A 57,119-nucleotide genomic window follows, 5' to 3' on the forward strand; every position below is an offset into this window, starting at 1 on the left:
GCTCCGGCCCGCCCGCCGGCCCGTCAGACCGGCCGGGAGGCCAGCTCCCTGGCCGCGCGGGCGCAGGCCCGCGCGATCCGGTCCTCGTTGACGGTGGTCAGCTCGCCCTTCTCGACCACGGCGTTGCCGTTGACGAACAGCGTCGCCAGCGGCGGCAGCGCGCCGAAGGTCAGGGCGGCGACCGGGTCGGCGATCGACGAGTGCATGACCCCGTCGATCTTCCACAGCGCCAGGTCGGCCAGCTTGCCGGCCTCGATCGAGCCGATCTCGTTCTGCCGGCCGAGCACCCGGGCGCCGCCCATGGTGCCCAGCCGCAGCGCCTGGCGCCCGGTCAGCGCGGTCGGGGAGCCGTGCAGCCGGTTGATCAGCAGCGCGTTGCGCAGCTCGGTGCCCAGCTCGCCGGACTCGTTGGAGGCGGTGCCGTCCACCCCGAGCCCGACCGGGACGCCGGCCTTCAGCATGTCGGGCACCCGGGCGATCCCGGCGGCCAGCCGGGCGTTGGAGGACGGGCAGTGCGCGACACCGGTGCCGGTCTCCGCGAACTTGGCGATGTCGGAGTCGTTCATGTGGACGCAGTGCGCCATCCAGACGTCCTCGCCGAGCCAGCCGACCGACTCGAAGTAGTCGGTCGGCCCCATGCCGAACAGCTCCTTGCAGAACTGCTCCTCCTCGGCCGTCTCCGAGCCGTGGGTGTGCAGTCGGACGCCCTTGCGGCGGGCGAGTTCGGCGGACTGCCGGAGCAGGTCGGTGGAGACCGAGAACGGCGAACAGGGCGCCAGCGCGACGTGCAGCATCGAGCCGAACGAGGCGTCGTGGTAACGGTCCACGGCGGCCTCGGAGGCGGCCAGGATGTCGTCCAGTTCCTCGACGGCGTGGTCCGGCGGCAGGCCGCCGTCCTTCTTGCTGCGGTCCATCGAGCCGCGCAGCGCGGTGAAGCGCAGGCCGAGCTCCTGGACGGCCTCGATCGAGGCGCCGAGGACGTCCCCGCCGTCCTTGGGGAAGACGTAGTGGTGGTCGGAGGCGGTGGTGCAGCCGGACTTGAGCAGGGCGGCGGCCGAGCCCTGGCTGGCGGCGTGCACGAGCTTCTCGTCGATCCGGGCCCAGGTCGGGTAGAGGGCGACCAGCCAGTCGAAGAGGATGTCGTCCTGGGCGAGGCCGCGGGTGATCCACTGGTAGAAGTGGTGGTGGGTGTTGACCAGGCCCGGGGTGAGCAGGTGGCCCTCGCCGTTGATCCGGCGCACCACGTTGTCCAGCCACTGCGGGGCGGGGCCGTCGCCGACCGACTCGATCCGGTTCCCGAGGATGACCACGTGGCCGCGGGCGTACTCGGTGTCGGTGGCGTCGACGGTGGCGATCGAGACGTTCTCGATCACGATCCGCTGGTCGGCGGGCGGGGGCTGGACTGCCATGGTGTGACTCCTATGGGGGAGGGCCAGGAGGGGCGTGCACCGAGTGGTGCGCGCCCCCGCCCGGACCGGTCAGGACGGTGTCGTCAGGACGGCGTCGCCGTCGGTACCGTCGCGCCGGAGGCCTGCCCGGTTCTGGATCCGGACCCGGACCCGGACCCGGGCCCGGATTCGGCTTCGGGCCCGGCCCCGGAGGCGGCCCGACGGGCGGCTCCGACGTGGTGGAAGAGCAGGTTGAGCAGGACGGCCATCACGCAGCCGGCCGAGATCCCCGAGTGCATCAGGGTCCGGACCGCCTCCGGGAAGGCGTCGTAGAAGGTCGGCACGGCGATCGGCACGATGCCGACACCGAGCGAGACCGACACCAGGATGGTGTTGGCGCTGGACTCCATGCCGGCCTCCGCGAGGGTGCGGATGCCGCTCGCCGCGACGGTGCCGAAGAGCACGATCCCGGCGCCGCCGAGGACGGGCTGCGGCACCAGGGAGACGACCGACCCGAGCACGGGGAACAGCCCCAGCAGGATCAGGATGCCTCCGCCGGCCGCGACCACGAAGCGGCTGCGGATCTTCGTCAGCGCCACCAGCCCGATGTTCTGGGCGAAGGCGCTGGCCGCGAAGCCGTTGAAGACGGGGCTGAGCGCGGTGGCCAGTCCGTCGGCCCGCAGGCCGGCCGCGAGCGTGGGTTCGTCGGCCTCGCGCCCGACGATCTTCCCGAGGGCGAGCATGTCGGCGGTGGACTCGGTCATCGAGACCACCATGACGATGCACATCGAGACGATCGCGGCCGCGTCGAACATCGGCGCGCCGAAGTGGAACGGGGACGGGAGCGCGAAGACCTTCGCGTCCTGGACCGCGCCGAAGTCGGCCAGCCCCAGCGGGAAGGCGATCAGGGTGCCGAGCGCCAGGCCGATGAGCAGGGACAGCTGCTGCCAGAAACCGCGCAGCAGCCGGTTGCAGAGCACCACCGCGACGAGGGTGATCGCGGCGAGCCCGACGGCCCGCATGGAGCCGTATCCGGGGGCGCCCGGCGAACCGCCGCGCGCCCAGTTCACCGCCACCGGGAGCAGGGACACCCCGATGAGGGTGATCACGGTGCCCTGGACGACCGGGGGGAAGAACCGGATGAGTTTGCAGAAGTACGGTGCCGCGAGGAAGCACAGGAGCCCCGCGACGATCACCGCTCCGAAGATCACCGGGAGGGCGTCCTTCGGTCCGTGCTCCTTGGCTATGGCGATCATGGGCGCGACGCCCGCGAACGACACGCCGTTCACGAACGGCAGCCGCGCGCCGATCCGCCAGATGCCGAGGGTCTGGAGGAGGGTGGCCAGTCCGGCGGTGAACAGGCTGGCCGAGATGAGCAGGGCGAGGTCGGCGGCGGAGAGCCCGACGCCGGCGCCGACGATCAGCGGGGGTGCGACGACCCCCGCGTACATCGCGGCGACGTGTTGGAGCCCGGTGGAGAACAGCTTCACCGGGGGCAGCACCTCGTCCACGGGGTGGGGCCCGGACCCGGACGGCCCGCCGGCGAGGCGGGTTGAGGTGCCGTTCGGGTCTGGGGTTCTTGCCGGGGTGGAACCGCCGTCGTTACTGCTGGTGTTGCTGGGTGCCATGTCGAGCCCCTCTTGTGCCCGTGGCTCCCGGCGCGCCCGTGGCGCTGGAGACCCCCCGAGGGCGGGACGGCGGAGCAAGGATCCCTCGGGGCGCTTCTCCAGTGCCCCGGGCCGGCCGCCGCGAGGCAGACACGAACTCCGGTTGGTGGGGGTGGAGAAACAGGTGCAACGTGAACTGGTGCGGGTGGTGGGTGAGTTGCCGGTGGTGCCGATGGTGCGGTCCGCCCGCACCCGACCGGTCGGTACGGACCGGAGGATGCGGCGATTCCGGGCGGAGTGCAGGCGTCCGGTGTGGGGGGAGGTCAGGCGACCGGGATGACCGGGACGACGCCCTCGCGGTGCACGGTGCCCTCGATCAGGCCGTACATGCGGTCCGCCGCGTAGTAGACCTCGTTCTCGTTCTTGAGGCCGAAGGGCTCCAGGTCGACCAGGAAGTGGTGCTTGTTGGGCAGTTCGAGGCGGACCTCGTCCACCTCGGCGCGGTTGTTGAGGACCCGGGTGCCCATCGAGTGCAGGGTCTGCTGCAGCGAGTAGGAGTAGGTCTCGGCGAACGCCTCCAGCATGTGCCGCTTCACGTGGGTGTAGGAGCGGTTCCAGTTGGGCTGGGCCTCGCCGTCGCGACCGCTGTAGCCGTACTTCCAGCGGGCGGTGACCTGGGTGGCGAGGATGCGGTCGTACGCCTCCTGGAGGGTGGTGTACTTGTCCTTGATGTAGCCCCAGAACTCCGAGTTGGTGGAGTTCAGGACGACGAGGTCCTTCAGGCCGGAGATGACCTGCACGCTCTCGCCGTCGTAGACGACCTCGGTGGTGCGGGTCTCCTGGCCGTTGCGGACGAAGGAGTGGCCGACCTCCTCCGAGCCGATGAAGCGGGCCGAGCTGTCCGGCGTCCGGATCCGGTCCCAGGAGTACTCCTCGATCCGGATCCGGGCGCTGTGCACGACGCCGCGCTCGGTGTCGTCGACGAAGTGCCGGGCCAGCAGGATGCCGAAGGCCTCGGCCGAGTCGATCCCGTACTCCTTGGCGAAGGCGTAGACGGTGTTCTTGGTGGTGTCGGTGGGAAGGCAGTTGGCGTTGGACCCGGTGAGGTGGACGTCCTCGAACTCGCCCTGGAGGGAGACCGAGACGTTGAGGTCCTTGATCTCGTGCCGGGTGGAGTCGCGGTAGACCCGGACGATGCGGTTCTCCGCCTTGCCGTACTGGTTCTGACCGAGTACGTGGGCCATGACAGGCTCCTAAGCTTCCAGGTCGGTCTACTAGCTTCCGCGGTAGACCGAGTATCCGAACGGGTTCAGCAGCAGCGGCACGTGGTAGTGGTGCTGCTCGGGCGCGACCGTGAAGACGATCGAGACCTCGGGGAAGAACGGCGGCTCCGCGGACTTCGGCGCGTAGTACGCGGCGGTGTCGAAGAGCAGCCGGACGACCGAGCCCGCCTCCACGGCCGGCAGGTCCTTGACCCGGCCGTCGGAGTCCGTGGCGGAGGTGCCGAGCACCTTCCAGCCACCCTCGGTGTGCAGTGCGAGCTCGACCGGGACGCCCTCGGCCGGGCGGCCGAGGCTGGTGTCGAGCACGTGGGTGGAGATGCCAGTCATGGGTGAGGTGACCTTACTGATGGCAGAGGTGATGGTGCGTCAGGTCGCGGCGTCGACCGTTCCGGGCGGGTTGGCCCGTCCACGAAGTATTCCTGACGGTGCGTCAGGAGACGTCGAGGAGGCGGTTGAGCCGGATGTCGTTGATCTTGCGCAGCTCGCCCCGGACGATCTCCGCCTCGGTGGCGGGGTCGTTGGGGTGGCGCTCGCGCAGGGCCGCGAGCATGGTGGCCGCGGTGCGGCCGGTCGCGCAGATCAGGAAGACGTGGCCGAACTTGGCCTCGTAGGCCGCGTTGGCCGCGTGCAGTTCGTCGAGGACGGCCCGGTCCACGCCCTGGATGCCGGCCTGCTCCCGCTCGGAGGTGGCGTCGCCCGCTCTGGGCTGTCCGATCCGGGCGTGTCCGGCCATCGCGTCGCGCAGGTCCGCGTCGGTCAGTCCGGCCATCGCCGCCGCGTTGGCGGCGAGCAGGGCCTCGCGGTCGGACCAGGGGTTCGCCTCCGCGATCGCGGCGGCCCAACGGGGGCTGGAGCATATCTCCAGCAGGATCTCCGCCAGTTCCGCGGCATCGGTCGCGGCCAGGGCGTCAAGGGCGTGGGGGTGGTTGGTCACGGGTGGACCTCCTGAAGAGTGGTGCCACCCGGAAAAGCTAGATCGGCCCCACCCGGCCGTCAACAGTTTGTTGAACGGTTGGTGGTTACGTTTTGAACCGGGCCGCGCTGCGGGGCCCTTTCGTGTGCGATTCGCCAAGTGTGCCCCGCCGTGGGCCGATCCGGACAGGCCGGCGTCGACGGGGTCACTCCTCCGCCCGGGTGGTCCCGGGGTGATCGCGCTCCGTTCAGGAGGGCTTCGAGCCGTCCTGGCGGTTCAGGTAGTTGTACACGGTGAACCGGCTGACGCCCAGGGCGGAGGCGACCGTCTCCACCCCGTGCCGGACGGTGAAGGCGCCGCGCTCCTCCAGCAGCGCGACGACCCGCTGCTTCTCCCAGCGGTCCAGCTCGGCCAGCGGGCGGCCGTCGAACTGGCGGGCCATCTCGGTCAGCAGCCGGTCCAGCGCACTGCTCAGGTGCGGCAGCCGGACGGCCAGGGCCGGGGTGCCCTCCCACTCCAGGACGACGTCCTCGGCCTTGGCCTCGTCCAGGGGGACGGGCGTCGCGCCGACCGCGTCCAGCAGCGGCTTGACCGCCGCGGCGAGCGGGTGTTCCACGTGCTCGGTCACGGCGTACCGCCCTCCTCGCCCAGCAGGCTGATCTGGACGGAGATGCGGGTCGCCCCGGCGTCCAGGGTCTCCCGGAGCAGGCGGGTCACCGCGGCGAGAACCTGGTCGGCCTCGCCCTCGGCGCCGGTCCCGAAGGGGCCGACCGACACGTCCAGGCCGGCCTCGTCGACGACCTTGCGGGCCGCGGCGGCGTGCTCCGGGAACGTGTCCAGTTCGAACGGTTCTGTCGTGAACTCCACCATCAATCGCACGTGCTCACTGTATCGAGCGGGGCCGGGCGGATGCAGGGGCTGGGTGATCGAACAGGCGCGACCCCGGGGTGCGGGCGACCCGGGACCTCTTCAACAAAATGTTGCGGCAGCCTTGACACCCGCTCGGCGGGGCGGAGATGCTTCCACCACACAGAATCCCTCTTCCGGATCGTGGAAGTTGCGGATGAAGGAAGAGAGAGTGAGAGGTGATGGACGTGACGGCGGCTGCCAAGCACGGCTTCACGGTCAACCTGTCGATCCTGTTCGGCGAAGTCCCGCTGCTGGAGCGCCCCGCGGCCGCGGCCGCGGCCGGCTTCACGGCCGCCGAGCTCTGGTGGCCCTTCGGTGCCGAGCACGACCCGAGCCGGGCCGAACTGGACGCGCTGCGCAAGGCGTTCAGCGACGCGGGGGTCCGGCTCACCGGCCTCAACTTCCTGGACGACCTCAGCCTGGGCGCCCGGGGCACGGTCTCGGTCCCGGCCGAGCGGGAGCGCTTCCGCGCCAACGTCCCGGTCGCCGCGGAACTCGCCTCCTCGCTCGGTGCCACCGCGCTCAACGCGCTCTACGGCAACCGGATCGAGGGCGTCGAGCCGGCCGAGCAGGACGCGCTCGCCCTGGAGAACCTGGTGCTCGCGGCCCGCGCGGCGCACGGGATCGGCGCCGTCCTGCTGATCGAGGCCCTGAACCGGGCCGAGTCCCCGGACTACCCGCTGGTCTCCGCGGCCGCCGCGGTCGACGTGGTCGACCGGGTCAACGCCGCCACCGGCCTGGGGAACGCCAGGTTCCTCTGCGACCTCTACCACCTGGCCAAGAACGGCGAGGACCTGGCCGCGGTCATCGACACGTACGCCGACCGGATCGGCCACGTGCAGATCGCCGACAACCCGGGCCGCAACGAGCCCGGCACCGGCGAACTGGACTTCGAGGACCTGTTCGCCCGGCTCAGCGCCGCCGGCTACACCGGCTCCATCGGCCTGGAGTACCGGCCCTCCACCGGCGTCAGTGCCGACAGCTTCGACTGGCTGCCGCGCGAGCTGCGCGCGGCCCGGTAGCCGCCGTCGGGCGGCGTCCAGCGCCCCGCCGCCCGGTCGGCGAACCCGGTCGGCCGGCGCCCCGCGCCGAGCACCGCGCCGCCCGGCGGGCCCGCCCCGCCACCCCTCCCCACCCGCACACGTAAGGAACCGTCGCGATGAGCGCCTCCCGCAAGATTGCCTTCGTCGGTCTCGGCATCATGGGCAAGCCCATGGCCGTCAACCTGGTCAAGGCCGGCCACCACGTGACCGGCTTCGACCTCTCCCAGGCCTCGATCGACACCGTGGTCGCGGCCGGCGGCCACGGCGCCGCCGGCATCGCGGACGCGGTGAAGGACGCCGAGGTCGTCATCACCATGGTCCCGGCCGACCCGCACGTCGAGGCGGTCATCCTCGGTGAGGGCGGCGTCCTGGAGAACGTCAAGGCCGGCACCCTGGTGATCGACATGTCCTCGATCACCCCGCAGACCTCCATCAAGGTCGGCAAGGCCGCCCGGGAGAAGGGCGTGCGCACCCTGGACGCCCCGGTCTCCGGCGGCGAGGCCGGCGCGGTCGAGGCGGTGCTGTCGATCATGGTCGGCGGTGAGGCCGCGGACTTCGCCGAGGCCAAGCCGCTCTTCGACGCGCTGGGCACCACGGTCGTGCACGTCGGCCCCGACGGCGCCGGCCAGACCGTCAAGGCCGCCAACCAGCTGATCGTCGCGGTCAACATCCAGGTGCTCGCCGAGGCCGTGGTGTTCCTGGAGAACGCCGGGGTCGACCTCGCCGCCGCGCTGGACGTGCTCGGCGGCGGCCTGGCCGGATCCACCGTGCTGAACCGCAAGAAGGCCAACATGCTCGACCGCGAGTTCGCCCCCGGCTTCCGGATCGACCTGCACCACAAGGACATGGGCATCGTCACCGACGCCGCCCGCGCCGTGGGCGCCGCGCTGCCGGTCGGCGCCGTGGTGGCCCAACTGGTCGCCTCCGCCCGGGCCAACGGCGACGGCTCGCTCGACCACTCGGCGCTGCTGCGCGGCGTCGAGCGGCTCTCGGGCCGCGAGGTGGCGTAGCACCGGGCCGGTGCGGCGCCGGGGTGCGTGACGCCCCTGCGATGCCGCACCTCCCGCAAGCTCCTCCTGGTGGCGTGTACCTGAACCGGTCGTGCCCGCGCCACCAGGAGGCCAGACCCGACCGGCGGTCGGGCCGGGGCTCATCCGCCCGCCCGCCGGTCGATCCAAGCCGGTGACGCGCACACCCTCCCCCGGGGGCACTTCGGTCGTGCCTGTTGCGTGTCGCCTGGCCCCCTCCCCGCCGAGGGGAGCCCCTCGTACGTCGGAAGCGGGACGAGGGGAACGGCGGGGAGGGGGTCGCACCACCCCCTTCCGGTGCCCGGAGGGGGCGCACCACCTCCTTCCGGCCCGGACGGGGGCGCACCACCGCTCTCCGGTGCCCGGACCGGCACCACCGCTTTCCGGTGCCCGGACCGGCATCACCGCTCTCCGGCGCCCGGATCGGCACCGCCCGGCCGGGGGGCTCGCCTCCGGTCGGCCACCGGACCCATGCTTGTCGAACCACTGCCAGACCCCGTACGGAAGTGAGGACCACCGATGCCCCCCACCCCCCACCAGGGCCACGTGGTCGTAGCGCCGGACAAGTTCAAGGGCACCCTGGAGGGCGCCGAGGCCGCGGCCCGGATCGCCGCCGGCATCCGGCGCGCCGCGCCCGGCACCGAGGTGCGCGAACTGCCCGTCGCCGACGGCGGCGAGGGCACCCTGGCCGCGGCGCTCGCGGCCGGCTTCGCCCGCGTCCCGGCCAAGGTGGCCGGCCCGACCGGCCTGCCGGTGGACGCCGCGCTGGCCGTCCGCGGCGACACCGCCGTGGTCGAGCTGGCCCAGGCCTCCGGGCTGGCCCGGCTGCCCGGCGGCCGGACCGCCCCGCTGGCGGCCGGCTCCTACGGCGTCGGCCAGCTGATCGGCCGGGCGGTGTCGATGGGCGCCAAGCGGATCGTGCTGGGCCTCGGCGGCAGCGCCTGCACGGACGGCGGCGCCGGCATGGTGCAGGCGCTCGGAGTCCGGCTGCGGGACGCCGATGACGTCGAACTCCCGCCCGGAGGAGCCGCGTTGCGCCGGCTGGACCGGATCGACCTCGGCCCGCTGGCCGAGCTGCTGACCGGGGTGGAGGTCGTGGTCGCCTGCGACGTGGACAATCCGCTGCTCGGGCCGCGCGGCGCCACCGCCGTCTACGGCCCGCAGAAGGGCGCCGACGGGGACGACCTGGTGGTCCTGGAGCAGGGGCTGACCCGCTTCGCCGACCGGGTCGCCGCGGCGACCGGACGGGACGTCCGGGAGGCCCCCGGCGCCGGGGCCGCGGGCGGGGTGGGCTTCGCGGCCCTCGCCCTGCTCGGCGCCACCATGCGAGCCGGTATCGAGCTGCTGCTCGAACTGCTGGGTTTCGACGGGGCCGTGCGTGGGGCACGCCTCGTCGTCACCGGTGAGGGCTGCCTGGACGCACAGACGCTCCACGGCAAGGCCCCCGCCGGAGTCGCCGCGGCGGCTGCCCGGGCGGGGGTTCGGGTGGCCGCCGTGGCGGGGCGGCTGGAGCTGTCCGAGCCCGAGTGGCGGGCGGCCGGCTTCACCGCCGCGATCGCCCTCACCGACCTCGCCGAGCAGCCGGGGGACAGCCTGACCAGGGCCGGTGAGCTGGCCGAGACGGCGGGGGAGCGGCTGGCCGAAGCCCTGCTGTCGGGCTGATCCCTCGTACGTTCCTCCATTGACGTTTTGTTGAAGCCGGGCCTAGGCTCCCGGCAATCCTTCGGTTCCCACCCACTCCGACCACCGCGGGCGCCGCCCCGCGCCGCGTGGTCCGGTGTGCCGCCGCGTACCCCCATCGCCCCAGATCCAGGTCTTCGGAGGTCCCCATGCCGTTCCGCCAGCCAGCGGTGATCCGCTCCCGCCGGGCGGTGCTGCCCGACGGCGAGCGCCCCGCGGACGTGCTGATCCGCGACGGCCGGATCGAGCGGGTCGCGGCGTACGGCTCGCTCACGGCCGGCGCCGGCGACCTCGCCGGCCGCGGTGACGGTGACCTCGTCGACCTCGGTGACACCGCCCTGCTTCCCGGCCTGGTCGACACCCACGTGCACGTCAACGAGCCCGGCCGGACCGAGTGGGAGGGCTTCGCCACCGCCACCCGGGCGGCCGCGGCCGGCGGCGTCACCACGATCATCGACATGCCGCTCAACTCCGTCCCGCCCACCACCACGCCCGCCGGGCTGGAGGTCAAGCGGAAGACCGCCGAGGGCCAGGCCTGGGTCGACCTCGGCTTCTGGGGCGGGGCCGTCCCCGGCAACGTCCCCGACCTCGAACCCCTGCACCGGGCAGGCGTGTTCGGCTTCAAGAGCTTCCTCGCCCCGTCCGGCGTCGACGAGTTCCCGCACGTCGAGGCCGCCGACCTGGAGGCCGCCCTGGCCGAGCAGGCCCGGCTCGGGGCGCTGGCGATCATCCACGCCGAGGACCCGGCGGTGCTGGCCGCCGCCCCGCAGCAACCCGGCGTCCACTACCGGGACTTCCTCGCCTCCCGGCCGGCCGGCGCGGAGACCGCGGCGGTCGCCCGACTGCTCGACACCGCCCGGCGCACCGGCGCCCGGGTGCACATCCTGCACGTCTCCTCGGCCGCCGTGCTGCCGCTGCTGCGCCGGGCCCGCGCGGACGGCGTCCAGGTCACCGCCGAGACCTGCCCGCACTACCTGACCCTCGCCGCCGAGCAGGTGCCGGACGGCGACACCGCCTTCAAGTGCTGCCCGCCGATCCGCGACGAGGCCAACCGGGACGCGCTCTGGGAGGCCCTGGCGAACGGCGAGTTCAGCGCCGTGGTCTCCGACCACTCGCCGTCCACCCCCGACCTCAAACTGCTGCCCGAGTACGGCGGCAGCGGCGACTTCGCGGCGGCCTGGGGCGGCATCGCCTCGCTGCAACTGGGCCTGCCCGCGGTCTGGACCGAGGCCCGCCGGCGCGGCCACCGCCTCGCCGACGTGGTGCGCTGGATGTCCTCCGGGCCGGCCGCCCTGGTCGGCCTCACCGGCACCAAGGGCGCCATCGCGGCGGGCTGCGACGCCGACCTGGTCGCCTTCGACCCCGACGGCGAGTTCGCCGTCCACGCCGCCGAGTTGCACCACCGCAACCCGGTGACCCCGTACGCCGGAAGGACGTTGAGCGGCGCCGTCCGCACCACCTGGCTGCGCGGCCGGGCGGTGGACACCGGCGCCGAGCCCTTCGGCCGTCAGCTGGCCCGTCCCGTCAACCCCCCTGCCACCGAAGGTTCCTGAGACGACACCGTTCCGCAACGACACCGTTCCGCAGCGACACCGTTCTGTGGCGACACCGTTCCGCAGCGACACCGTTCTGTGGCGACACCGTTCCGCAGCGACACCGTTCCGTAACGACGCCGCCTCCCGAACCGACCGGCTTCCCGAACCGCAACCTTCTTCCGAGGAGAGTCAGTGACCACTGTCGACACCCCGAGTGCTTCCTTCACCGAGCTGGTCAACCTGGCCTCCCGGCTGCTCGGCGCGGGCGTCGTCGCCACCAATGAGGACACCTTCGCGGACGCCGAGAACCTGCTGCTGGCCCAGCCCGCCGAGTTCCGCCCGCACACCTTCGGCAACAAGGGCCAGATCATGGACGGTTGGGAGTCCAAGCGCCGGCGCGGAGTCTCCGCCGACCAGCCGCACCCCACCGACCAGGACCACGACTGGACGATCGTCCGGCTCGGCGTCGGCGGCGTGATCCGCGGCGTGATCGTCGACACCGCCCACTTCACCGGCAACTACCCGGAGAGTGCCGTGGTCGAGGCGGCCGCCGTCCCCGGGCACCCCTCGCCGGAGGAGCTGCGGGACGCCGACTGGACCGTCATCGTGCCGCGCACCCCGCTCCAGGGCGACACCGCCCACGAGTTCGCCGTCCAGGACGACGCCCGCTACACCCACGTGCGGCTGAGCATCTTCCCGGACGGCGGCGTCGCCCGGCTCCGGGTGCACGGCGAGGTGCTGCCCGACCCGCGCGAACTGGACGGCCTCACCTTCGACCTGGCCGCCCAGGAGTACGGCGGTGTGGCGGAGGCGGCGTCCGACCGCTACTTCTCCTCCCCGCACAACCTGAACGCTCCCGGTCGCGCCTCCGTCATGGGCGAGGGCTGGGAGACCCGGCGTCGGCGCGACAAGGCCAACGACTGGGTGCAGATCGCCCTGGCCGGGGGCGGTGAGGCCCTGGCCGTCGAGGTGGACACCACCCACTTCGTCGCCAATGCCCCCGGCTGGGCCGACCTGATCGGCTTCGACGCCTCGACCGGACAGGACCCGGCCGAGGGCGAGTGGTTCGAGATCCTGCCCCGCACCCGGCTGCAGCCCGACACCCGGCACCGTCTCCGGCTCGACGTCGGCCGCCCGGTGACCCACGTGCGGATCAACGTCCACCCGGACGGCGGGCTCGCCCGCCTCCGGCTCACCGGACGCCTCACCGAGGCCGGCCGCGCGGCCCTCGCGCTGCGCTGGTTCAACGCCGTCCCGGCCGCCGAGGCCGCCGGTGCGCTCACCGAGGCGGGCCTGACCGCCGAGGAGGCCGCCGCGCTGGCCGCCGCCCGCCCGCTGGCGGACCCGGCCGCGGCCACCGCGGCGGTCGCCGGTCTCCGGCCGGCCGACGGCCCGGACGGCGAGCACTCCGCCCGCCGCCGCTCGGCGCTGTGGCGCCTGCTGGGCGTCTGAGCGCCCCGCGCGCCCGGCCGGCCCCCCTCCACGCACTGCCTTCACGCACCGCCTTATCGACACCTGAAGGACCCTCCATGTCCAAGATCCTGACCACGGAGTCCGGCGCCCCGATCGCCGACAACCAGAACTCGGCCTCGGCCGGCGAGTACGGCCCGCTGCTGATCCAGGACCAGCAACTGCTGGAGAAGCTGGCACGGTTCAACCGCGAGCGCATCCCGGAGCGCGTCGTGCACGCCCGCGGCTCCGGCGCGTACGGCTACTTCGAGGTCACCGACGAGGTGTCGAAGTACACCCGGGCGGCCTTCCTGTCCGAGGTCGGCAAGCGCACCGAGGTCTTCCTGCGCTTCTCCACCGTCGCCGGCAACCTCGGGGCCAGCGACGCGGTGCGCGACCCGCGCGGCTTCGCGCTGAAGTTCTACACCGAGCAGGGCAACTACGACCTGGTCGGCAACAACACCCCGGTGTTCTTCATCAAGGACCCGGTCAAGTTCCCCGACTTCATCCACTCGCAGAAGCGCGACCCGTACACCGGCGTGCAGGAGGCGGACAACGTCTGGGACTTCTGGGCCCACTCGCCGGCCTCGACCCACCAGATCACCTGGCTGTTCGGCGACCGCGGCATCCCGGCCAGCTACCGCCACATGAACGGCTACGGCTCGCACACCTACCAGTGGGTCAACGCCGAGGGCGAGGCCTACTGGGTGAAGTACCACTTCAAGACCAACCAGGGCATCCGCAGCCTGGACGGCGGCCAGGCCGCCGAGGTGGTCGGCGCCGACGCCGACTCGCACCAGCGCGACCTGCACCAGGCGATCGAGCGCGGGGTGTTCCCGTCCTGGACCCTCTACGTCCAGCTGATGCCGGTCGCCGAGGCCGCGGACTACCGCTTCAACCCCTTCGACCTCACCAAGGTCTGGCCGCACGCCGACTACCCGCTGGTCAAGGTCGGCCGCCTGGTGCTCAACCGGAACCCGGAGAACGTCTTCGCCGAGGTCGAGCAGTCCGCGTTCTCGCCGAACAACTTCGTGCCCGGCATCGGCCCGTCCCCGGACAAGATGCTCCAGGGCCGGCTGTTCGCCTACGCCGACGCCCAGCGCTACCGGCTCGGCGTCAACCACACCCTGCTGCCGGTGAACGCCCCGCGCGCCACCGAGGCCCACAACTACGGCCGGGACGGCCTCATGGCCGCCAACAGCGCCGGCCGCGGCAAGAACTACGAGCCCAACTCGTACGACGGCCCGGCCCAGACCGACAGCGCGCTCGCCGCGCCGGTCAAGGTGGACGGCTACACCGGCACCTACACCACGCCGGCCCACACCAAGGACGACGACTTCTTCCAGGCCGGCGAGCTCTACCGGCTGATGTCGGCGGGTGAGCGGACCCGTCTGATCGACAACATCGCGGGCTTCCTCTCCCAGGTCACCAGGGACGACGTGGTCGAGAAGAACCTCGCCCACTTCCACGCCGCCGACGAGGAGTACGGCGCCCGACTGGAGGCCGCCGTCACCAAGCTCCGCGCGGGCGACGAGGGCTGACCCTCCGCGCTCTTCGCACTCTCCGCACCCTCAGGACCGCCGGGGCCCGCACCCCGGCGGCTCCGCGACGGGCCCCTCCCCCCGGGCAGTGGGGGAGGGGCCCGTCGGGTCGTTCCCGCCCCGACCCTCCACGCGTACGACCCTCCACGCCGACGACCCTCTACGGGTATGACCCTCCACGCGTACGACCCTCCACGCCGACGACCCTCTACGGGTACGACCCTCCACGCGCGACGCCCCACGGGAGCGACGCCGCTACCGGCCGACCGGCGGTTGCTCCACGGAATGTTCACCGATATTCACGGACAGCAGCCGCCCGGGCCCCCGGGTGGATAGGCTGGAGACCGCCCGCGGTCGCTCCGTGGGGGGACATCGGAAGGGGACGACATGTCGACACCAGCCCCGGGTCGTCACGCCGCGCTGGACCAGGGTCCGACGGGCCCGTTCACCTCCCTGCAGCACGCCCTCAGACTGCTGGAGGCCGTCGACCGGCACCCCGACGGCGCCACCCTGGTCGGCCTCGCGCGGGAGACGTCGCTGGGCCTGCCGACCGTCCGTCGGCTCGCCGAGATCCTGGAGATCGAGGGCTATCTCCAGTGCCAGGACGGCGGTTGGGTCCTCGGCGGCACCTTCGCGCTGCTCGGCCAGCACAACCGGGAGCAGCTCGTCAAGGCCCGGCTGAACCGCAAACTCGCGCAACTCCGGGACGAGTTGGGTGCCGCAGTGTACTTCAGCCGTTACCACGACGGGGAGTTGTCGGTCGAGGCGGTCTCGGCGGCCGACTACGCGCCCGCCGTGCAGGAGTGGGTGGACTTCCGGGCCACCGCGCACGCCAGCGCGATCGGCAAGTGCCTGCTCAGCCAGCTCGACTCGGACGCCCGGCGGGACCACCTCTCCCGGCATCCGGTCGCCCGGCTCACCTCCCGCACGGTCATCGACGCCGACCAGTTGATGCACCGGCTGGAGCGGCAGCCGGCCACGGTGCCGGTGCTGGACATCCAGGAGTACGCGCTCGGTACGGTCTGCGCGGCGGTGCCGATCACGGCGGGCAGTACGGTCGGCTGCCTGGCCACGTCGATGCCGGTCGACAACATCCACAAGCTGAAGGCCGCCGCCGAGCTGCTGGCGGTCCAGGCGGCGCCGCTGATGCTGGCGATGGCGGTCTGAGCACTGCCCGCCGCCTGCCGGGCCCCGTCGGACGTGTCGTCCGGCGGGGCCCGTGCGCTGTCCGCGGAGGGTTTCCGGGGTGGTCCCGCGGTGCACATCACTTATTAGACTCGATGTCGATAAGAGTTGTCGAACCTCTTGTCCCCGCCGCTACCGGCGAGTACGTTTCGCAGAGTCGAGCCGCCGCCGCCAGGTCAGGAGGGCCTGCCATGCCCAGCTCCACCCCCGTCCCCGCCCTCGCCGCCCCCGCCGCACGCGTGCACGAGAGCCTCGTCCTGGAGCCCCGGAACGTCCGCTTCGACTGGGCGCAGCTGCCGCTGCACTGGATCCCGGACGAGCCGATGGCCACCCACGTGATCAACGTGCTGCACCTGCTGCTGCCCGAGGGCGAGCGCTGGTTCGTCAAGGTGTTCAAGGACGCGCTGCCGCTCATCCGGGACGAGCAGCTGCGCGAGGAGGTGCTCGGCTTCATCGGCCAGGAGGCCATCCACGCCGAGGCGCACCAGGAGGTGCTCGACCACCTGCTCGGCCAGGGGCTCGACCCGCGCCCGTACGTCCGGCAGATCTCCTGGCTCTTCCAGCGCGTCCTGGGCGACAAGCCGGGCCTTTCGCCGGCGCGGCAGCGGGAGAACATCATCGAACGGGTCGCCTTCGTCGCGGCGATCGAGCACTTCACCGCCTTCCTGGGCAACTGGGCGCTCAACTCCCCGGGGCTGGACCGGGCCGAGGCCGACCCGACCATGCTCGACCTGCTGCGCTGGCACGGCGCGGAGGAGGTCGAGCACCGCAGCGTCGCCTACGACCTGATGGTCCACCTGGACCCCGGCTATCTGCGCCGGGTCCGGGGAATGGCGGTGTCCGGGCCGCTGCTGGTGCACCTGTGGGTGCGCGGTGCCCGCTTCCTGCTCGCCGCCGACCCGACCCTCGACGGTCGGCTCAAGCCCACCTGGCGGGAGGCGGGCCGGATCGCCAAGCGCGGACTGCTGCCGGACCCGGTCCGTTCCATCCGTTCCGGGCTGCGCTACCTGCGGCCGGGCTACCACCCGACCCAGGAGGGGTCCTCCAGCCAGGCGCTGGGCTACCTCGCCACCTCTCCGGCCGCCCGGGCGGCCGCCGCCCACGGCTGACGGCGAACAGATGACAGAGTTCAGCGAACAGAGAACATCATCTGTTCGCTGAACTCTGAAAGTTGTCAGCTGTTCGCCCGCCCGCCGTCCCGCCCGTCGTCCGCCGCCCCGCCTGCCGCGCACCCGTCCCGCCGCCCGCCGCCCCGCCTCTCCCACGCCAAGGACCCCGCCGGATGGACCCGCTCACCCCGCTCACCCCGCCCCCCGACCTCTACGGCCGCCCGCGCGCCGACGCGTTCCTCCGCCGGCTCACCGCCTTCGGCGACCGCTACTCGCCGGCCCTCGGCAGCCCGCTGCTGCGCCGCAACCCCCGCCGGCCGTTCAGCCGCCCCACCCCGCAGCTCCAGCTGGTCGTCGCCAGCCGCCGCCAACCGGCCTCCGACGTCGTCGAGTTGACCCTCGCCGACCCCTCCGGAGGCCAGCTGCCGAGCTGGCAGCCCGGTGCCCACCTGCGGGTCACCCTGCCCTCCGGCCGCGAGCGCCACTACTCGCTCAACGGCGACCCCGCCGACCGCCGGCAGTACCGGATCGCCGTCCGCCGACTGCCCGCCGGCGGCGGCGGATCGGTCGAGGTCCACGACGTCCTCCACCCGGGCACCCGGCTCACCGCCCGCCGCCCGCGCAACGGCTTCGCCTTCTGCGCCGAGCCCGCCGTCCTCCTGCTGGCCGGCGGCATCGGCATCACCCCGCTGCTCCCGATGGTCCACGAGGCGCGGCGCCACGGCCTCGACTGGCGCCTGGTCCACGTCGGCCGCAGCGCCGACAGCCTCCCGTACGCCGACGAACTGCGCGCCCTCGACCCGCACCGCGTGGTGCTGCGCACCGACGACGACCACGGCGGCGTCCCCACCGGCGCCGAACTGCTCGCCCACGCCCCGCGCGGCGCCGCCGTCTACTGCTGCGGCCCGGCCCCGATGCTCGCCGCCGTACAGGGCGCGCTGGACGGCTCCGCCGCCTCCGCCCTGCACTTCGAGCGCTTCGGCGCCGCCCCGATCACCGACGGCGCGCCCTTCGCGGTCCGGCTCGGCGCGGACGGCCCGACCCTGGACGTCCCCGCCGACCGCTCCGCCCTGGACGTGCTGCGCGAGGCCCGCCCCGACCTCCCGTACTCCTGCCACCAGGGCTTCTGCGGCACCTGCGAGGTCCGCCTGCTGGCCGGCGCCCCCGAGCACCGGGACCGCCGCCTCACCCCCGAGCAGCGTGCCGCCGGCGCCCTGCTGCCCTGCGTCTCCCGGGCCGCCGAGGGCGAGACCCTCGTGCTGGACCTCTAGAAGGAGCCCCCGATGCCCCCGACGGCGACCGCGATGCCGACGTTCTCCTACACCGAGCGCGACCTGGCCCGCTTCCGCGAGACCCAGCAACTCGCCTACCACTGCGCCGAACAGGTCGCCGCCTGGATCGAACCGGGCGTCACCGAGCGCCAGGCCACCGCCGAGCTGCGCCGCCGCCTGGTCGCCGCCGGGGTGCAGGACTTCTTCCACATCCCGTTCGCCTGGTTCGGCGACCGCACCGCCTTCCGGCACTTCCACACCCCGCTGCAGTTCTTCGCGGGCAACCGCCGGCTGGAGGAGGGCATGCCGTACGTCCTGGACTGCGCGCCGATCGTGGACGGCTACACCGCCGACATCGGCTACGGCGGCAAGGTCGGCGAGAACCGGGTCTGGGACCGGCTGGCCGCCGACCTGAAGGTCTACCGCGAGCTGATCCTCGCCGAGGTGCGCGCCCGCAAGCCGCTCAACGAGGTGTACGCGGCGGTGGACGCGCAGATCGCCGCACACGGCTACGACAACCGGCACCAGGTCTACCCGGGCCGGGTGATCGGCCATCAGGTCACCCGTACCGTCACCCGCGGCCCGGCCGGGGTGAACGTGTTCGGCTTCGGCGTGCGCACCCTCCAGACCCTCGGCCGGGAGCTCATCTCCGAGCGCCTGCACGGCCGTTCGCCGCTGTGGGCGGACGGCCGGTCGTCCCGGCACGCGCCCACCCCGGGCCTGTGGGCGGTCGAGCCGCACATCGGGTTCCGCGGCGTGGGCATCAAGTTCGAGGAACTGCTGGTGGTCACGGAGGACGATGCGTACTGGCTGGACGACGACCTCCCGCACGTCCGCCGCTGGACCGCCGCCGACGATTCGGCCACCATCGAGCCGACCGGCGCCGAACCGGCGGCCGCCGGGTCGACCGCCGACGCGGCGACCGACACCGAGCCGACCACCCAGGAGGCCACCCGATGACGACCCCCCTCCCGGCCGCACCCGTCCGCCGCCGCACCGTCCACTCCGGCGGCCTGTCGCTCGCCGTCTTCGAGCAGGGCGACCCGGAGGCCCCCACGGTCCTCCTGGTGCACGGCTACCCGGACACCCACGTGGTCTGGGACGACATCGCCGCCGACCTCGCCCGCGACCACCACGTGGTCCGCTACGACGTGCGCGGCGCCGGTGAGTCGACCGCCCCGGCCCGCCGCGAGGACTACCGCCTCGAGCGCCTCGCCGACGACCTGTTCGCGGTCGCCGACGCCGTCTGCCCGGACCGGCCGGTGCACCTGGTGGCCCACGACTGGGGCTCGATCCAGTCCTGGGAGGCCGTCACCGCCCCCGGCGCCGAGCAGCGGATCGCCTCCTACACCACGCTGTCCGGCCCCAGCCTGGACCACATGGGCTACTGGCTGCGCCACCGGCTGCGCCGCCCCACCCCGCGCCACCTCGGGCAGCTGCTCCACCAGGGCCTGCACTCCTGGTACATCACCGCCTTCCACCTGCCCTTCCTCGCCCCGGCGGTCTGGCGACTGGGCCTCGCCCGGGCCTGGCCGCGGGTGCTGCGCGACCTGGAGCACGTCACCCCGCGGGCCGGCCACCCGCAACCCAGCCTGCGTCGCGACGCCGTCCGCGGCATCGAGCTCTACCGGGCCAACTTCCGCCCCACCATGGGCAGTCCGCGCGAGCGGCCGACCGAGGTGCCGGTCCAGCTGGTCACCCTGACCCGGGACCGCTACGTCGGCACCTACCTCTCCGAGGGCCTGGAACGCTGGGTTCCCCGCCTGACCCGTCGTACGCTGCACGCCGGCCACTGGTCGGCGCTGCTGGAGAAGGGAGCCACCGTGGCCGGCCTGGTCCGCGAGTTCACCGCCCGCATCGACGCCGACCCGAAGGGCGAAGTCGCCGAGGGCGACGGCCGGTTGGTGGTCGTCACCGGCGGCGGCAGCGGCATCGGCCGGGCCACCGCGCTCGCCTTCGCCGAGGAGGGCGCCCGGGTGGTGGTCTGCGACCTCGACCTGGCGGCCGCCGAGCGCACCGCCGAACTCGCCGCGCTGGTCGGCCCGCAGGCGCACGCCTACCAGGTGGACGTCTCGGACGGCGCCGCGATGGACGCCTTCGCCCAGAGCGTCGCCGCCGAGCACGGCGTGCCGGACGTGATGGTCAACAACGCCGGCATCGGCCACTCCGGGACGTTCCTGCAGACCACCGAGAAGGAGTGGCAGCGCGTCCTGGACGTCAACCTCTGGGGCGTGATCCACGGCTGCCGCGCCTTCGGCACCCTGATGGCCGACCGCGGCCAGGGCGGCCACATCGTCAACGTCTCCTCGGCCGCCGCCTACCTGCCGTCCAAGGCGCTCACCGCCTACGCGACCAGCAAGGCCGCCGTCTTCATGCTCTCCGACTGCCTGCGCGCCGAGTTCGTCGCCCACGGCATCGGCGTCTCCACCATCTGCCCGGGCATCGTCAACACCAACATCACCCGCACCTCCACCTTCTCCGCGACCACCGCCGCCGAGCAGTCCGCCAAGCAGGCCCGCGCCGCCAAGCTCTACGCCCGCCGCGGCTTCCCCCCGGAGAAGGTCGCCACCGCCGTGGTCACCGCCGTCCGCACCGGCAAGCCGGTCGTCCCGGTGACCCCCGAGGCCAAGGCCGCCCGCTTCCTCTCCCGCCTCAGCCCCGGCCTCCTCCGCCTCGCCGCCCGCCTCAACGTCACTTGATCCGGTGAACGTCACCTGATCGGCCTCAATAGGCCTGCGATATCAATTACCATCGATTGTGATATCGCAGGCCTGTATTCCTTTGGGAGGTCAGCCATGGCTCGCACCGTGATAGACGTCAACGACGAACTCCTGGCCGAGGCCGCTGAGATTCTCGGTACGACAACCAAGGTCGCGACCGTCAACGCTGCTCTTGAGGACCTCGTCAAGCGCCGCAAGCGGGAGAAGTTCATGGCCTGGCTCGCCGAGGGTGGACTGCCCGATCTCACCGGGCCGGTGGAAAAGGGTGACTGAGCGCTACCTGATCGACAAGTCGGCCTTCGCGCGCTTCTCCAAACCGAAGGTCAGGGCCGTCCTCAGGCCGCTGATCGTCAGGGGAGTGGTGGCGGTCTGCGGCGCCGTCGAACTGGAGATCATGCACAGTGCCCGCTCCAAGGCGGATGCCATCGAGATCCGTGAGGGCCTCAGCGGCTTCGACTGGCTCGCCATCCCCGACGAAGTGTGGGACCGAGCCATCGAGGTGCAAGCCCTCCTGACGAGCGCCGGCAATTGGCGGGCCCTGTCCGTGGCGGACCTCGTCATCGCCGCCACCGCCGAGCGTCACGGTGCCACGGTCCTGCACTACGACGGTGACTACGACATGATCGCCGCCGTCACCGGCCAGCCGACCGAGTGGGTCGTCCCGCAGGGGACGGCCGACTGATCGCTCCACCGGGGCTGTGAGAGCATCGAGGCCCATGGAGATGACAACGGCTCTGTGGTCCTTCGCCCTCGTCGTGGGGCTGCTCACGCTCACGCCCGGGCTCGACACCGCGCTGGTCCTGCGGACCTCCGCGCTGGGGCGGCGGCGGCAGGCGTGGGGCGTGGTGCTGGGGATCCAGACCGGGACGCTGATCTGGGGGACGCTGACCTCGGCCGGGGTGACGGCGCTGCTGACCGCCTCGCAGGTGGCGTACGAGGTGCTGCGCTGGGCCGGGGCGGCCTACCTGGTGTGGATGGGCGTGGGGATGCTGCGCAAGCGCGGCGCAGAGGCCGCGGCCGAGGAGGAGCCCGCCGAGGGCGGGTTCCGGGCCGGCTGGCGGCGCGGGACGCTGACCAATCTGCTCAACCCGAAGGTCGGGGTGTTCTACGTGGCCGTGCTGCCGCAGTTCATCCCCGCCGGGGCCCCGCACTTCGCCGCGGGGGTGGCGCTGACCTGCGTGCACGTCGTGGAGGGCGTGCTCTGGTCGGTCGTGCTGGTCGGCTTCGCCCGGGTGCTGCGCGGCTGGCTGCGCCGCCCGGCCGCCCGGCGGTGGATGGACCGGGTGACCGGCGCGGTGGTGGTGGGTTTCGGCCTGAAGCTGGCGCTGGGCGACTGACGCGGTCGGGCGGGTCCCCGGCGGATCCCGGGCGGGTCTCAGGCGGCGTGGGTCCGGCGGGTCCGGGCGGTCTGCTCCGGCGCGACGGTCACCGCCGGTGACACCGCGTCGTGGTGGATCGGCCCGTGGCCGGCGCTCAGCGGCAGGCAGCTGCCGCCCCGCCGGTGGGCGATGATCTCGGCGGCCACCGAGACGGCCGTCTCCTCCGGGGTGCGGGAGCCCAGGTCGAGGCCGATGGGGGAGCGCAGCCGGGCGAGTTCGGCGTCGGTCAGGCCCGCCTCGCGCAGCTTGGCCTCCCGGTCGCGGTGGGTGCGCCGGGAGCCCATCGCGCCGACGTACCCGACCGGCAGCCGCAGGGCCCGTTCGAGCAGCGGGACGTCGAACTTGGCGTCGTGGGTGAGCACGCACAGCACGCTGCGGCCGTCGAGCCGGTCGAGCTGGGCGTCCAGGTAGCGGTGCGGCCAGTCGACCACGACCTCGTCGGCGTCCGGGAAGCGCCGGGCGGTGGCGAAGACGGGCCGGGCGTCACAGACGGTGACGTGGTAGCCGAGGAACTTGCCGATCCGCACCACGGCGGCGGCGAAGTCGATCGCGCCGAAGACCAGCATCCGGGGCGCGGGCACGTAGGACTCGACGAAGCAGGTGACGGTGCCCCGGTCCCGGTCGTCGCAGGGCCGTCCGTCCAGGCCGAGCACGATCCGCCCGGTGCGTCCGGCGTCCAGCATGGCCCGGGCCTCGGCGATCACGGCGCGCTCCAGGGCGCCCACCGTGGACGGTCCGACCGACAGCGCCCCGTGCACGTCCTGGGCGGTGACGGCGAGGGTGGCGCCGAGCAGTCCGGCCGGTCCGGAGATCACCCGGGCGAGCGCGACGGGTGTGCCGTCGGCGATCCGGGCGAGGCCGGCGTCCATCCCGGGGTCGGTGCCCGGGACCACCGGCTGGACGAACACGTCGAGGACCCCGCCGCAGGTCAGGCCGACCGCGAAGGCGTCCTCGTCGCTGTAGCCGAAGCGCTCCAGGGCCGGTCGGCCGCTCTCGATCGCGGCCTGGCAGAGCTCGTACACCGCGCCCTCGACACAGCCGCCGGAGACGCTGCCGACCGCCTCCCCGGCCGCGTCGACGGCCAGGGCCGCGCCCGGGTCGCGCGGGGCGCTGCCGGAGACACCGACGACGGTGGCCACGGCGAAGGAGCGCCCGGACGCGTGCCAGGCCTGCAGCTGCTCGGCGATGTCCTGCATGTCGGAGGCTCCTTACACGGTTTCGACAGTAGCGGGAGACGCCGCCGTACGGGAAACGATCCCGTACGGCGGCGGTGCTGCTCAAAGCCCCGGGCGAACGGCCGGGACGCGGACGCTCAGTGCACGCCGAGCCAGGACTTGACGGGGCCGAGCGCGAAGTACACGACGAACACCGCGGTGAGGATCCACATCAGCACCCCGGGCTCGCGCCACTTGCCCTGGCCGGCCTTGATCACCGAGTAGGAGATGACGCCGGCCGCGACGCCCGCCGTGATGCTGTAGGTGAACGGCATCAGCACGCTGGTCAGGAAGGCCGGGATGGCCACCTCGCGGTCGGACCAGTCGATGTGCCGGGCCTGGCTCATCATCATCGAGCCGATCACCACCAGTGCGGCGGAGGCGACTTCGACCGGGACGATGCCGGCCAGCGGCGAGAAGAACAGCATCAGCGCGAACATCGCGCCGGTGACGGTGGAGGCGAGGCCGGTCCGGGCGCCGTCGCCGACGCCGGTCGCGGACTCGACGAAGACGGTCTGGCCGGAGGCGCCGGCCAGGCCGCCGACCGCGCCGCCGGCGCCGTCGATGAACAGGGCCTTGGACAGGCCGGGCATCCGGCCCTGCTTGTCCGCGAGTCCGGCCTCGGTGCCGACGCCGATGATGGTGGCCATGGCGTCGAAGAAGCCGGCCAGCACCAGGGTGAACACCGCGACGGAGGCGCTGATCGCGCCGAGGCCCTTGCCGCCGAAGGCACCGAACAGGTCGACGTGGCCGAACAGGCTGAAGTCGGGGGCGGCGACCGGGCTGCCGGGCCAGACCGGGACGGAGTTCGCCCAGGCCTTGGCCGGTACGTGGGCGAGCCGGTTGACGACGATCGCGACCACGGTGCCGCCGGCGATGCCGATCAGGATCGCGCCGCGCACGCCGCGCGCCATCAGCACGAAGATCGTGAGCAGGGTGAGGCAGAAGATCAGGACGGGCCAGCCGGAGAGCTCGCCGAAGGGGCCGAGCGACAGCGGGGTGGGGCCGCCGGTGTGCACGAAGCCGGCCTTGTAGAGGCCGATGATCGTGACGAACAGGCCGATGCCGATGGTGATCGCGTGCTTGAGCGGCAGCGGGATGCCGTTCATGATCTTCTCGCGCAGTCCGGAGACCACCAGCAGCACGATCAGCAGCCCGTAGATCACGCACAGGCCCATGGCCTGGGGCCACGTGGTGTGCGGTACCACCAGCGCGGAGACCGCGCCGGAGACCGAGAGCCCGGCGGCCAGCGCCAGCGGGACGTTGCCGACCAGGCCCATCAGGAGGGTGGTGACGGCGGCCGCGAGGGCGGTGGCGGTGGTCAGCGCGGCGTGGTCGAGCTTGAGGCCGTTGACGTCCGCGCCGCTGAGGATCAGCGGGTTGAGCAGGATGATGTACGCCATCGCCATGAAGGTGGTGAGGCCACCGCGTAGTTCGTTGGCGAGGGTCGAGCCGCGGGCCGAGATCTTGAAGTACGCGTCGAGCGCGCCCTTCGGCCCTGCTGCCGGGGGCGAGGGGTGGGTCTCGTCCTCGGCGGGTCTGTCTGCTTCAGTGGTGCCGGGCTCCGTGGGGATCCTGGTCATGTCCACTCCCAAGTGTCAAAGGGGGTTGGGGTGGGCGAGCCGACCTGACTGCCAGTCAAGAGAGTTGGCACAGGGGGACGGTATCGACTCACTGGGGCACTCGTAGGGGAGTGCCGGCGGTGCAGGTGAGGGTGGTGCGCACCACTGCGGGAGCCCCGGCGTGGGCAGGGCAGCGGGTGTGGGGGGTCCCGGGGCGGCGGGGAAGACGTCACCGCCCCGGGAAGTGTCGCCCGGTGGTACCGTTCCGGCTCGAACTCCCGGTGTCAGCCGGGCTGTTCGGTGGTCAGGTGCTCGGGTCGGACCGGGATCCGGTTGAGCGCGAGACCGGTGGCGTTGCGGATCGCCGCCACGATCGAGGGGGTCGCCGACACGGTCGGCGCCTCACCGACGCCGCGCAGCCCGTACGGGGCGTGCGGGTCGGGCAGTTCGAGGACGTCCACCGGGATCGGCGGGGTGTCCAGGATGGTGGGGATCAGGTAGTCGGTGAAGGAGGCGTTGCGCACCTTCCCGTCCCGGACGATGATCTCCTCCATCACCGCGAGCCCGAGGGCCTGGGTGCAGCCGCCCTGGATCTGGCCGACCACCGAGAGCGGGTTGAGCGCCTTGCCGACGTCCTGGACGGCGGTGAGCTCGACCACCTTGACCAGGCCCAGTTCGACGTCCACGTCCACCACCGCGCGGTTGGCGCAGAAGGTGTACTGGACGTGCCCGAAGCCCTGGCCGGTCTCCTTGTCGAAGGCCTGGGTGGGCCGGTGGTGGTGCTCGCGGGTGAGGTCGATGGCCTCGTCGCCGAGCAGGTCCACCATGGGCACGAGCACCCCGGCGCTCTCCGAGACGACCTTGCCGCCGGCCAGGGCGATGTCCTTGTGGGTCCAGCCGTACCGCTGCCGGCCCTTCTCGATCAGCTCCCGCGCGACGGCCTCGGCGGCGAGCTTCACCGCGCCGCCGGTCATGTACGTCTGGCGCGAGGCGGAGGTCGAACCGGCCGATCCCACCTCGGTGTTGGCCGGGTGGATGGTGACCTGCTCGACGCCCAGCTCGGTGCGGGCGATCTGGGCGTGCACGGTGACGCCGCCCTGGCCGACCTCGGCCATCGCGGTGTGCACCATGGCGACCGGCTCGCCGCCGATGACCTCCAGCCGCACCCGGGCGGTGGAGTAGTCGTCGAAGCCCTCGGAGAAGCCGACGTTCTTGATGCCGACCGAGTAGCCGACCCCGCGCACGATGCCCTCGCCGTGCGAGGTGTTGGAGAGCGCGCCGGGCAGCGCCCGGACGTCCAGGTGTTCGGTGTCCAGCGGCGGCGGCAGCGGCATCTCCTTGGCCCGGCGCAGCAGTTCGGCCACCGGCGCGGGCGAGTCGATCTGCTGGCCGGTGGGCATGAAGTCGCCCTCCGACATCGCGTTCAGCTGCCGCAACTCGACCGGGTCCATGCCCAGTTCGACGGCCAGCTTGTCCATCTGGGACTCGTAGCCGAAGGCCGCCTGGACGGCCCCGAAGCCGCGCATCGCCCCGCAGGACGGGTTGTTGCTGTACAGCGCGATGGCGTGCATCTTCACGTTCGGGATCACGTACGGGCCGTGCCCCAGCGAGGCCGCGTTGCCGACCACGGCGGGGGAGGCGGAGGCGTACGCGCCGCCGTCCAGCACGATCCGGCAGTCGGCGAAGACCAGCTTGCCGTCCCGGGTGGCGCCGTGCTCGTAGTGCATCCGGGCCGGGTGGCGGTGGACGTGGCCGTAGAAGGACTCGTCCCGGGAGTAGACGATCTTGACCGGCTTGCCGGTGTGCAGCGCCAGCAGACAGGCGTGGATCTGCATCGAGATGTCCTCGCGGCCGCCGAAGGCGCCGCCCACGCCGGCCAGGGTGAGCCGGACCTTCTCCTCGGGCAGGTCCAGCACCGGGGCCATCTGCTCGCGGTCCACGTGCAGCCACTGGGTGGCGATGTAGAGGTCGATGCCGCCGTCCTCGGCGGGCACGGCCAGGCCGGACTCCGGGCCGAGGAAGGCCTGGTCCTGCATGCCGACCTCGTAGTCGCCGCTGACGATGACGTCCGCCAGCGCCCGCACCTCGTCGGTCACGCCGAGGCCGGAGACCAGCCGCTGCTCGTGGCAGATGTTGCCGTACGCGTGCGACTTGTACTCGTGCGGCTCGTGCACGTAGCCGTGGGTCTCCGGGTCGAGGCACTGCTCCTCGGTGACGATCGGGGTGAGCACCTCGTACTCGACCTTGATCTTCTTCACCGCGCGCCGGGCCGTCTCCGGGTGGTCGGCGGCGACCAGCGCGATCGCCTCGCCGTGGTAGCGGATCCGGTCGATCGCCAGCGCCGGCTGGTCCTTGATCTCCAGGCCGTAGTACTTGGCGCCGGGGATGTCCTCGTGGGTCAGCACGGCGTACACGCCGGGCACCTTGAGTGCCTCGGAGACGTCCACGCTGAGGATGTTCGCCCGGGGGTGCGGCGAGCGCAGCGCCATGCCCCAGAGCATGTCCTCGTGCCACAGGTCGGAGGAGTAGGCGAACTCGCCCCGGACCTTCAGGTTGCCGTCCGGGCGCAGCGGGGAGCCGCCGATGCCGTCCTTGGAGGCCTGGTTGATGTTCTGCAGGTTCTTCTGGCCCTGGATGGTGCGGGTGGTCATGCCGACGCCCCCTTGCCCGAGCACTTGCGGGCGGAGGCGAGCCGCACCGCGTCCATGATCTTCTCGTAGCCGGTGCAGCGGCACAGGTTGCCCGACAGCGCCTCGCGGATGTCGTTGTCGCTCGGCTGGGCGTCCTGCTCCAGCAGGGCGTCGGTCTGCACCAGCAGCCCCGGGGTGCAGAAGCCGCACTGGACGGCCCCGGCGTCGACGAACGCCTGCTGGACCAGGCCCAGTTCGCCGTTCTCCTCGGCCAGGCCCTCGACCGTGCGCACCTCGCGGTCCTGCACCTGCCCGGCCGCCACCAGGCAGGAGCAGACCGGCACGCCGTCCAGGTAGACGGTGCACGAGCCGCACTCGCCCTGCTCGCAGGCGTTCTTCGAACCCGGCAGGCCGACGCGCTCGCGCAGCACGTAGAGCAGGCTCTCGCCCTCCCACACGTCGTCGGCCTCGACCGGCTTGCCGTTGGCGGTGAACGTGACCCTCATGCCGCGCTCCTGATCTGCTTGCGGTAGTCGTTCCAACACCAGGTGAGGGTGCGGCGGGCCATCACGGCGAGCGAGTGGCGCCGGTAGTCCGCGGTGCCCCGGACGTCGTCGATGGGGGAGGCGGCGGCCTTCACCAGTTCGCCGAAGCGCTGGACCACCTCGGTGCCCAGCAGGTCCCCGGACTCCCAGAGCCCGCGCTCGGCGAGCACGCCCCCGAGGTACTCCTCGGCCTCGACGGCGCGGCGCGGCGTGGGGGCAGCCGAACCGATCCCGGTGCCGACGGTCCCGTTCCCGGGGTGGAGGGCGAAGCCGAAGGCGCAGACCGCGATCACCATCGCGTTGCGGGTGCCGATCTTCGAGAACTGCTGGGGACCGTCCGCGACCGGGATGTGCACGGCCCGGATCAGCTCGTCGGCCGCCAGGCTGTTGCGCTTCACGCCGACGTAGAACTCGTCGATCGGGATCAGCCGGGTGCCGCGCACCGAGGCCGCCTCGACGAACACGTCCCGTCCGGCCGCCAGCAGCGCGGGGTGCGCGTCCCCGGCGGGGGAGGCGCCGCCGAGGTTGCCCCCGACGCCGCCGCGGTTGCGGATCTGCGGGGAGCCGACGGTGTGCGCCGCCAGCGCGAGCCCGGGCAGCGGGCCGGACAGCTCGGCGATGATCCGGGCGTACGGGACGGAGGCGCCGAGCCGGACGACGCTGCCGTCGTTCGTCCATTCGGTGAGCTCGGTGACGCGGTTCAGGTCGAGAATCGCGGATGGCCGGTGCACGTCGAAGTTCAGCTCGACCATGACGTCCGTGCCGCCCGCGATGGGCAGCGCGGTCGGGTACTCAGCCTTCGCCGCGAGAGCCTCGTCCCAGGTGGCGGGCCGAAGGAACTCCATGCGGGTTTCTCCTCAAGTCTTCGCCGACCGGGTGTCCGGCGGCGTGTCGCCCAGTGAACCCCTGTGACGCGGCCCACTGGCAGTCACCGATGGCATGAAGCCCCGGCTGTGAGCCCGCCCGGCATCCTGTACGTTCCTCTAAGCAGGAGAATCCCGCAGCCCAGGTGTTCGCCGAGTGCTACCTACGACCGTAATCCGGCCGTGACGGACGGGCTACGGGCCCGTGACCCGGCGGTCCGCTGGTACGTAACGCCGAGCACGGATGTTCGGGCACACTGTCACCCCCACCCCCTCGATCCGGCCCCCCGATCGCCGTTCCAGCCGCTGTTCCCGCCCCCTGTTCCAGCCCCCCGTAAGGAGTCCGCGGATGCGTGTCCGTGACCTGCTCGCCCCCGGCGCCCCGCGACTGCGCCTGCTCGCGGCGGAGGAGGAGCTGGACCGGCAGGTCAGCGGCGTGATGACCACGGACCTGCACGACCCCGGCCGCTACCTGCACGGCGGCGAGCTGGTGCTCACCGGGATGCTCTGGCGCAGCGGACCGGCCGACTCCGAGCGGTTCGTCCGGACCATCGCGGCCGGCGGCGCGGTCGCCCTGGCGGCCGGCGAGGCCGAGGTCGGCCCGGTGCCCGAGGACCTGGTCGAGGCCTGCCGCCGGCACCGGATGCCGCTGCTGGCCGTCCCCGACGACATCGCCTTCGGCACCGTCACCGAGTTCATCGGCCGTCAGGTCTCCGCCGACCGGGCCGCCGACCTCGCGGCGCTGGTCGACCGGCACCGGCTGCTGGTCTCGGCGGCCGGCGGCGGCGGACTGGACGCGGTGCTGGACCTGCTCGGCGGCGACCTCGACCTGGACTGCTGGGTGCTCACCCCGACCGGCGCGGTGATCGCCGGCCCGACCGACCGGCTCACCGCCGAGGACCGCGACCAGCTGGTCCGCGCCCACCTGGCCGCCCAGCGCCAGCGCCGCCGCCCCCCGCACCGGGCCCGACTGGCCGGCGGCGCCTACTCGCTGCTGCCCGCCGCGGCCTCCGCCGAGCACGAGGCCCCGCTCGCCGACTGGGTGCTCGCGGTGGCCGGCGACGTCACCGAGTGGACCACCAAGCGCCAGCAGCTCGCCGAGAACCTGGCCCGGCTGGTCGCCGCCGAGCGCCACCGCCGGGACGAGGGCCGCCGGCTGCGCCGCCGACTGGCCGACGAACTGCTCGCCCTGCTGCGCCGCGACGCCGACCCCGCGGAGATCGGCCGCGCCCTCTACGCCTCCTCGGCGATGGCCGCCCGCTACGAGAGCCCCGAGCCCAAGTCCCAGCCGCAGGACGCCTCCTGGCTGGTGCTCAGTGCCGAGGGCACCGGCCTGCCGGAGGGCATGGTGCGGGCCGTCCTGGAGGAGGCGCTCGGCGGCACCAGCGACCGCGCGCTGGTCGCCGGGGCGGGCCACGGCGCCGTGGTGGTGCTGCCCGCACTGGACGGCCCGGTGCCCGCCGACACCCTGCGCGAGCTGCTCGCCCCGCTGGAGGCCGGGCTCGGTTCGGAGGGCCGGATCACCCTCGGCGTCTCCGCCCCCGCCTCCGAGGCGGGCGGTCTGCGCGGCGCCCTGGAGGAGGCCCGGCACGCCCGCCGGATCGCCGCCGCCCGGGTCGGCCGGGTCTGCGTGGCCGGCCCCGAGGAGCTGGCCTCGCACGTGCTGCTGCTGGCCGCCGTCCCGGACGAGGTCCGCCGGGCCTTCCGCAGCCGGCTGCTGGACAAGGTGATCGCGTACGACATCGAGCACCAGGCGGACCTGGTCCGCACCCTGGAGGCCTTCCTGCGCTCGGACGGCTCCTGGACCCGCTGCGCCGGGCAGCTGCACGTCCACGTGAACACCCTGCGCTACCGGATCGGCCGGATCGAGGAGCTGACCGGCCGGGACCTCTCCCGGCTGGAGGACCGGGTGGACTTCTACCTGGCGCTGGAACTGGCCTGACCGTTTCCTGTCAGTTCCGGTCACTCCCGGTCCGATTCCTGGGAATCTCCTGAACGCGTCCGGTCGACGGTCGGTCGGCTTCCGGTCGGCGATGGTGAGAAGACGGTCGGAAACGGCTGAGGGCCCGCCGCGAACGTTCGCGGCGGGCCCTCGGTGTCGGCCGGGGGGCGTCAGGTCACTGCGCCGGGATGATCGAGGTCAGCCACTCGAAGGCGCTCGGGACCATCCGCTTCCACATGTCGGTGGTGTGCGGGCCGGTGCTCTCCTCGACCTGGACCTTGGTCGGCTCCTTGGCGGCGGCGGCGATCGCCTGGCCGTCCTCGTAGCCGTCCCCCTTGGCGCCGCTGACCAGCAGGGCGACCTTGGGCGGCTGCTGGGCGGCCTTGAGGATGTTGACCGGGTTGTTCTCCGCGCGCAGCTTCGGGTCCTTGCCGACCAGCGAGTCCGGCTCGGACCCCGGGTCGTTGTAGCCGGACATCGCGATGCCGGCCCGGTAGCGGTTGGGGTGGGCCAGCGAGAGCTTGGCCGCGCAGTGGGCGCCGGCCGAGTAGCCGGCGATCGCCCAGCGGTCCGAGGAGGGGTCGGCGCGGAAGTTGTCCAGCACCATCTGCGGGACGTCGCGGGTGATCCAGGCGTCGGCGTTGATCTTGCCGGGGATGTCGGTGCAGCCCGCGTCCTGGTGGTTGCCCAGCAGCAGGGTGCGCGGCGAGACCAGGATGAACGGCGCGACCTTGCCCTGCTGCATCAGCGGCTTGAGCTGCTCGGAGACCTTGAGGGTGCCGTACCAGGTGGAGGAGGAGCCCGGGTAGCCGGGGATCAGCTCGACGACCGGGAACTTCTTGTCCTTGAACGCCGGGTCGTTGTACTGCGGCGGCAGCCAGACCAGCACCTCGCCGTCGACGCCCGACACCTGGCCCTTGAGCTCGGTCTTCTGGACGTCGCCGGGCACCGCCGGGTCGTTCACCCCGCCGAACTTCTGCAGCACCTTCGGCGGCTGCTTGGCGGCGTCGCCCGAGCCGTCCTTGGCGTTGCCGGCCGGGTCCACCGGCGCCACCGAGGGCACCGCGCGGACGTGGTCACCGGTGCCGAGCAGGTCGTCCCAGTTGCCGTAGATCAGGTTCGCGTTGTTCACCATCACGAAGACCATCAGCACGGCCGTGACCTGGCAGAACATGATCATGACGATCCGGGACAGGGTGCGCACCGGCTGGGGGCCGCGCACCTTCCCCCAGAACAGCAGCGCCACTGTGATGGACACCGGCACCAGGATGACGGTGAGGATGAAGAATGGCGTACCTGTCAGTTCCATCAAGTTCTCGTATCCGGATCGCTCGCCGCCCGGGCCCCGCTCGCCCGAACGCACGTCAATGGCATCAGACGGCAGCAAACCGATGATCGGTTGCCGTCCGAATCTGTGCGGAACCTGAGAGGAACATCACGTTTCCGAGCTGTTCCCGCTTCGGGTCGGCGCCTAGTCTGTCACCCGGACGGCTGTGCTCCGGACCAGATGTTCAGCGAACTTCCAGGAAGGTCCCCCGGGGCACCTTACCTTCCGCGCCGATCGCGCTGCCGGGCGAGGCGGTGCGATCCCGCGCGGCCGGGCCAGAGAGACTAGGGGGATGAGCACAACCCGCTTTCGCCCGTCCCGCCGCTTCTGGCCCGTGTGCGCCGTCCTGGCCATCGCGGTCACCGCGGCCGGTTGCAGCAGTACCGGAGGCAGACGCGCCGAGGAGGCCCGCGCCAAGGCCGCGGCCACCGGCGGCAGCGCCGTCACCACCCCGCGCTGGAAGGTCGCCATGGTGACCCACGCCGGAGCCGGCGACGCCTTCTGGGACAGCGTGCGCAAGGGCGCCGAGCAGGCCGCCGCCAAGGACAACATCACCTTCCTGTACTCCAACGACGCGCAGACCCAGAACCAGGTCCAGCTCGTCCAGGCCGCCATCGACCAGAAGGTCGACGGCCTGCTGGTCACCCTCGCCAAGGGCGACGCGATGGCCGACGTCCTCGGCAAGGCCAAGGCGGCCGGCATCCCCGTGATCACGATCAACTCCGGTCAGGAGTACTCCGCCAAGTTCGGCGCGCTCACCCACATCGGTCAGGACGAGTCCACGGCCGGCCAGGCGGCCGGTGCCGAGCTGGCCTCGCGCGGGCGCAAGAACGTGCTCTGCGTGATCCACGAGCAGGGCAACGTCGGCCAGGAGGAGCGCTGCTCGGGCGCCCAGGCCAAGGCCGGCGCCGGCTTCCAGACGCTCTACGTGAACGGCGTCGACATGCCCGACGCCCGGGCGGCGATCTCCGCCAAGCTCCAGGCCGACACCTCCATCGACACCGTGCTCACCCTCTCCGGCCCGATGGCCGCCACCGGGCTGCAGGCCGTCCAGGACGCCCACCGCGCCGTCGAGCTGGACACCTTCGACCTGGGACCGCAGGTGGTGGCCGGGCTGAAGTCCGGCAGCGTCGGCTTCGCCGTCGACCAGCAGCCCTACCTCCAGGGCTACGAGGGCGTCGACCTGCTGTGGCTGTACAAGTCCAACCTGGACATGCTCGGCGGCGGCAAGCCCGTCGCGACCGGCCCGCAGATCCTCACCAAGGACAACGCCGACGCGCTCGCCGAGTACGTGGCGAGGGGGACCAGGTGAGCAGTCCGACCACCCCGGACCTGCTCGTCCAGGACCGTCCGGCCGCCCTGCGGCGCCTCCTCGCCCGCCCCGAGCTCGGCTCGCTGATCGCCGCCGTCGCGGTGTTCGCGGTGTTCGCCGCGGTCGCCGAACCCTTCCTGCGGGTCTCCTCGCTGGGCACCGTGCTCTACGCGGCGTCCACCATCGGGATCATGGCCGTCCCGGTCTCGCTGCTGATGATCGGCGGGGAGTTCGACCTGTCGGCCGGCGTGCTGGTCACCACCGCCGCGCTGACCTCCTCGATGGTCTCGTACCAGTTCACCGCGGTCACCTGGGTCGGCGTCCTGGTCTCGCTGGTCACCACGCTGGCCATCGGCGGCTTCAACGGCTGGATGCTGGGCCGCACCAGGCTGCCCAGCTTCATCGTCACCCTGGGCACCTTCCTGATGCTGACCGGCGCCAACCTGGGCCTCACCAAGGCGATCTCCGGGACGGTCTCCACCAAGTCGATCGCCGACATGCAGGGGTTCGAGACCTGCCGCCTGCTGTTCGCCTCCGAGGTGAACATCGGCGGACTGGCGATCAAGGCCACCGTCTGGTGGTGGCTCGGCCTGCTGGTGGTCGGCAGCTGGGTGCTGCTGCGCACCCGCTTCGGCAACTGGGTCTTCGCCGTCGGCGGCGACGCGGCCGCCGCCCGCGCGGTCGGCGTGCCGGTGGCCCGCACCAAGACGGTGCTCTACCTGGGCGTCGGCTTCGGCGCCTGGGTGCTCGGGCAGCACCTGCTGTTCTCCTTCGACACCGTGCAGTCCGGCGAGGGCGTCGGCAACGAGCTGATCTACATCGTCGCGGCGGTGATCGGCGGCTGCCTGATCACCGGCGGCTACGGCTCGGTGGCCGGCTCCGCGCTCGGCGCGCTGATCTTCGGCATGGCCAGCAAGGGGATCATCTACGCCCAGTGGAACCCGGACTGGTTCAAGTTCTTCCTCGGCGCGATGCTGCTGCTGGCCGCGCTGCTCAACGCCTACGTCAAGCGCCGGGCGGAACGGGGGCCGCGATGAACGACGAACTCCGCTCCGGCACGGAGCTGCTCTCCCTGGAGGGCGTCGGCAAGACCTACGGGACGGTCCGCGCGCTGCAGGACGTCTCGCTGACCCTGCGGGCCGGCGAGATCAGCTGCGTGCTCGGCGACAACGGGGCCGGCAAGTCCACCCTGATCAAGATCATCGCCGGTCTGCACCGGCACGACGAGGGCCGCTACACCGTCGGCGGCGAGGAGGTCCGGCTGGACTCCCCGCGCCAGGCCCTGGACCGCGGCATCGCCACCGTCTACCAGGACCTCGCCGTGGTCCCGCTGATGCCGGTCTGGCGCAACTTCTTCCTCGGCTCCGAGCGGGGCACCCGCCGCTGGGGCGGCCTGCGGCTGGACGCCGAGGGCATGCGCGCCACCACCCGCGAGGCGCTCGCGCGGATGGGCATCGACCTGCACGACGTCGACCGGCCGATCGGCACCCTCTCCGGCGGGCAGCGCCAGTGCGTGGCGATCGCCCGGGCCGTCCACTTCGGCGCCAAGGTGCTGATCCTGGACGAGCCGACCGCGGCGCTCGGCGTCAAGCAGTCGGGCGTGGTGCTCAAGTACGTCACCGCGGCCCGCGACGCCGGGCTCGGGGTGGTCCTGATCACCCACAACCCGCACCACGCCCACCTGGTCGGCGACCACTTCACCCTGCTGAAGCGGGGGCGGATGGCCGGCAGCCACCCGCGCGCCGAGATCAGCCTCGAACAGCTCACCACCGAGATGGCCGGCGGTTCCGACCTCGCCGAACTCTCGCACGAGCTGGCCCGTCCGAACCCCACCCCCTCCCGTGAGGAGCGTCCGCAGCCGTGACCAGCCCCCATGGCAGCACTCGGCCGGCCGTCCTGCCCACCCTGCTCGGCCTCGGCCCGCGCGCCGAGCGCCGCCGGCGCGCCCTGCCGGCGGGGATACTGCGGCTGCCCACCATCGGTGTCGACATCGGCGGCACCAAGGTGGTCGCCGGGGTCGTCGACGGCGAGGGCAAGGTGCTGGAGAAGCTGCGCACCGACACCCCGCACAAGAGCAAGAGCGCCAAGGTCGTCGAGGACGTGATCGTCGAGCTGGTGCTCCAGCTCGCCGACCGGCACGACGTCCACGCGGTCGGCATCGGCGCGGCCGGCTGGGTCGACGCGGACCGGTCCCGGGTGCTCTTCGCCCCGCACCTCAACTGGCGCAACGAGCCGCTCCAGCAGGCGCTCAGCGAGCGGCTGCGCTTCCCGGTGATCGTGGAGAACGACGCCAACGCGGCCGCCTGGGCGGAGTGGCGCTTCGGCGCCGGGCGCGGCGAGGACCACATGGTGATGCTCACCCTGGGCACCGGCATCGGCGGCGCGGTGGTCCGGGACGGCTACGTCGACCGCGGCAAGTACGGCCTGGCGGGCGAGTTCGGGCACATGCAGGTGGTGCCCGGCGGGCACCGCTGCCCGTGCGGCAACCGCGGCTGCTGGGAGCAGTACTCCTCCGGCAACGCGCTGGTGCGCGACGCCCGGGAACTGGTCGCGGAGGAGTCCCCGGTGGTGCAGCCGCTGCTCGCCCGGGCCGGCGGCACCGTCGAGGGCATCACCGGGCCGCTGGTCACCGAGGCCGCCCGGGACGGCGACCCGACCGCGACCGAGCTGCTCTACGAGGTCGGCACCTGGCTCGGGGTCGGCATCGCCAACCTGGCGGCCGGTCTCGACCCGGGGCGCTTCGTCATCGGCGGCGGCGTCTCGGAGGCCGGCGACCTGCTGCTCGGCCCGGCCCGGGACACCTTCCGCCGGACCCTGACCGGCCGTGGCTTCCGGCCGGAGGCGAACATCGTCCACGCGGCCCTCGGCAACGAGGCCGGGCTGGTCGGCGCCGCGGACCTGGCGCGGCAGGTGGCCCGGCGGTTCCGCACCATCAAGCGGCGGCGGGTGGAGCGCAGCGCCTCGTAGCGGGACTCCGGCGGCGGCTGACAGCTGACAACTTTCAGCGAACAGAGAACGTTATCTGTTCGCTGAAAGTTGTCAGCTGTTTTCTGTTCCCTGTCTTCCGCTCCCCGCCCTCCGTCCGCCGACCTGTCGCCACGTCAACTACCCGTTGGTAGCGGCCAGGTGTGGTTGTCGGATCATCCCTCCTGTGGAACAACTGATGAGTTGACGTCACCTCAGGAGGACTCGGATGAGGGCTCTGACCCGGCTCACCCCATCACTGCTGCTCGCCACCGCGCTGGTCTGGGCCACCACCGGCCCCGCCGCAGCCGTGGCACCGCCCCCGAAGGCGCCGGAGGCGGTGGGCTGGGGCGGTGCGGTGGCGTCCGTGGACGCCGACGCCACCGCCGCCGGGATCGAGGTGCTGCGCAAGGGCGGCAACGCGGTGGACGCGGCCGTGGCCGCCGCCGCGGCGCTCGGGGTGACCGAGCCGTACTCGTCCGGCCTCGGCGGCGGCGGGTACTTCGTCTACTACGACCACGCCACCGGCCGGGTGCACACCATCGACGGCCGCGAGACCGCCGGCCGCACGGCCGACAGCGGGCTGTTCCTGGAGGGCGGCAAGCCGCTGGCCTTCGCCGACGCCGTCACCAGCGGTCTGTCCGTCGGCGTCCCCGGGACCCCCGCCACCTGGGACTCCGCACTGCGCCAGTGGGGCACCCGCTCGCTCGCCCAGAACCTCGAGCCCGCCGAGCGGATCGCCCAGGACGGCTTCGTCGTCGACGACACCTTCCGCGGCCAGACCTCCGACAACTACGCCCGGTTCAAGGACTTCCCGGCCACCGCGAAGCTCTTCCTGCCGAACGGCAAGCTCCCCGAGGTCGGCTCCCTCCTGCGCAACCCGGACCTCGCGGCGACCTACAAGCTGCTCGCCAAGGACGGCGTGAAGGCCTTCTACCAGGGCGAGTTGGCCCAGGACATCGCCACCACCGTGCAGCACCCGCCGGTCGACCCGGCCTCCGGCCGCAACGCCCGCCCCGGGAAGGTCGACGCCGCCGACCTGGCGGCCTACCAGGTCCGCCGCCAGGCGCCCACCCACGTCGCCTACCGCGACTACGACGTCTACTCGATGGCCCCGTCCAGCTCCGGCGGCACCACCGTCGGCGAGGCGCTGCACATCCTGGAGGACGGCGACCTCTCGACGGACAGCAGCACCCAGTACTACCACCACTTCCTGGAGGCCTCCCGGATCGCCTTCGCCGACCGCAACCGCTGGGTCGGCGACCCGGCCTTCGAGGACGTCCCCACCAAGCAGTTGCTCTCCGAGCGCTACGCCGCCTCCCGGGCCTGCCTGATCAGCCCCGACCACGCCCTCACCAGCCCGCTCGCCCCCGGCGACCCGCGCCACCCGGCCGACTGCGCCGACACCGGCCAGGCCGTCCCCGAGCCGTACGAGGGCCCCAACACCACCCACCTGACGGTGGCGGACCGCTGGGGCAACATCGTCTCGTACACCCTCACCATCGAGCAGACCGGCGGCAGCGGCATCACCGTCCCCGGCCGGGGCTTCCTGCTCAACAACGAGCTGACCGACTTCGACTTCGCCCCGCTCGCCGCCGGCGTCCCCGACCCCAACCTGCCCGGCCCGGGCAAGCGGCCGCGCTCCTCGATGTCCCCGACCATCGTGCTGCGCGACGGCGAGCCGCTGCTGGCCACCGGCAGCCCCGGCGGTGCGACCATCATCACCACCACCCTCCAGGTCCTGCTCGGCCGCCTCGACCGGGGGCTGAGCCTGGAGCAGGCCATCGCCGCGCCGCGGGTCAGCCAGCGCAACACCGCCGTCTCCCAGGCCGAGCCCGGCTTCCTGGCACTGCCGGAGCGGACCGCGCTGGAGGCGCTCGGGCACCGGTTCGCCGACGGCGGTGAGATCGGCGCCGCCACCGGTGTGGAACGGCTCCCGGACGGCCGCTGGATCGCCGCCGCCGAACCGGTGCGCCGCGGCGGCGGCTCGGCCGCGGTGGTCCGGCCCGCAGGCTGACGCCCCGCGCCCGGTGCGTTCCGGTCCCGGGCGCTGATCGGCCCCGGGCCCTGATCGGGCCGGGTTGTCGGTGCCGGGCGGTATGTTCGGGGTGGGTCTCCCCGTGGGGCCCACCCCCGTCCGTACCGACCGAACCACCGGGAAGGCCGCCCGCCGTGACCGTCCGCATCGCCACCTGGAACATCAACTCCGTCACCGCGCGGCTGCCCAAGCTCCTGGAGTGGCTGGAGAGCGCCGAGCCCGACGTGCTCTGCCTCCAGGAGCTCAAGTGCGCGGCGGACGCCTTCCCGTACGAGGCGGTCCGCGAGCTCGGCTACGAGACGGCCGCGCACGGCACCGGCCGGTGGAACGGCGTCGCCGTCGTCTCCCGGATCGGCCTGGACGACGTGGTGCGCGACCTGCCCGGCCAGCCCGGCTACCTCGCCGACGGCGCCCTGCTGCCCGACGTGGAGCCGCGCGCCGTCGCCGCGACCTGCGGCCCGGTGCGGGTCTGGTCGGTCTACGTGCCCAACGGCCGCGAGGTCGACCACGCGCACTACCACTACAAGCTGGAGTGGCTGGAGGCGCTGCGCAAGGCCTCCGCCGAGGACGCGGCCGGCCCGCGCCCGTTCGCCGTCCTCGGGGACTTCAACATCGCCCCCACCGACGAGGACGTCTACGACGTCGCCGCCTTCGAGGGCCTCACCCACGTCACCCCGGCCGAGCGCGCCGCGCTCACCGCCCTCGACGAGATCGGCCTGCACGACGTGGTGCCGCGCCCGCTGAAGTACGACCGCCCCTACACCTACTGGGACTACCGCCAGCTGGCCTTCCCGAAGAACCGGGGCATGCGGATCGACCTCACCTACGCCAACAAGCCCTTCGCCGACGCCGTCACCGACAGCTACGTGGACCGCGAGGCCCGCAAGGGCAAGGGCACCTCGGACCACGCCCCGGTCGTGGTCGATCTGGACCTCTGAGGCCCCGGAGCCCGGTGCGGCCGCCGCAGGGGGATCGCACCGGGCCGGTCACCCCGGGTGGCCGGCCGTCGCTCCAACGGTCCTGAGCGGTGGCCGGGCGTCGAGGACGTGCCTACCGTCGGTGAATGACCGGGTGCAGTGGAACACCACGTGGACATGGGAGTCCCCGGCTGCGCCCGAGAATCCCGGAGGTTCCGGCATGCGCCCCACGCGTACGGCCGCCGCCGCCCTGATCGGCGCGACGGTGCTGACCGGTCTGACGGCCCCCCTCGCTCTCGCCAGGGACGGTGCGGCCTCGGTCAGCCCGACCCAGGCCGCACCGGGCCAGACCGTGACGGTCACGGTCTCCTGCGAGAAGTCGGACAAGCCCGACGCCAAGACCATCACCGCCCACTCCGCCGCCTTCGAGGGCGGCCCGGCGACCCTCACCCTGGGGGCCGACGGCAAGCACAGCGGCTCGGCCCGACTGGCCTCCCAGCACACCGGGGACAGCAAGGTCGACGGCACCTGCCCCGACGGCGGCGCCTTCTCCACCACCGTCAAGGTCAGCACGGTGACCGCGACCGGCCCCGAGAAGGGCCTCGGCGACTGGGGCAAGGCGGCGGGGGAGTGGGCCGGCTCGCTCGGCCAGTCCGGCGCCGGCAGCCAGCAGGTCGCCCCGCACGGCGCGGTGAAGACCGGTCTCGGCGGCTCGGTGGCGGCTGACCCGGCCGAACTGGCCGGAGGGCTGGCCCTGGTGGCCGGCGGTGTCGGCGGCTTCTGGCTGCTCCGGAGGCGCAGCGCCTGACGGCCCCGCCGCCCTGCGGCGGTACCGCGCCGTCGGACCCCGACCGGGCCGACGGCGCGGCCGTGCGTCAGCGGGCCGTCCGCTCCCGGGCCTCCCGGCGCTCCTCGTGCTGCAGGATGCCGCTGGCCAGCAGGTACTGGGCCAGCACGTACGTCGCCATGATCCAGAACTGATGCCCCGGCAGCTCGCGCCACTTCGCCAGCTGGGTCGCGATCAGCGTGTCGGAGAGCAGGAACAGCGCCCCGCCCAGGCCGGTGCGCCAGCCGAGCCCGGCCGAGGCCACCGCCGTCGAGGTGAGCAGCAGGCTGTAGCCGGCCACCGGCACCTTCAGCTCCCCGAGGTCCGGCCAGAGCTCGCCCACCAGCCCCACCCAGGCCGTCGCGTACGCGGCCGCGACCACCAGTGCCCGCCGGCGGTCGGTGAACGCCCCGCGCTGGACGAACATCGTGACGTAGCAGACGTGCGCGGCCGCGAACGAGCCCATCCCGGCCAGGAACGCGGTGTCGTCCTTCAGTTGGAGCAGGACGTCCCCGCCGGCGCTCGCCAGCAGCGCCGGGGCGAGCAGCTTCGGCGCCTCCCGTTCGGCGCGGGCCGCGGCGGCCACGCTGTGCGCGGCCAGCAGCGGCATCAGGGCCGGTTTGGTGGCGTTCTGCAGGACGGACGCCCCGGACAGGATCGAGCCCAGGTGCGCCGCCGAGGTGGCCGCGAAGCCGCCGAGCAGGCCGGTGGCCGAACGCAGGCGCCCGCCGAGGCCGGTGGTGCGGGTGGTCGTACGGATACTCATGCGGCGTGTGCCTCCGAGGTCGCTCGGGGTGGGGAGAGCACCGACCCTAAGGGAGCCGGCCGGGCGGGGGAAGACCGGGTTACCGGTGCGTAACCCGGGCGGGGTCGGCGGGATGACGGCGCGGTCGGTGGGGCGGTGGGGGAGTGTCGGTGGAGCGGCGGGGGACCGGAGCGCCCGCGGCCGCTTCGAGGGCTTGTGCGGAGACTTCCTCAGGAGGCCGGTTGCTGCCACCGGGTGACCCGCCCACCGTCTAGTCTGGACCCCGACATGGAGCAGCAGGAGTACGCGGTCGGCGCCACCCGGGTGGCCGCCGGCAGGCCGGACGGACGCACGGGCGGGGCAGGACGGGGAACCGCCGACGCCGTCCTCGCCGTACGCGGATCCGGTTCCGTGGCCGCCGGCGGTGAAGCCGCCGACGGCAAGCGGCCACCCGCCGAGGGGCTCTCGCCCGACCCGGGACTGCTGCGGCTCGCCCACTGGTTCGCCGCCGCCGCCCCCGGCACCGCCGACGACCTGTGCACCGCCTCCTTCGGCCTCTACCCCGCCCGGCACCTCGGCGCCGCCGCGGCGCCCGCCGACCCCGCCGTCAGCTGGTGGCACGGCCCGACGGCCCACGCCGCCGCGCCGCGCACCCGTGAGGCCCGTGCCGAGGGCGCCCTGCGCCGCGCCCGGCGCGACGCGGCCGCGCTGCCCGTCGTCCGGTCAGGCGCCAAGCCCGGCCGACCCGGCAGGCACCGCCGGCCGGAGCGCGGCCGCGCGCTCCCGGAGCCGCCCCGGGACGTGCAGGACCGTTCCGCCGAGGAACTCCCGGACGCCGAGCGCCGGATCGCCGCCCGACTGCTGCTCGCCCACCCGCTGGTCACCGCCTCCGGCCCGCACGCCGACGGCTTCCCGCTGATCCGCCGTCACCGCGACTGGCTCACCGAACGCTTCGACACCCTGCTCGGCTACCGCCTGGTGGTCGGCCCCTGGCACGCCCGGCTCTGCAAGGCCGGTCTCGGCCCCGGCGCCGCCCGGCGCCTCGAACACCCCGTCACCGGGGCCCCGTTCACCCCGGCCGGCTACGCCCAGCTCTCCCTCGCCCTGGCGCTGCTGGTCGACGCCCCCGAGCAACTCCCGTACGGGCGGCTGCTCGACGCGATGCGGGCCGCGGCACCCGACCTCGTGGGGCTGGACGTCGCCGCGCCCGACGGCCCCGCCGGGTCGGACCCCGCCGTGCCCGACGGCCCCGCCGCGCCCGACCCGGCCGACCGCGCGGGGTCACCGGCACTCGCGATGGCGCTCGCCGCGCTGGCCGAGTGGCAGGTGCTCGGCGACCTGCCGACCGACCCGGCCGACGCCGCCTTCGTCCTGACCGTCGACCGCGAACTCGCCCGCGCCGTCCCGGTCGGCCCGCCCGCGCTCGCCGACGACGCCACCGACCTGATCCGCCGCGCCGCCGAGGCCGAACCCGCCACCGCCGTCCGGCGCCTCCTGGCCGAGACCCCCGCCGTGCTCGTCGCCGACCTCCCCGAGGACCGACGCGCCTGGCTGGCCGAGCACCGGCTCAGCGGCCCGGCCGCGCTCGCGGAGTTCCTCGGGCTGGAGGCCGAACTGCGCGCCGAGGGCGTCGCGCTGCTCGACCCGGCGGCCGAGCTCACCGACCTCGCCCTCCCCGGCACCGGCACCCTCGCCCAGGCCGCGCTGCTGCTGGTCGAGCAACTGGTCGAGGAGGTCCGCCCGTTGCCCGGTGAGCCGACCGAGGGCGACGTCCCAATCTCCGACGCGCTGATAGACGGCCTCCTCGGTGACATCGCCGACGACCACGGCCTCCCCACCCGCTACCTCGCCGACCGCACCGCACTGCGCCGTGACGCCCTCGACCTGCTGCACGGCCTCGGCCTGATCGCCCGCACCCCGCGCACCACCTGGCTGCTCCGCCCCCCGGCCGCCCGCTACGCCCCGGCCCCGGACCTCCGGCCCACCCCGGGCACCGGCCGCCACTCCCGCCCGAGCGTCCCGCCCCAGGCCCGCGAGGGCCTACGGGCGTAGTCGGTCGCCGGAGCGCGCCCCGCTTCGGGGCCCGCCGCCCGTCGTCGGACGGTCGGGCGGTCTCGGGGGTGAAGCCCGGGCGGGCGGCGCGCCGGGCGGTGACGCGCCGGTCGACCTCCCCGGCGCCGTGGGCCTCCTCCGCGGGCCGGCCCCGGAAAGACGGAAGCACCGCGTCCGGAGGCGGACGGCGGTGCTGGACGGCGGTGCTGGGCGGGGCCGGTGGAGCGCGGGTCGGGCGGTTACTTGCTCGCGGTGGCGGCGAGCGGGCTGGGCTGGACGGTCTCCACGGTGGCGCCGACACCGAGGGTGCCCAGGGCGATGGAGGCGAGGACTGCGGTGCAGGCGAGCAGACGGCGGTGGCGCTGGGGGAGCGGGAAGCGCGGTTCCTGGGAGGGCGCCTGAGGGCTGGCGTTCATGACAGGGAGGCTCCCAGGGCGGTGTGAACGGTCGGTACGCGCGGGTGAAGTCCGGACGGGGATCCGGCGTCGGTTGGCCGCATACGCCCCACCGCGTCGGCGGGTGGGGCGTATGCGCTGGTCAACGACCGGATCGGGGTGGGGTCCGGGGCCGGTCCGGGGCCCGGTTCAGCGGCGTCGGCCGCGTTCGGCGAGGGCCTCGCCGACGGCGACCCGGACGGCGTCGCGCAGGCCGTGGGCGGGGTGGAAGCGGGAGGGGCCGGCCGCCGGGTCCTCCCGGAGTTCCTTGACCAGGGAGACGCAGAGCAGCAGCATCACCACGACGAAGGGCAGGGCGACCAGGATGGTGGCGTTCTGCAGCGCGGTGAGTCCGCCGGCCAGCAGCAGGGCGGCCGCGACCCCGCCCATCAGCACGCCCCAGACGACGACGAGCCAGGTGCGCGGGTGGAGGGAGCCGCGGCTGGAGAGCGAGCCGAGGACGAGCGAGGCGGAGTCGGCGCTGGTGATGAAGAACGTCATCACCAGCAGGACCGCGACCACGCTGGTGACCGAGCCGAGCGGCAGCGAGCGCAGCATCTCGAACAGCGAGGCCTCGGCGCCGCGCGGGATGGTCGCGACGAGGTCGGCCGCGCCGGTGGTGACCAGCCGGATCGCGGTGCCGCCCATCACGCAGAACCAGATGACGGTGGCGCCGCTCGGGACGAGGAGGACGCCGAGCAGGAACTGCCGGATGGTGCGGCCGCGCGAGATGCGGGCGATGAAGGTGCCGACGAAGGGCGCCCAGGAGAGCCACCAGGCCCAGTAGAAGATCGTCCAGGAGCCGAGCCAGCTCTCGTCGGTGAAGGCGCCGGTCTGGGTGGACATGGCGAGCAGGTCGGAGAGGTAGCCGCCGACGGTGGCCGGGACGGCGTCCAGGGTGAAGACCGTCGGTCCGAACACGAAGACGAACAGCATGATCAGCGAGGCGAGGACGACGTTGGCGGTGGAGAGCCACTTGACGCCCTTGTGGACGCCGGAGAAGGCGGAGAGCACGAAGGCGGCGGTGAGCGAGCCGATGATGACCAGCTGGGCGTTCTGGGTGTTGCGGACGGAGGTGATGTAGCCGAGCCCGTCGGCGACCTGGAGGGCGCCGAGGCCCAGGCTGGTCGCGGAGCCGAACACGGTGGCGAAGACGGCCAGCAGGTCGATGGCCCTGCCCTGCCAGCCGTCGGCGCCCCGCTGGCCGATCAGCGGGACGAAGGCGGCGGAGATCCGGTTGCCCCGGCCCTTGCGGAAGGTGGTGTAGGCGAGGGCGAGGCCGCCGACGGCGTAGATCGCCCAGGGGTGCAGGGTCCAGTGGAAGAGCGAGAACTCCAGGGCCTGCTGCGCCGCGGCGGCGCTCTGCGGTTCGAGGCCGGAGCCGGGCTGGGGGGTGGCGAAGAGCTGGAGGGGTTCGCCGACGCCGTAGAACATCAGGCCGATGCCCATGCCGGCGCTGAACATCATCGCGACCCAGGCCAGGGTGGAGAACTCGGGTTCGTCGTCGTCGCGGCCGAGCCGGATGCGGCCGAAGCGGCTGAAGGCGAGCAGCACGGTGAGGGCGAGGAAGACGTCGGCGGCGACCACGAACAGCCAGCCGAAGTTGTGCAGGACCCAGCCGAGGGCGGTGCTGGAGGTCCGGCCGAGGGAGTCCTCGGCGAAGACGCCCCAGGCGACCACCGCCAGCACCAGGACGGCGCTGATGCCGAACACCGCCCGGTCGGTGGGCAGGGTGGCGGCGGGTTCGCCGGGCTCGTCGGGCCCCTTCTCCCGGGGGGAGGGCTGCGGCGGCTGGCTGCTCATCGGGCGGACCTCTCGACATGCACGGAATGCGGCGATTCAAGATGCATGTCGCACTATGTCCAGAGGACGGTGCCGGTGGCGGGAGGGCGCGCCGGGGAGGCGGCCTGACGGGACTTAAGTCCCCGGCGCGGGAGCGCCCCCGTCAGGCCGCCTGCTCCACGCCGGGGGCGTGCGCGGCCGCCAGGTAGTGGGAGAGCGCCCGGCGGCTGCGGACGAGGTCGTCGATCCGGGCGTCCAGGTCGGCGAGTTCGCCGCGCAGGATGGCGACCAGCTCCGGACAGGCCGTCAGGGTGGGGGCCGGGCCGCTCGCGCAGGGCAGCAGCCGGACGATGATCCGGGTGGGCAGGCCGGCCGCGAGCAGGCTGCGGATCTGCCACACCCGTACGGTGTCCTGCTCGTCGTACTCCCGGTAGCCGGCCGCGGTGCGGGCGGGCCGGAGCAGGCCCTGCTCCTCGTAGTAGCGGAGCAGGCGGGCGGACACCCCGGTGAGCCGGGCGAGTTCTCCGATGCGCATGACCGGGGAACACGGGCCGGCGGCGGGGTGTTCCCGCCGGGAGCCGCCCGCAGGGCTTCCGGTCGGTCTCGGACCGTGTGAACTCCCCTGCTGCTAGGCCTAGTTGGGCGCGTCTCGGGCACCGGCGGGCCGTCGGAGGGGAGTTCGACGGGCGGGCCGGTGGGCCGCTCGGTGGGAGGCCCGGCCGGAAGCCCGCCCGTCGGCCCCGGTCACTGAAAGCGCCGGACCCCCTACGCTGGGAGAAGGAGCGCCACCCGGACAACGCCGTCCGGGTGCCGCTGCGCTCCGCCGCCGGGGCGCCCGTCGTGCCCGCGTCGGCCGCGCCGGTGGTCGCCCCGGACCGGGCGGCCGCCGAGGAGGTGCCCAGGCCCGTGCCCGGAAGCGACGACCTGCCCGGAATCGTCAAGCCCCTGCCCGCCGAGTGGTTCGTGCGGCACGACACCAACGCCGAGATGCGCTGGGACGCGCTGCGCGACGCCGACGGCAAGCCCGCCGTCGGCCGCCATGTGCCGGTGGAACGGTTCTTCGTCCGCAATCACACCAGCACCCCGCTGATCGACCCGGTCGGCTGGCGGCTGAAGCTGTTCGGCAGCGCCCTGCACGGCGCCCCGACGCCGGAGCGGGCGGTCCGCTTCGCCCTGGACGACCTGCGGGAGCTGCCCGCCACCCGGATCGACGCGCTGATCGAGTGCGCCGGCAACGGCCGCAGCTACTTCGACCGCCAGCAGGGCGAGCGCGCCCCCGGGACGCCGTGGGCGCTCGGCAGCATCGGCTCGGCGAACTGGCGGGGCGTCCGGTTGGCCGAGGTGCTGCGGGCGGCCGGGCTGACCGACCGCGCGGTGGACGTGCTGCCCACCGGGCTGGACCCGGACTACGTGCTCGACGGCACCAACTACGGCCCGGTGCGCCGCCCGCTGCCGATCGCCAAGGCGCTGGACGACGCGCTGCTCGCGTACGAGATGAACGGTGCGCCGCTGACCCCCGACCACGGCGCGCCGGTGCGGTTGGTGGTGCCTGGCTGGGTCGGCATCGCCTCGATCAAGTGGGTCGGCAGCATCGAGGTGGCCGACCACCCGCTGCGGTCGCCCTGGAACACCGAGTTCTACCGGATGTTCGGCCCCGCCCACCCGCCCGGAGGCGGGCCGGCGCTCACCGCCCAGGTGGTCAAGTCGGCCTTCGAACTGGCCGAGGGGGCCCGGCTGACGGCCGGCCGGGAGCACCGGCTGCACGGGCGGTCCTGGTCCGGCACGGCCCCGGTCCGGCTGGTCGAGGTCAGCACCGACGGCGGCCGCGGCTGGCGGCGCGCCGAACTGGCCGAGGAGCCGTGCGCGGCCGGCTGGACCCGCTGGAGCATCGACTGGCGCCCCGAGCGGCCCGGACGCCACGAGCTGCGCGCCCGGGCGACCGACCACGGGGGCGCCGGCCAGCCCGAGCGCGCGGTGTTCAACCGCGAGGGCTACCTGTTCGGCGCGGTGGTGGCGCACCCGGTGACGGTGGTCTGAGCCCCGGGCGCCCGGGGCTCAGCCGGTGGACTGGACCTCGTACGGGGCCGGGTAGTGGGTCTCGTACGGGGTCAGCACCAGCCGCACCACGTCCTCCAGCCGCCGCCGGGCGTCCCCGAGGGTCGTGCGGCCGGTCACCCAGGCGGTCAGCTCGCCCTGCCAGGCGTGCGCGACGATGTGCCGCACCAGGTCGCTGGCCGCCGCCGGCACCTCGGCCGTCACGGCCTGGAGCGCGGCGCTGTCGGCCCGGGCCATGCCCTGGAGGGCCTCGCTGGCGAAGGGGTCGGTGGAGGCGGCGACGGCGACCCGCAGCCGGGCCAGTTCCGGCTGGCGCTGGTAGGCCCGCATCCCGCCCCGGACGAACCTGACCGCCCGGTCGGTGGCCCCCAGCCCGGCGCGCGGCCCCCGTAGTTCCGCCACCAGGTCGGCCAGCAGCAGACGATGCCAGTCGGCGATCGCGGCTGCCAGCAGGTGGTCCTTGGAGGAGAAGTAGCGGTACGCCGTCCCCAGGGCGACTCCGGACCGCTCGCAGACCTGCTTCATCTGCAGCCGCTCGACGCCGATCTCGTTCACCAGGGCGAGCGCGGCCGCGATCAGGCTTTCGCGGCGTTCGAGCTGACGCGGAGACATCGCCTCCACCGGCCGTGGTGACAGGTCAACCTTGGTCACCCGCACCATGATACGGGCCGGGGCCGCTCAGGAGTATGACGCCGACCGGCCCCCTTCCGTTCGCCCGGCGGCCACCGGGCTCCCGTCGGGGCGCACCGGCTCGTCCGGGGGCGCTCGTCCGGTGCGCGCGACGGCGGCTGCGGCGCCCGTCGCCGTGCGGGGGCGCGGGGGTGCGGGAGGGGGCCTACGGCAGTCGGCGGATCAGCGCCTCCTGGACGGCCGAGGCCACCAGCCGCCCGTCCCGGTCGTAGAACTCGCCGAGCGCCAGGCCGCGGCCGTCCGAGGCGGACGGGCTGCGCTGGGCGAACAGCAGCCACTCGTCGGTCCGGAACGGGCGGTGGAACCACATCGCGTGGTCCAGCGAGGTCATCAGCAGCCGGGGCGGCTCGGTGCGCTGGAAGAAGTTCGGCTGTTCGTGCAGCCCGGCGGTGGAGGCCAGGGTGAGGTCGGAGAGGTAGGCGAGCGCGCAGGCGTGCAGCAGCGGGCCGGTCTCCGGCAGCGGGGTGGCGATCCGCACCCAGACGAACTGCTGGGGCATCCCGGGCACGGCCGGGGGCACGCCCGGGGCGTCCGACGGCACGAAGCGCAGGTCGAGGTCGCGGAAGCCGTCGGTGTTCCGGATCGCGGTGCGCAGCTCCTCGTCCCAGTGCGCGAAGGCGTCGGGCAGGGTCTCCGGGGCGGGCAGCGGGGGCAGCTCGCGGTGGCGGTCGCCGGCGGCCCGTTCCGGGAGCTTGAAGGAGGCGGTGAGGTCGAAGATCTCGTTCCCGTCCTGCACCGCCCGGACCCGGCGGGTGGTGTAGGTGAAGCCCTCGCGCAGCCGGTCCACCCGGTACTCGATCGGGCGGGTCGGGTCGCCGGGCAGCAGGAAGTAGCCGTGCAGCGAGTGCACCGCACGCCGGTCGGGGCAGGTGCGTCCGGCGGCGGCGAGGGCCTGGGCGGCGACGTGGCCGCCGAAGGCGCGCATCGGGGCGCCGGCGTGGCAGTACCCCCGGAACGTGTTCTCGTCCAGCTGCTCGATCTCCAGCAGGGCGGCGAACGGGGCGGCCGGGGCGGGCACCTGCTCGGCCGGGCTCTGCTGTTCTGTCAGGTCGGTCACCGGCCCATAGTGGCAGAAGCCAACCGTGCGGTGGTGTGACCTGGGTAACGCCCCAGGTCTGATAGAACCTGTTCCATTTCGTGGTCGTGCTGACGGATTGTCGGACCCGTCACCTAGCGTGTCGCCCATGACGCAATCCGCACACGCGTACGCCTATCTGCGTCCGTCGGCCGTCCTGGACGGCGCCGCCGGTCGGAGCCTCGACCTGGCCACCTCCGGCGGCGCCACCCCGCTCGGGGCGCAGGCCCACCCGCGCTTCTTCACGGGCTTCCTGGCCGACCCGGCACCGGCCGCCGCGGCCCTGCTCGCGGTCGCGGACGTCGCCGCCGCCCGCTACCACCAGCCCCGGTCGCGCGCCTCGCTCGACCCGGTGGTCACCGCCGACGGCGACCGGCTGCGCTTCGAGTCCTTCTCCGGCTGCTGCGGCGTCTACGCCCGGCTCGACGTGCTCCGGGCCGGGCTGGACGGCGACGACCTCGGCCACGGCACCACCAACGTGGACGTCAACGACCCGCTGCGGGAGGCGCTGACCAGGATCGGCCCGGCGGACCCGCTGCACCTCGCGGTCGGGCCGGACGCCCTGGAGGTCACCACCTTCGACGGCCCGCTGGTCGAGAAGAAGGTGCCGCTGCCGGAGCGCTGGCTGCGCGGCTTCGCCGAGACCCAGGTGGTCGCCGCCGGTTTCGACCTGCGCGCCGAACTGCCCGCCGCCGAGGCGGTGCGCTTCCTGCGCTCGCTGCCGCGCGGCGGCCGGGGCGGCGTGGGCTGGGTCGTCCCCGCCGGGCGCACGCTGCGCCCCACCACCCGCCCGGTGCCCGGCGCGGTCTGCCTGCCCGGGCCCGAACGGCTGGCCGCGCTCCACCGGGTGCTGCGGCACGCCCGCGCCCTGCGGGTCTACGGGCCGGTGGCCGGCGCGGCCCCGACGGCCGCCGCCTGGGAGGTCGTGCTGCCCGGGATGCGGCTGACGCTGACCCTCTCGCCGGACGCCTCGCGCGGCTTCTCCGGTGAGGGCGGCGTGCTCGACGCGCTCGCCACCGGGGCGGCCGAGCGGGACGCCGAACTGGTCGCGGTGCTGCTCGCCTGGGAGTCGAAGATCGACGTCGCCGAGCTGGCCGAGCAGTCCGGGCTGAGCGTCGAACGGGTCCGCGCCGCGCTCACCCGGCTCGGCACCGCCGGGCAGATCGGCTACGACACCGCCGAGGCCGCCTTCTTCCACCGCCGGCTCCCGTACGACGCCGGGCGTGCCGAGGCGGCCAACCCCCGGCTGCGGGCCGCCCGGGAGCTGGTCGCGGCCGGCGCCGTCCGGCTGGAGGCGGGCGGGGCGACGGCCGTCGTCACGGTGGACGACCACGTCCAGCGGGTGCGGGCGGACGGGGCGGGGCGGCTGAGCTGCACCTGCCTCTGGTGGGCCAAGTACCGGGGTGGCCGCGGGCCGTGCAAGCACGCGCTGGCGGTCGGCATGGTGCGGGAGGCGGGCGCATGAGCGGGCCCACGAGCGGGCGGGAGAGCGCCGTGGTCGAGCCGGCGGGGCCGGTCGGGGACCTGCTCGCGGCCGTGCGGGCCGGGTCCGTCGAGGCGGTGCCGGAGCTGTTGGCCGGGCTCGACCGGGCCCAGCGCCGGGCCTGCCTGGTCGCGCTCAAGGAACTGCGCAGGGAGCTGCGCGACGACTGGTCCCGGTCCGCGACGGAGGGCCGGGGCGCGATGCTCGTCGCGGGGGCCGGGTGCCACCCGGGCCCGGCGGGCGCCGCCGCCTGGCTCGGCGCCGGCGACTTCGGCGGTCGTGACTGGGCCCGGCACCCGGCGCTGCGGCGGTTCGTCGAGGCGCAGCCGCAGGAGTGGCAGGTCGAGGTGGTCACCCGGCTGGCCCAGCGGCCGGTGCGGCCCTGGGGTTGGTCGATGCACCCGCTGGTGGAGGCCGTGGTCCGCCGTACCGGCTGTGCGGTGCCGCTGACCGAAGCCTTCGTCCGGGGCTGGTTCGACGGCCTGTCCGGTGAGCACGGCCCGCGGCCGCCGCTGGTCGAGCGGCTGCGCGCCGACGCCCTCGCCCCGGTGCTGCTCCCCCCGCTCCTCGAACTCGCCGACATCGGATGGCAGTTGACCCGGCAGCTCAGCCCGCGCCCCGGGGACGCCTGGACGACGGCGATCGCCCGCCTCGCCACCGACGGGCCGCTGGACCGGGTCGACCTGGTCGAGCGCTGCCTGGCCCGGCTGCTGCGCGGCGGCAAGCCCGCCGACCAACGGGCCTTCCTGGAGCTGCTGCGGGCGCTCGACCCGACGCCGGAGGAGTACGCGGCCCGGGTGCGGGACGTGCTGGCGCTGCTGGGCGGGCTGTCGGTGCTCGCCGGGCACGCCCAGGAAGTGCTCGCGCGGCTGGACGAGGCCGGGCTGGTCGGGCCGGAGGTACTGGTCGAGGCCTCGGCGGTGGTGCTGTTCCGGGCCGAGAAGAAGCTGGTGCGCGCCCAGCTGGGCTGGCTGGACAAGGCCGCCCGGAGCCGGCCCGAACGCTCCGGCCCGGTGGTGCTGGCGGCGGCCGAGGCCTTCGGGCACCCGGACACCGGTGTCCAGGAACGGGCGCTGAACGTGGTGGCCCGTCACCTCGCGGCGGCCGGTGAGGCGGTGCTGCCCGGGCTGTGCGACGCCGCCGCACTGCTCGACCCCGTCCATCACGCGCGGGCCGGCGGCCTGTTCGGGGCGGCGATCGGTGGCGAGGGGGACGAGCCGGACACCGGCTGGGAGGAGTTCCTGCCGCCGGTCGCCCCGCCGCGCCCGTTCGGGGAGCCGATCGGCTCGGCGGCGGAACTCGCCGTGGAGCTCTCCGCGCTGCTCGCCGCCCGGGAGCCCGGGGTGCTCGCCTTCGAACGGGTGCTGGACGGGCTGGTCCGGGAGGCCCACCGGGACCGCGCCGCGCTGGTCGAGACGCTGGTGCCGGTCCGGGCGACCCACCCGTGGCAGGGCACCGGCCGCTGGGGCGACTGCACACCCCGGGAGGTCTCCTACGTGGTGGCCGCGCTGGCGGGCGAGACCCCGCCGCGCCGGCTGTGGGACTTCCTCGGCGGCGCCGGCCGCTCCCCGCTGCGCGGGGCCCGCACCTCGGCGTTCGGGGCCGTCCTCGCCGTCCGGCTGGAGGAGGCCGCCTGGCAGGTGACGGCCCACCGGCCGCCGTACCTGCTCGCCACCCCGACCGACGCCGGCGGGGCGATCACGGCGGCGGCGCTGGTCGAACGCCTCGCCGGGTACGAGGCGGCGGGCCTCACCCCCGGGCGGGCCGACCTCTGCGCGGCCCTGCTGCGGGTCACGCCGGAGGCGCCGGCCGAGACGGCCGCGGCCGCCGAGCGGCTCACCTCGCCCGCCGGGCGGTGGCTGGCGCACTGGCTGCGCACCGGAGGGCTGCCCGGGCAGCCCTCCGAACGGGTGCTGTTCGCGCCCGGCCGGGGCGCCAGGCGCGGCCGTACCCCGACGGACCGCTGGTGGGAGGAGGTCGAGCGGACCGCCGTCGCCCAGCCGGGCATCGGCGCCGGACCGAAGGGGCCCGGCGGCGAGCGGCTCACCGCCGAGTTCCGCAGGCTGCTCGACCCGACCGAGCCCAGCGTCTCCCGGGCCCGTGCCGCCGACGACTGGGTCTGGCGGCCCATCCCGCACTGGACGGCGATGCTGCCCCACCACCGCGAGGAGCTGGCCGCCCGCTGGCTCGACCACTTCGCCATGGGCGCGGACCGGGACGAGCGCGGGGCCGGGCGCTTCCTCCCGCTGCTCGCCGAGTCCGGCGGCCCCGCCGGGCTCGCCCTGCACCTGGCCGTCGGGTACGGGCTGGGCGCCCGGCACGCCGAGGACCGCACCGGCGCCGTCGACGCCCTGCTGGTGCTCGCCGGGCGCGGGCAGTTGGACGCCGCTCTGCTCGGCCGCGAGCTCGGCGGACTCGCGGCGCGCGGCACGGTCAAACCGGCCCGGTTGGCGGCGGCGCTCGGGCTCGCGGCCGGGACCGGGGCGTACGGGACGGTCTGGTCGGTGCTCGGGGCGGCGCTGCCCGGCCTGCTGGCGGCGGCCGAACCGCCCGCCCGGGGGCTGGGGGACCTCCTCGCCCTCGCCACCGACTGCGCCCGGCGCACCCGGGCACGGGGGCCACTGGCGGAGGTGACGGAGACGGCCGGGAGGGGCGGGTCGGGCCGGGTGGTGAAGGAGGCCAGGGCCCTGCGGGACGTCCTCGCGGGCTGACCGGGGCGTCTTCGCGGGGCCGACCGGGGTGTCGTCGTGGGCCGACCGGAGCTGGCCGGGGCGGGCCGGAGCGGGCCGGGACGTCCTCGCGCGCGGACCGGGCGGGGCGTCAGGCCCTAGGGTGGGCGGGATCCCTGTTCCGTCCCCTGTGGTCACTCCCGTTCCCTTCCGCCCCGTTCTCCCCTCGGAGTGCTTGTGCTGCACCTTCGCCTGATCGTCCCGCCCGACCTGCGGGAGCCGGTGCTCGGCTGTCTGGACGACGCGGTCGGGGTGACCCACGTGGTGGTCCTGCCGGAGGCGGCCGTGCGGCCCGCCGGGGACGTGGTGCTGTGCGACGTCGCCCGGGAGGCGGCGGACGAGGTGCTGGGCGCGCTGCGCGGGACGGGCCTGGTCGAGCGCGGGGCGATCGACGTCTCGGCGCTCGAACTGACCCTCTCGGCGGCGGCCGACGAGGCCGAACGGCAGGCCCCCGGGGAGGGGGCCGACGCGCTGGTGTGGGAGTCGGTCTCCGAGATCACCCATGAGGAGTCCACCCTCAGCTGGGTGTTCCTGGCCTTCCTCACCATCGCCACCATGCTGGCGGCCTGCGGGTCGGTCCTGGACAGCGCCATCCTGATCGTCGGCGCGATGGCGGTCGGGCCGGAGTTCGGGCCGCTCGCCGGGCTCTGCGTGGCGCTGGTCCAGCGCCGGGCGCGTCCGGCGGCCCGCTCGCTGAACGCCCTGGTGACCGGCTTCCTGGTGGCGATGGCGATGACGGTCTGCTTCGGCCTGCTGATGGACGCTCTGGGACTGTTCTCGGAGGCCAGGTTCGACGCCGCACGGCCGAACACCTCGTTCATCTGGCAGCCCGACGCGACCTCCTTCGTGGTCGCCTTCCTGGCGGGCATCGCCGGACTGCTCTCGCTGACCTCCGCGAAGGCGGGCACCCTGGTCGGCGTCGCGATCTCGGTCACCACCGTGCCGGCCGCCGCCAACGCGGCGGTCGCGCTGGGGTACGGCAAGGTCGACCAGTTCTGGGGCTCCACCGTGCAGTTGCTGCTGAACCTGCTGGGGATCGTGCTGGCCGGCGTGCTGACCCTGCTGGTGCAGGAGGCGGGCTGGGCGGTGATCCGGCGGCGGCGGGCGCGGATGGACGTCCGGAGCGCCAACGGCTGACAGCTGACAGATAACAGCTGACAGATAACAGACAACAGATGTCAGCGGACAGAGTTTGAAATCTGTTCGCCAACGTCGGTCGCCGGTTCGCGTGCCTCCGCCCGCTTGGCGACCAGCGGCTCGATCCCGCGCGGGGCGGCCGCGACGGCGCGCCACCACAGCCGCAGGGCCGGGGGGTCCGCGGGTTCGAAGGGCTTGCCGGGCCGCGGCACCGCCAGGTGGGCGCCGAGCGCCTGGGCGGCGGTGACGACGCGTTCGGCGGGCTCCTCCCAGGGGTGGATCGCCAGGTTGAAGGTGCACCAGTGGATCGGCAGCAGCAGTTCGCCGCCCAGGTCCAGATGGGCCCGGACGCCCTCCTCGGGGGTCATGTGCACCTCGGGCCAGAACTCGCTGTACGCGCCGACCTGCATCATCGTCGCGTCGAACGGTCCGAGCCGGCTGCCGATCTCCGCGAAGCCGGGGAAGTAGCCGGTGTCCCCGCTGTGGAAGATCCGGTGCCCGCCACCGGCCACCACCCAGGACGCCCACAGGAACAGCGCGCTGGTGCGCGGACCGCGGCTGCAGTAGTGCCGGGCGGGTGTGGCCGTCAGGGTCAGCCCGGCGACCTCGGCCGACTCCCACCAGTCCAGCTCGACGATCCGGCCGGTCGGCACCCCCCAGTGCTCCAGGTGCGCCCCGACCCCGAGCGGTACCGCGAACACCGCGCCGCTCCCGATCAGGGCCCGTACGGTGCGCATGTCGAGGTGGTCGTAGTGGTCGTGCGAGATCACCACCACGTCCACCGGCCCGAGTTCGGACAGCGGCAGCGGCACCGGGTGCAGCCGCTTGGGGCCGGTCCAGCCGAACGGTGAGCAGCGCTCGCCCCAGACCGGGTCGATCAGCACCCGCCGGCCGCCGATCTCGGCGAGCACGGTGGCGTGGCCCAGCCAGGTGAGCCGCAGTCCGGAGTCGGGCGGGGTGGCGAGGTCGACCGGGAGCAGCCGGTGCACCGGTACGGCGGCGGCGGGTGCCCGCCGGGTCTTGTCCCCGCTCAGCTGGGCGAGGGTGATCTCCAGCGGGCTCCGCTCGTAGACCAGGCGGCGGGTCGGCACCGGGTTGCGGAAGGCGCCGTCGGCGAACTGGGGCGAGCGGTGGATCCGGGCCAGCCGCTCGCCCCGGGGCTCGGCCCCGAACGCCTCGGTGCGGACCCGGTGCCAGGCGGCGCGGGGCAGTCCGGCCAGGCCGGGGACGGCACGGTCCGGCGCGCCGCGGTCGAGTGCGGCACGGTCGGTGCCCGGTGCGGTCGGCGGCGGCGCGAACTGTGAGGTCAGACCGGCGAGGCGGGAGAACCACGGGACGGGGCGGGGCACGGCTCCTCCAGGGACGGTCACGGCGACCGGGCAGGCCGGGGCGCGCACCACGGGGGCACGGGAGGCCACTGAGGTGCGACAACCATCTCGTCGGACGTTACTCGCCGTGGGCCGTTCGGACTCGGTGGGGAGCCCGGCACGGTCCAATCGGCGTACCCGGGGCCCGCCCGGCGGCCGTCCGGCGCCTTCCGACCGTCGTCGGGCCGCCGTCCCGGCGCTAGGCGTAGAACCGGGTGATCGCCTCCGCGACGCAGTGCGGCTTGCTGCTCGCCTCGCTGGTGATGGTGAACCGCACCACGGCCTGGACCCCGCCCGGCACCTCGGTCGCCGAGAGCAGCTCGGCGGTGGCCCGGATCGCCGTGTCCACCGGGACCGGGGCCGGGAAGCGCACCTTGTCCGAGCCGTAGTTCAGCGCCATCCGCACGCCCTCGACCCCGTAGCACTCCTTGGCCAGCACCGGGATCATCGACTGGGTCAGGTAACCGTGCGCGATGGTCGAGCCGAACGGGCTCCCCTTCGCCCGCTCCGGGTCCACGTGGATCCACTGGTGGTCCCCGGTGGCCTCGGCGAAGAGGTCGATCGTCCGCTGGTCGATGGTGTGCCACTCGCTGGTGCCCAGCTCGGTGCCGACGGCGGCGGTGAGCTCGGCGAGGGAGGCGAAGGTCGTCACGGTGCGCTCCTGGAGGGGGACGGGCCCCGGGGAGGGGTCAGGACGCCGGAAGCGTATGCCTACCCGCCGGTACCTGTCAGGAGGTGATCGCGAATCCCGAGCTCAGGGCCGCAGCAGCGGCCGCCCGAGCGCTCCGCGTCCGGGGCCGGTCTGCCCGGTCGGGAACAGCCGGCGGCCGCTGACCAGCTCCGGCACCAGTGCGATGAACAGCGGCTCCGGGTCGCCCACCCACGGCCGCAGCCCGGAGCGCAGCACCCGCCGCACCTGCTCGGGCTCTCTGACCGCGTCGGCCCGCCCGTGCACCAGCACGCTCCATCCGGTCCGGGTGACCGGGTCCAGCAGGTCCGCCTGGAAGGCCACCACCGTGCCGTCAAGCCCGCGCGCGGTGGCGCTTCCCCGGCGCACGGCGAGCACCAGCCGCCCGTCCAGGACCTCGAAGGAGACCGGCAGGACGGCCGGCAGTGCGTGCTCGGTGTACACCACGCGCCCGACGGGCACGGTGCTGAGCAGTCGTAGGCACTCGGCCTCGCTCAGGGTTTCCACACGGTCCTCACGCTCCATGCGTCCGATCGTCCACGGTCGGCGCACGCGTCGATAGGGCCCATGGTCCCTGAGCGGACGGGCCGGGAGCCCCGTCGGCGTCAGTCCGGAGCGGTAGCCTGCCCCGCGGCGGGACCGTCGGCGTGATGGTCGGCGGGCGCGGTGCGGGACCGGTGCGGGATCGTTGGCGGGGCGGGC

Annotated in this window: 49 protein-coding genes; 27 read left to right on the forward strand and 22 right to left on the reverse strand. The window is 73.7% G+C overall.

Features of this window, described 5'->3' with window-relative positions:
- Window positions 1-23 precede the first annotated feature (23 nt).
- From AB0O91_RS19745 to AB0O91_RS19775, 7 genes are all read right to left on the reverse strand, one after another.
- Complete coding sequence (locus AB0O91_RS19745) at window positions 24-1,409, reverse strand: 8-oxoguanine deaminase (protein ID WP_363434659.1); 1,386 nt, start codon at window positions 1,407-1,409, stop codon at window positions 24-26.
- An 83-nt stretch (window positions 1,410-1,492) separates the two neighbouring features.
- Window positions 1,493-3,016, reverse strand: coding sequence for a nucleobase:cation symporter-2 family protein (locus AB0O91_RS19750; protein WP_363434662.1), 1,524 nt, complete (start codon window positions 3,014-3,016; stop codon window positions 1,493-1,495).
- Window positions 3,017-3,318: 302 nt separating this feature from the next.
- A complete protein-coding gene (pucL, locus tag AB0O91_RS19755) occupies window positions 3,319-4,239 on the reverse strand; it encodes a factor-independent urate hydroxylase (protein ID WP_363434665.1) in 921 nt (306 codons plus the stop codon).
- Window positions 4,240-4,269: 30 nt separating this feature from the next.
- Complete coding sequence (uraH, locus tag AB0O91_RS19760; protein ID WP_363434668.1) at window positions 4,270-4,605, reverse strand: hydroxyisourate hydrolase; 336 nt, start codon at window positions 4,603-4,605, stop codon at window positions 4,270-4,272.
- Window positions 4,606-4,708: 103 nt separating this feature from the next.
- Window positions 4,709-5,212, reverse strand: coding sequence for a 2-oxo-4-hydroxy-4-carboxy-5-ureidoimidazoline decarboxylase (uraD, locus tag AB0O91_RS19765; protein ID WP_363434671.1), 504 nt, complete (start codon window positions 5,210-5,212; stop codon window positions 4,709-4,711).
- A 226-nt stretch (window positions 5,213-5,438) separates the two neighbouring features.
- Window positions 5,439-5,819, reverse strand: a complete 381-nt coding sequence (locus AB0O91_RS19770) for a helix-turn-helix domain-containing protein (protein ID WP_363434674.1) — start codon at window positions 5,817-5,819, stop codon at window positions 5,439-5,441.
- A complete protein-coding gene (locus tag AB0O91_RS19775) occupies window positions 5,816-6,070 on the reverse strand; it encodes a thiamine-binding protein (protein WP_363434676.1) in 255 nt (84 codons plus the stop codon). The genes AB0O91_RS19770 and AB0O91_RS19775 overlap by 4 nt, the downstream gene beginning before the upstream one ends.
- Before the next feature lie 209 nt (window positions 6,071-6,279).
- On the opposite strand from AB0O91_RS19775, the gene AB0O91_RS19780 reads away from it, so the two are divergent.
- The 14 genes from AB0O91_RS19780 (at window position 6,280) to AB0O91_RS19845 (ending at window position 21,998) form a co-directional block, all read left to right on the forward strand.
- Window positions 6,280-7,122 (forward strand): TIM barrel protein, encoded by an 843-nt coding sequence (locus tag AB0O91_RS19780; RefSeq protein WP_363434967.1) that lies wholly within the window; start codon window positions 6,280-6,282, stop codon window positions 7,120-7,122.
- A 137-nt stretch (window positions 7,123-7,259) separates the two neighbouring features.
- Window positions 7,260-8,153: a 2-hydroxy-3-oxopropionate reductase gene (locus AB0O91_RS19785; RefSeq protein WP_363434679.1), complete on the forward strand. Its 894-nt coding sequence runs from the start codon at window positions 7,260-7,262 to the stop codon at window positions 8,151-8,153.
- 537 nt (window positions 8,154-8,690) lie between these two features.
- Window positions 8,691-9,833: a glycerate kinase gene (locus tag AB0O91_RS19790; protein WP_363434682.1), complete on the forward strand. Its 1,143-nt coding sequence runs from the start codon at window positions 8,691-8,693 to the stop codon at window positions 9,831-9,833.
- A 167-nt stretch (window positions 9,834-10,000) separates the two neighbouring features.
- Window positions 10,001-11,404: an allantoinase AllB gene (gene allB, locus AB0O91_RS19795; RefSeq protein ID WP_363434685.1), complete on the forward strand. Its 1,404-nt coding sequence runs from the start codon at window positions 10,001-10,003 to the stop codon at window positions 11,402-11,404.
- A 174-nt stretch (window positions 11,405-11,578) separates the two neighbouring features.
- Entirely contained in the window at window positions 11,579-12,838 is a 1,260-nt protein-coding gene (alc, locus tag AB0O91_RS19800) for an allantoicase (protein WP_363434688.1), read from the forward strand.
- Window positions 12,839-12,915: 77 nt separating this feature from the next.
- Window positions 12,916-14,376 carry a catalase gene (locus AB0O91_RS19805; RefSeq protein ID WP_363434690.1) on the forward strand — a complete coding sequence of 487 codons (1,461 nt, stop codon included), beginning with the start codon at window positions 12,916-12,918 and terminating at the stop codon, window positions 14,374-14,376.
- A gap of 387 nt (window positions 14,377-14,763) precedes the next feature.
- The gene (locus AB0O91_RS19810; protein WP_363434693.1) at window positions 14,764-15,543 is read left to right on the forward strand and encodes an IclR family transcriptional regulator C-terminal domain-containing protein; all 780 of its coding nucleotides are present in this window, start codon (window positions 14,764-14,766) and stop codon (window positions 15,541-15,543) included.
- A gap of 209 nt (window positions 15,544-15,752) precedes the next feature.
- On the forward strand, window positions 15,753-16,670 hold the full coding sequence (locus tag AB0O91_RS19815) for a metal-dependent hydrolase (protein ID WP_363434696.1): 918 nt from the start codon (window positions 15,753-15,755) through the stop codon (window positions 16,668-16,670).
- Between the two features lie 173 nt (window positions 16,671-16,843).
- The gene (locus AB0O91_RS19820; protein ID WP_363434699.1) at window positions 16,844-17,941 is read left to right on the forward strand and encodes a PDR/VanB family oxidoreductase; all 1,098 of its coding nucleotides are present in this window, start codon (window positions 16,844-16,846) and stop codon (window positions 17,939-17,941) included.
- A gap of 12 nt (window positions 17,942-17,953) precedes the next feature.
- Window positions 17,954-18,901 (forward strand): M24 family metallopeptidase, encoded by a 948-nt coding sequence (locus AB0O91_RS19825; RefSeq protein ID WP_363434702.1) that lies wholly within the window; start codon window positions 17,954-17,956, stop codon window positions 18,899-18,901.
- Complete coding sequence (locus AB0O91_RS19830; protein ID WP_363434705.1) at window positions 18,898-20,640, forward strand: SDR family oxidoreductase; 1,743 nt, start codon at window positions 18,898-18,900, stop codon at window positions 20,638-20,640. Before AB0O91_RS19825 ends, AB0O91_RS19830 begins: the two co-directional genes overlap by 4 nt.
- Before the next feature lie 96 nt (window positions 20,641-20,736).
- Window positions 20,737-20,934, forward strand: coding sequence for a type II toxin-antitoxin system VapB family antitoxin (locus AB0O91_RS19835; protein ID WP_350512677.1), 198 nt, complete (start codon window positions 20,737-20,739; stop codon window positions 20,932-20,934).
- On the forward strand, window positions 20,927-21,343 hold the full coding sequence (locus AB0O91_RS19840; protein ID WP_363434708.1) for a PIN domain nuclease: 417 nt from the start codon (window positions 20,927-20,929) through the stop codon (window positions 21,341-21,343). Before AB0O91_RS19835 ends, AB0O91_RS19840 begins: the two co-directional genes overlap by 8 nt.
- 34 nt (window positions 21,344-21,377) lie before the next feature.
- A complete protein-coding gene (locus tag AB0O91_RS19845; protein ID WP_363434711.1) occupies window positions 21,378-21,998 on the forward strand; it encodes a LysE family translocator in 621 nt (206 codons plus the stop codon).
- Window positions 21,999-22,036: 38 nt separating this feature from the next.
- Here AB0O91_RS19845 and AB0O91_RS19850 read toward each other — a convergent pair whose 3' ends face one another.
- The 5 genes from AB0O91_RS19850 to AB0O91_RS19870 form a co-directional block, all read right to left on the reverse strand.
- Entirely contained in the window at window positions 22,037-23,236 is a 1,200-nt protein-coding gene (locus AB0O91_RS19850; RefSeq protein WP_363434713.1) for an XdhC/CoxI family protein, read from the reverse strand.
- 116 nt (window positions 23,237-23,352) lie between these two features.
- A complete protein-coding gene (locus tag AB0O91_RS19855; RefSeq protein WP_363434716.1) occupies window positions 23,353-24,837 on the reverse strand; it encodes an NCS2 family permease in 1,485 nt (494 codons plus the stop codon).
- 263 nt (window positions 24,838-25,100) lie between these two features.
- Window positions 25,101-27,467 carry a xanthine dehydrogenase subunit D gene (gene pucD, locus AB0O91_RS19860; RefSeq protein WP_363434719.1) on the reverse strand — a complete coding sequence of 789 codons (2,367 nt, stop codon included), beginning with the start codon at window positions 27,465-27,467 and terminating at the stop codon, window positions 25,101-25,103.
- Window positions 27,464-27,952: a (2Fe-2S)-binding protein gene (locus tag AB0O91_RS19865; protein ID WP_363434722.1), complete on the reverse strand. Its 489-nt coding sequence runs from the start codon at window positions 27,950-27,952 to the stop codon at window positions 27,464-27,466. Before AB0O91_RS19865 ends, pucD begins: the two co-directional genes overlap by 4 nt.
- Window positions 27,949-28,836 carry an FAD binding domain-containing protein gene (locus AB0O91_RS19870; protein ID WP_363434725.1) on the reverse strand — a complete coding sequence of 296 codons (888 nt, stop codon included), beginning with the start codon at window positions 28,834-28,836 and terminating at the stop codon, window positions 27,949-27,951. The genes AB0O91_RS19865 and AB0O91_RS19870 overlap by 4 nt, the downstream gene beginning before the upstream one ends.
- Window positions 28,837-29,203: 367 nt before the next feature.
- On the opposite strand from AB0O91_RS19870, the gene AB0O91_RS19875 reads away from it, so the two are divergent.
- A complete protein-coding gene (locus AB0O91_RS19875; RefSeq protein ID WP_363434728.1) occupies window positions 29,204-30,796 on the forward strand; it encodes a helix-turn-helix domain-containing protein in 1,593 nt (530 codons plus the stop codon).
- A gap of 175 nt (window positions 30,797-30,971) precedes the next feature.
- On the opposite strand, the gene AB0O91_RS19880 is transcribed toward AB0O91_RS19875, so the two are convergent.
- Window positions 30,972-32,105 carry an alpha/beta hydrolase-fold protein gene (locus AB0O91_RS19880; RefSeq protein WP_363434730.1) on the reverse strand — a complete coding sequence of 378 codons (1,134 nt, stop codon included), beginning with the start codon at window positions 32,103-32,105 and terminating at the stop codon, window positions 30,972-30,974.
- A gap of 310 nt (window positions 32,106-32,415) precedes the next feature.
- Between AB0O91_RS19880 and AB0O91_RS19885 the strand changes: the two genes are divergently transcribed.
- The 7 genes from AB0O91_RS19885 (at window position 32,416) to AB0O91_RS19915 (ending at window position 40,162) form a co-directional block, all read left to right on the forward strand.
- Window positions 32,416-33,435, forward strand: a complete 1,020-nt coding sequence (locus AB0O91_RS19885) for a substrate-binding domain-containing protein (protein WP_363434733.1) — start codon at window positions 32,416-32,418, stop codon at window positions 33,433-33,435.
- Window positions 33,432-34,472 (forward strand): ABC transporter permease, encoded by a 1,041-nt coding sequence (locus AB0O91_RS19890; RefSeq protein WP_363434736.1) that lies wholly within the window; start codon window positions 33,432-33,434, stop codon window positions 34,470-34,472. Before AB0O91_RS19885 ends, AB0O91_RS19890 begins: the two co-directional genes overlap by 4 nt.
- Window positions 34,469-35,299: an ATP-binding cassette domain-containing protein gene (locus AB0O91_RS19895; RefSeq protein ID WP_363434738.1), complete on the forward strand. Its 831-nt coding sequence runs from the start codon at window positions 34,469-34,471 to the stop codon at window positions 35,297-35,299. Before AB0O91_RS19890 ends, AB0O91_RS19895 begins: the two co-directional genes overlap by 4 nt.
- 41 nt (window positions 35,300-35,340) lie before the next feature.
- Entirely contained in the window at window positions 35,341-36,402 is a 1,062-nt protein-coding gene (locus AB0O91_RS19900) for an ROK family glucokinase (protein ID WP_363434969.1), read from the forward strand.
- 226 nt (window positions 36,403-36,628) lie between these two features.
- Window positions 36,629-38,416, forward strand: a complete 1,788-nt coding sequence (gene ggt / locus AB0O91_RS19905) for a gamma-glutamyltransferase (protein WP_363434741.1) — start codon at window positions 36,629-36,631, stop codon at window positions 38,414-38,416.
- Between the two features lie 155 nt (window positions 38,417-38,571).
- Window positions 38,572-39,375, forward strand: a complete 804-nt coding sequence (locus AB0O91_RS19910) for an exodeoxyribonuclease III (protein ID WP_363434744.1) — start codon at window positions 38,572-38,574, stop codon at window positions 39,373-39,375.
- 199 nt (window positions 39,376-39,574) lie between these two features.
- The gene (locus AB0O91_RS19915; protein WP_363434747.1) at window positions 39,575-40,162 is read left to right on the forward strand and encodes a hypothetical protein; all 588 of its coding nucleotides are present in this window, start codon (window positions 39,575-39,577) and stop codon (window positions 40,160-40,162) included.
- Window positions 40,163-40,229: 67 nt separating this feature from the next.
- Here the strand turns inward: AB0O91_RS19915 and AB0O91_RS19920 are convergent, their stop codons facing one another.
- The gene (locus AB0O91_RS19920) at window positions 40,230-40,946 is read right to left on the reverse strand and encodes a lysoplasmalogenase (RefSeq protein ID WP_363434749.1); all 717 of its coding nucleotides are present in this window, start codon (window positions 40,944-40,946) and stop codon (window positions 40,230-40,232) included.
- A gap of 267 nt (window positions 40,947-41,213) precedes the next feature.
- Between AB0O91_RS19920 and AB0O91_RS19925 the strand changes: the two genes are divergently transcribed.
- Window positions 41,214-42,977 carry a DUF2398 family protein gene (locus AB0O91_RS19925; RefSeq protein WP_363434752.1) on the forward strand — a complete coding sequence of 588 codons (1,764 nt, stop codon included), beginning with the start codon at window positions 41,214-41,216 and terminating at the stop codon, window positions 42,975-42,977.
- Window positions 42,978-43,216: 239 nt separating this feature from the next.
- Here the strand turns inward: AB0O91_RS19925 and AB0O91_RS19930 are convergent, their stop codons facing one another.
- The 3 genes from AB0O91_RS19930 to AB0O91_RS19940 form a co-directional block, all read right to left on the reverse strand.
- Window positions 43,217-43,393 carry a hypothetical protein gene (locus AB0O91_RS19930; protein ID WP_363434755.1) on the reverse strand — a complete coding sequence of 59 codons (177 nt, stop codon included), beginning with the start codon at window positions 43,391-43,393 and terminating at the stop codon, window positions 43,217-43,219.
- A gap of 168 nt (window positions 43,394-43,561) precedes the next feature.
- Window positions 43,562-45,214 carry a BCCT family transporter gene (locus AB0O91_RS19935; protein ID WP_363434758.1) on the reverse strand — a complete coding sequence of 551 codons (1,653 nt, stop codon included), beginning with the start codon at window positions 45,212-45,214 and terminating at the stop codon, window positions 43,562-43,564.
- 142 nt (window positions 45,215-45,356) lie between these two features.
- On the reverse strand, window positions 45,357-45,728 hold the full coding sequence (locus tag AB0O91_RS19940) for a MerR family transcriptional regulator (protein ID WP_363434761.1): 372 nt from the start codon (window positions 45,726-45,728) through the stop codon (window positions 45,357-45,359).
- Window positions 45,729-46,000: 272 nt separating this feature from the next.
- On the opposite strand from AB0O91_RS19940, the gene AB0O91_RS19945 reads away from it, so the two are divergent.
- Entirely contained in the window at window positions 46,001-47,230 is a 1,230-nt protein-coding gene (locus AB0O91_RS19945) for a sulfite oxidase (protein WP_363434764.1), read from the forward strand.
- An 18-nt stretch (window positions 47,231-47,248) separates the two neighbouring features.
- Here AB0O91_RS19945 and AB0O91_RS19950 read toward each other — a convergent pair whose 3' ends face one another.
- Window positions 47,249-47,899, reverse strand: coding sequence for a TetR/AcrR family transcriptional regulator (locus AB0O91_RS19950; RefSeq protein WP_363434767.1), 651 nt, complete (start codon window positions 47,897-47,899; stop codon window positions 47,249-47,251).
- Between the two features lie 184 nt (window positions 47,900-48,083).
- A complete protein-coding gene (locus AB0O91_RS19955) occupies window positions 48,084-48,995 on the reverse strand; it encodes an acyl-CoA thioesterase domain-containing protein (RefSeq protein ID WP_363434769.1) in 912 nt (303 codons plus the stop codon).
- A 127-nt stretch (window positions 48,996-49,122) separates the two neighbouring features.
- Between AB0O91_RS19955 and AB0O91_RS19960 the strand changes: the two genes are divergently transcribed.
- The 3 genes from AB0O91_RS19960 (at window position 49,123) to AB0O91_RS19970 (ending at window position 54,362) form a co-directional block, all read left to right on the forward strand.
- Window positions 49,123-50,478: an SWIM zinc finger family protein gene (locus AB0O91_RS19960; protein WP_363434772.1), complete on the forward strand. Its 1,356-nt coding sequence runs from the start codon at window positions 49,123-49,125 to the stop codon at window positions 50,476-50,478.
- A complete protein-coding gene (locus AB0O91_RS19965; protein WP_363434775.1) occupies window positions 50,475-53,207 on the forward strand; it encodes a DUF6493 family protein in 2,733 nt (910 codons plus the stop codon). The genes AB0O91_RS19960 and AB0O91_RS19965 overlap by 4 nt, the downstream gene beginning before the upstream one ends.
- A gap of 195 nt (window positions 53,208-53,402) precedes the next feature.
- Complete coding sequence (locus AB0O91_RS19970) at window positions 53,403-54,362, forward strand: DUF389 domain-containing protein (RefSeq protein WP_363434778.1); 960 nt, start codon at window positions 53,403-53,405, stop codon at window positions 54,360-54,362.
- Between the two features lie 41 nt (window positions 54,363-54,403).
- Here the strand turns inward: AB0O91_RS19970 and AB0O91_RS19975 are convergent, their stop codons facing one another.
- The 3 genes from AB0O91_RS19975 to AB0O91_RS19985 all read right to left on the reverse strand — a co-directional run bounded on the left by AB0O91_RS19975 (window position 54,404) and on the right by AB0O91_RS19985 (window position 56,942).
- Complete coding sequence (locus AB0O91_RS19975; protein ID WP_363434972.1) at window positions 54,404-55,582, reverse strand: MBL fold metallo-hydrolase; 1,179 nt, start codon at window positions 55,580-55,582, stop codon at window positions 54,404-54,406.
- A gap of 346 nt (window positions 55,583-55,928) precedes the next feature.
- On the reverse strand, window positions 55,929-56,381 hold the full coding sequence (locus AB0O91_RS19980; RefSeq protein ID WP_363434781.1) for a MaoC family dehydratase: 453 nt from the start codon (window positions 56,379-56,381) through the stop codon (window positions 55,929-55,931).
- 102 nt (window positions 56,382-56,483) lie between these two features.
- Window positions 56,484-56,942: a pyridoxamine 5'-phosphate oxidase family protein gene (locus AB0O91_RS19985; RefSeq protein ID WP_363434784.1), complete on the reverse strand. Its 459-nt coding sequence runs from the start codon at window positions 56,940-56,942 to the stop codon at window positions 56,484-56,486.
- Window positions 56,943-57,119: the final 177 nt, after the last annotated feature.

Source organism: Kitasatospora sp. NPDC089797 (assembly GCF_040684795.1).
Taxonomy (GTDB): Bacteria; Actinomycetota; Actinomycetes; order Streptomycetales; family Streptomycetaceae; genus Kitasatospora.

Excerpts from the sequence above, each read along its gene's own strand:
- AB0O91_RS19915 (WP_363434747.1), top strand. The coding sequence starts at position 39,575 with ATGCGCCCCACGCGTACGGCCGCCGCCGCCCTGATCGGCGCGACGGTG.
- AB0O91_RS19820 (WP_363434699.1), top strand. The coding sequence starts at position 16,844 with ATGGACCCGCTCACCCCGCTCACCCCGCCCCCCGACCTCTACGGCCGC.
- AB0O91_RS19785 (WP_363434679.1), top strand. The coding sequence starts at position 7,260 with ATGAGCGCCTCCCGCAAGATTGCCTTCGTCGGTCTCGGCATCATGGGC.
- AB0O91_RS19810 (WP_363434693.1), top strand. The coding sequence starts at position 14,764 with ATGTCGACACCAGCCCCGGGTCGTCACGCCGCGCTGGACCAGGGTCCG.
- AB0O91_RS19850 (WP_363434713.1), bottom strand. The coding sequence starts at position 23,236 with ATGCAGGACATCGCCGAGCAGCTGCAGGCCTGGCACGCGTCCGGGCGC.
- AB0O91_RS19835 (WP_350512677.1), top strand. The coding sequence starts at position 20,737 with ATGGCTCGCACCGTGATAGACGTCAACGACGAACTCCTGGCCGAGGCC.
- AB0O91_RS19745 (WP_363434659.1), bottom strand. The coding sequence starts at position 1,409 with ATGGCAGTCCAGCCCCCGCCCGCCGACCAGCGGATCGTGATCGAGAAC.
- AB0O91_RS19960 (WP_363434772.1), top strand. The coding sequence starts at position 49,123 with ATGACGCAATCCGCACACGCGTACGCCTATCTGCGTCCGTCGGCCGTC.
- AB0O91_RS19965 (WP_363434775.1), top strand. The coding sequence starts at position 50,475 with ATGAGCGGGCCCACGAGCGGGCGGGAGAGCGCCGTGGTCGAGCCGGCG.
- allB (WP_363434685.1), top strand. The coding sequence starts at position 10,001 with ATGCCGTTCCGCCAGCCAGCGGTGATCCGCTCCCGCCGGGCGGTGCTG.
- AB0O91_RS19790 (WP_363434682.1), top strand. The coding sequence starts at position 8,691 with ATGCCCCCCACCCCCCACCAGGGCCACGTGGTCGTAGCGCCGGACAAG.
- AB0O91_RS19875 (WP_363434728.1), top strand. The coding sequence starts at position 29,204 with ATGCGTGTCCGTGACCTGCTCGCCCCCGGCGCCCCGCGACTGCGCCTG.
- AB0O91_RS19805 (WP_363434690.1), top strand. The coding sequence starts at position 12,916 with ATGTCCAAGATCCTGACCACGGAGTCCGGCGCCCCGATCGCCGACAAC.
- pucL (WP_363434665.1), bottom strand. The coding sequence starts at position 4,239 with ATGGCCCACGTACTCGGTCAGAACCAGTACGGCAAGGCGGAGAACCGC.
- AB0O91_RS19855 (WP_363434716.1), bottom strand. The coding sequence starts at position 24,837 with ATGACCAGGATCCCCACGGAGCCCGGCACCACTGAAGCAGACAGACCC.
- AB0O91_RS19750 (WP_363434662.1), bottom strand. The coding sequence starts at position 3,016 with ATGGCACCCAGCAACACCAGCAGTAACGACGGCGGTTCCACCCCGGCA.
- AB0O91_RS19825 (WP_363434702.1), top strand. The coding sequence starts at position 17,954 with ATGCCCCCGACGGCGACCGCGATGCCGACGTTCTCCTACACCGAGCGC.
- AB0O91_RS19830 (WP_363434705.1), top strand. The coding sequence starts at position 18,898 with ATGACGACCCCCCTCCCGGCCGCACCCGTCCGCCGCCGCACCGTCCAC.
- AB0O91_RS19880 (WP_363434730.1), bottom strand. The coding sequence starts at position 32,105 with ATGGAACTGACAGGTACGCCATTCTTCATCCTCACCGTCATCCTGGTG.
- AB0O91_RS19845 (WP_363434711.1), top strand. The coding sequence starts at position 21,378 with ATGGAGATGACAACGGCTCTGTGGTCCTTCGCCCTCGTCGTGGGGCTG.
- AB0O91_RS19885 (WP_363434733.1), top strand. The coding sequence starts at position 32,416 with ATGAGCACAACCCGCTTTCGCCCGTCCCGCCGCTTCTGGCCCGTGTGC.
- AB0O91_RS19940 (WP_363434761.1), bottom strand. The coding sequence starts at position 45,728 with ATGCGCATCGGAGAACTCGCCCGGCTCACCGGGGTGTCCGCCCGCCTG.
- AB0O91_RS19865 (WP_363434722.1), bottom strand. The coding sequence starts at position 27,952 with ATGAGGGTCACGTTCACCGCCAACGGCAAGCCGGTCGAGGCCGACGAC.
- AB0O91_RS19935 (WP_363434758.1), bottom strand. The coding sequence starts at position 45,214 with ATGAGCAGCCAGCCGCCGCAGCCCTCCCCCCGGGAGAAGGGGCCCGAC.
- AB0O91_RS19815 (WP_363434696.1), top strand. The coding sequence starts at position 15,753 with ATGCCCAGCTCCACCCCCGTCCCCGCCCTCGCCGCCCCCGCCGCACGC.
- ggt (WP_363434741.1), top strand. The coding sequence starts at position 36,629 with ATGAGGGCTCTGACCCGGCTCACCCCATCACTGCTGCTCGCCACCGCG.
- AB0O91_RS19895 (WP_363434738.1), top strand. The coding sequence starts at position 34,469 with ATGAACGACGAACTCCGCTCCGGCACGGAGCTGCTCTCCCTGGAGGGC.
- AB0O91_RS19920 (WP_363434749.1), bottom strand. The coding sequence starts at position 40,946 with ATGAGTATCCGTACGACCACCCGCACCACCGGCCTCGGCGGGCGCCTG.
- AB0O91_RS19925 (WP_363434752.1), top strand. The coding sequence starts at position 41,214 with ATGGAGCAGCAGGAGTACGCGGTCGGCGCCACCCGGGTGGCCGCCGGC.
- pucD (WP_363434719.1), bottom strand. The coding sequence starts at position 27,467 with ATGACCACCCGCACCATCCAGGGCCAGAAGAACCTGCAGAACATCAAC.
- AB0O91_RS19870 (WP_363434725.1), bottom strand. The coding sequence starts at position 28,836 with ATGGAGTTCCTTCGGCCCGCCACCTGGGACGAGGCTCTCGCGGCGAAG.
- uraH (WP_363434668.1), bottom strand. The coding sequence starts at position 4,605 with ATGACTGGCATCTCCACCCACGTGCTCGACACCAGCCTCGGCCGCCCG.
- AB0O91_RS19985 (WP_363434784.1), bottom strand. The coding sequence starts at position 56,942 with ATGGAGCGTGAGGACCGTGTGGAAACCCTGAGCGAGGCCGAGTGCCTA.
- AB0O91_RS19780 (WP_363434967.1), top strand. The coding sequence starts at position 6,280 with ATGGACGTGACGGCGGCTGCCAAGCACGGCTTCACGGTCAACCTGTCG.
- AB0O91_RS19930 (WP_363434755.1), bottom strand. The coding sequence starts at position 43,393 with ATGAACGCCAGCCCTCAGGCGCCCTCCCAGGAACCGCGCTTCCCGCTC.